The organism is Paenibacillus kyungheensis (assembly GCF_028606985.1).
GTDB lineage: Bacteria > Bacillota > Bacilli > Paenibacillales > Paenibacillaceae > Saccharibacillus > Saccharibacillus kyungheensis.
On sequence record NZ_CP117416.1, the window covers coordinates 2,046,442 to 2,104,112 of the forward strand.

General features: G+C 38.3%; 54 protein-coding genes (2 of these 54 only partly in view). 42 read left to right on the plus strand and 12 right to left on the minus strand.

What is annotated here, in order from left to right; all coding sequences use genetic code 11:
* The 16 genes from PQ456_RS09090 to PQ456_RS09165 all read left to right on the plus strand — a co-directional run.
* A protein-coding gene (locus tag PQ456_RS09090) for a competence/damage-inducible protein A (RefSeq protein ID WP_273615821.1) crosses the window boundary here: on the plus strand, positions 1-34 show its final stretch. The gene continues 1,241 nt to the left of window position 1, outside the view; 34 of the gene's 1,275 nt are visible here — the last part of the coding sequence; its start codon lies off the left edge, out of view; it ends in the stop codon at positions 32-34.
* 314 nt (positions 35-348) lie between these two features.
* The gene (gene recA / locus PQ456_RS09095; RefSeq protein ID WP_273616285.1) at positions 349-1,416 is read left to right on the plus strand and encodes a recombinase RecA; all 1,068 of its coding nucleotides are present in this window, start codon (positions 349-351) and stop codon (positions 1,414-1,416) included.
* A gap of 143 nt (positions 1,417-1,559) precedes the next feature.
* Positions 1,560-2,321: a regulatory protein RecX gene (locus PQ456_RS09100; RefSeq protein WP_273615822.1), complete on the plus strand. Its 762-nt coding sequence runs from the start codon at positions 1,560-1,562 to the stop codon at positions 2,319-2,321.
* 366 nt (positions 2,322-2,687) lie between these two features.
* Complete coding sequence (gene rny, locus PQ456_RS09105) at positions 2,688-4,229, plus strand: ribonuclease Y (protein ID WP_069327318.1); 1,542 nt, start codon at positions 2,688-2,690, stop codon at positions 4,227-4,229.
* Positions 4,230-4,294: 65 nt separating this feature from the next.
* Positions 4,295-5,089 (plus strand): TIGR00282 family metallophosphoesterase, encoded by a 795-nt coding sequence (locus PQ456_RS09110; protein WP_273616286.1) that lies wholly within the window; start codon positions 4,295-4,297, stop codon positions 5,087-5,089.
* A gap of 156 nt (positions 5,090-5,245) precedes the next feature.
* Positions 5,246-5,506, plus strand: coding sequence for a stage V sporulation protein S (locus tag PQ456_RS09115; protein ID WP_017813748.1), 261 nt, complete (start codon positions 5,246-5,248; stop codon positions 5,504-5,506).
* A gap of 278 nt (positions 5,507-5,784) precedes the next feature.
* Positions 5,785-6,357, plus strand: coding sequence for a phosphate propanoyltransferase (pduL, locus tag PQ456_RS09120; protein WP_273615823.1), 573 nt, complete (start codon positions 5,785-5,787; stop codon positions 6,355-6,357).
* A 112-nt stretch (positions 6,358-6,469) separates the two neighbouring features.
* Complete coding sequence (locus PQ456_RS09125) at positions 6,470-7,207, plus strand: L,D-transpeptidase family protein (RefSeq protein ID WP_273615824.1); 738 nt, start codon at positions 6,470-6,472, stop codon at positions 7,205-7,207.
* Positions 7,208-7,376: 169 nt separating this feature from the next.
* The gene (gene miaB / locus PQ456_RS09130) at positions 7,377-8,927 is read left to right on the plus strand and encodes a tRNA (N6-isopentenyl adenosine(37)-C2)-methylthiotransferase MiaB (RefSeq protein ID WP_273615825.1); all 1,551 of its coding nucleotides are present in this window, start codon (positions 7,377-7,379) and stop codon (positions 8,925-8,927) included.
* Between the two features lie 32 nt (positions 8,928-8,959).
* A complete protein-coding gene (locus PQ456_RS09135; protein ID WP_204824512.1) occupies positions 8,960-9,421 on the plus strand; it encodes a YlbF/YmcA family competence regulator in 462 nt (153 codons plus the stop codon).
* A gap of 132 nt (positions 9,422-9,553) precedes the next feature.
* A complete protein-coding gene (locus tag PQ456_RS09140) occupies positions 9,554-10,594 on the plus strand; it encodes a GNAT family N-acetyltransferase (protein WP_273615826.1) in 1,041 nt (346 codons plus the stop codon).
* Positions 10,595-10,624: 30 nt separating this feature from the next.
* The gene (locus PQ456_RS09145; RefSeq protein WP_273615827.1) at positions 10,625-11,023 is read left to right on the plus strand and encodes a PaaI family thioesterase; all 399 of its coding nucleotides are present in this window, start codon (positions 10,625-10,627) and stop codon (positions 11,021-11,023) included.
* Between the two features lie 71 nt (positions 11,024-11,094).
* Entirely contained in the window at positions 11,095-11,868 is a 774-nt protein-coding gene (locus tag PQ456_RS09150; RefSeq protein ID WP_204824509.1) for an NUDIX domain-containing protein, read from the plus strand.
* 48 nt (positions 11,869-11,916) lie between these two features.
* Complete coding sequence (locus PQ456_RS09155; RefSeq protein ID WP_273615828.1) at positions 11,917-12,459, plus strand: cysteine hydrolase family protein; 543 nt, start codon at positions 11,917-11,919, stop codon at positions 12,457-12,459.
* 91 nt (positions 12,460-12,550) lie between these two features.
* Entirely contained in the window at positions 12,551-14,005 is a 1,455-nt protein-coding gene (locus PQ456_RS09160) for a nicotinate phosphoribosyltransferase (protein WP_273615829.1), read from the plus strand.
* Between the two features lie 157 nt (positions 14,006-14,162).
* Positions 14,163-15,161 (plus strand): acrylyl-CoA reductase family protein, encoded by a 999-nt coding sequence (locus PQ456_RS09165; RefSeq protein ID WP_273615830.1) that lies wholly within the window; start codon positions 14,163-14,165, stop codon positions 15,159-15,161.
* A gap of 206 nt (positions 15,162-15,367) precedes the next feature.
* Here the strand turns inward: PQ456_RS09165 and PQ456_RS09170 are convergent, their stop codons facing one another.
* Positions 15,368-15,880, minus strand: a complete 513-nt coding sequence (locus PQ456_RS09170; protein WP_273615831.1) for a MogA/MoaB family molybdenum cofactor biosynthesis protein — start codon at positions 15,878-15,880, stop codon at positions 15,368-15,370.
* 149 nt (positions 15,881-16,029) lie between these two features.
* Here PQ456_RS09170 and PQ456_RS09175 point away from each other — a divergent pair, with 149 nt between their 5' ends.
* The 4 genes from PQ456_RS09175 (at position 16,030) to PQ456_RS09190 (ending at position 20,809) form a co-directional block, all read left to right on the plus strand.
* Entirely contained in the window at positions 16,030-17,055 is a 1,026-nt protein-coding gene (locus PQ456_RS09175) for a CobW family GTP-binding protein (protein ID WP_273615832.1), read from the plus strand.
* A gap of 79 nt (positions 17,056-17,134) precedes the next feature.
* Complete coding sequence (locus tag PQ456_RS09180) at positions 17,135-17,473, plus strand: four-helix bundle copper-binding protein (RefSeq protein WP_273616287.1); 339 nt, start codon at positions 17,135-17,137, stop codon at positions 17,471-17,473.
* A 581-nt stretch (positions 17,474-18,054) separates the two neighbouring features.
* Positions 18,055-19,764 carry an arginine--tRNA ligase gene (gene argS / locus PQ456_RS09185; RefSeq protein ID WP_273615833.1) on the plus strand — a complete coding sequence of 570 codons (1,710 nt, stop codon included), beginning with the start codon at positions 18,055-18,057 and terminating at the stop codon, positions 19,762-19,764.
* Positions 19,765-19,879: 115 nt separating this feature from the next.
* A complete protein-coding gene (locus PQ456_RS09190) occupies positions 19,880-20,809 on the plus strand; it encodes an S-layer homology domain-containing protein (RefSeq protein WP_273615834.1) in 930 nt (309 codons plus the stop codon).
* A 142-nt stretch (positions 20,810-20,951) separates the two neighbouring features.
* Here the strand turns inward: PQ456_RS09190 and PQ456_RS09195 are convergent, their stop codons facing one another.
* Positions 20,952-22,118, minus strand: a complete 1,167-nt coding sequence (locus PQ456_RS09195; RefSeq protein WP_273615835.1) for an AI-2E family transporter — start codon at positions 22,116-22,118, stop codon at positions 20,952-20,954.
* A gap of 342 nt (positions 22,119-22,460) precedes the next feature.
* Between PQ456_RS09195 and PQ456_RS09200 the strand changes: the two genes are divergently transcribed.
* Positions 22,461-23,732 carry a methyl-accepting chemotaxis protein gene (locus PQ456_RS09200; protein WP_273615836.1) on the plus strand — a complete coding sequence of 424 codons (1,272 nt, stop codon included), beginning with the start codon at positions 22,461-22,463 and terminating at the stop codon, positions 23,730-23,732.
* 75 nt (positions 23,733-23,807) lie between these two features.
* On the opposite strand, the gene PQ456_RS09205 is transcribed toward PQ456_RS09200, so the two are convergent.
* Together PQ456_RS09205 and PQ456_RS09210 are read right to left on the minus strand one after the other, a co-directional pair.
* The gene (locus PQ456_RS09205) at positions 23,808-25,943 is read right to left on the minus strand and encodes an ABC transporter ATP-binding protein (protein ID WP_273615837.1); all 2,136 of its coding nucleotides are present in this window, start codon (positions 25,941-25,943) and stop codon (positions 23,808-23,810) included.
* A 9-nt stretch (positions 25,944-25,952) separates the two neighbouring features.
* A complete protein-coding gene (locus PQ456_RS09210) occupies positions 25,953-27,698 on the minus strand; it encodes an ABC transporter ATP-binding protein (RefSeq protein ID WP_273615838.1) in 1,746 nt (581 codons plus the stop codon).
* Positions 27,699-28,217: 519 nt separating this feature from the next.
* Between PQ456_RS09210 and PQ456_RS09215 the strand changes: the two genes are divergently transcribed.
* On the plus strand, positions 28,218-28,517 hold the full coding sequence (locus PQ456_RS09215) for a HesB/YadR/YfhF family protein (RefSeq protein ID WP_273615840.1): 300 nt from the start codon (positions 28,218-28,220) through the stop codon (positions 28,515-28,517).
* An 81-nt stretch (positions 28,518-28,598) separates the two neighbouring features.
* On the opposite strand, the gene PQ456_RS09220 is transcribed toward PQ456_RS09215, so the two are convergent.
* From PQ456_RS09220 to PQ456_RS09230, 3 genes are all read right to left on the minus strand, one after another.
* A complete protein-coding gene (locus PQ456_RS09220) occupies positions 28,599-29,105 on the minus strand; it encodes an ADP-heptose synthase (RefSeq protein WP_204824496.1) in 507 nt (168 codons plus the stop codon).
* A gap of 139 nt (positions 29,106-29,244) precedes the next feature.
* Positions 29,245-29,697 (minus strand): DUF441 domain-containing protein, encoded by a 453-nt coding sequence (locus PQ456_RS09225; protein WP_373461954.1) that lies wholly within the window; start codon positions 29,695-29,697, stop codon positions 29,245-29,247.
* Between the two features lie 115 nt (positions 29,698-29,812).
* Positions 29,813-30,796, minus strand: coding sequence for a YpdA family putative bacillithiol disulfide reductase (locus PQ456_RS09230; RefSeq protein ID WP_273616288.1), 984 nt, complete (start codon positions 30,794-30,796; stop codon positions 29,813-29,815).
* 304 nt (positions 30,797-31,100) lie between these two features.
* Here PQ456_RS09230 and PQ456_RS09235 point away from each other — a divergent pair, with 304 nt between their 5' ends.
* From PQ456_RS09235 to PQ456_RS09245, 3 genes are all read left to right on the plus strand, one after another.
* Positions 31,101-31,616: a DUF3939 domain-containing protein gene (locus PQ456_RS09235; protein ID WP_273615841.1), complete on the plus strand. Its 516-nt coding sequence runs from the start codon at positions 31,101-31,103 to the stop codon at positions 31,614-31,616.
* A 223-nt stretch (positions 31,617-31,839) separates the two neighbouring features.
* On the plus strand, positions 31,840-32,523 hold the full coding sequence (locus PQ456_RS09240) for an HAD family hydrolase (RefSeq protein ID WP_273615842.1): 684 nt from the start codon (positions 31,840-31,842) through the stop codon (positions 32,521-32,523).
* A gap of 268 nt (positions 32,524-32,791) precedes the next feature.
* Entirely contained in the window at positions 32,792-34,246 is a 1,455-nt protein-coding gene (locus PQ456_RS09245; protein ID WP_273615843.1) for an SIR2 family protein, read from the plus strand.
* Here the strand turns inward: PQ456_RS09245 and PQ456_RS09250 are convergent.
* On the minus strand, positions 34,199-34,948 hold the full coding sequence (locus tag PQ456_RS09250; protein WP_273615844.1) for a toll/interleukin-1 receptor domain-containing protein: 750 nt from the start codon (positions 34,946-34,948) through the stop codon (positions 34,199-34,201). The genes PQ456_RS09245 and PQ456_RS09250 overlap by 48 nt on opposite strands.
* 77 nt (positions 34,949-35,025) lie before the next feature.
* On the minus strand, positions 35,026-35,970 hold the full coding sequence (locus PQ456_RS09255; protein ID WP_273615845.1) for a tyrosine-type recombinase/integrase: 945 nt from the start codon (positions 35,968-35,970) through the stop codon (positions 35,026-35,028).
* Positions 35,971-36,500: 530 nt separating this feature from the next.
* Here PQ456_RS09255 and PQ456_RS09260 point away from each other — a divergent pair.
* The 9 genes from PQ456_RS09260 to PQ456_RS09300 all read left to right on the plus strand — a co-directional run bounded on the left by PQ456_RS09260 (position 36,501) and on the right by PQ456_RS09300 (position 46,072).
* On the plus strand, positions 36,501-37,325 hold the full coding sequence (locus PQ456_RS09260; RefSeq protein ID WP_273615846.1) for an ABC transporter permease: 825 nt from the start codon (positions 36,501-36,503) through the stop codon (positions 37,323-37,325).
* 61 nt (positions 37,326-37,386) lie between these two features.
* On the plus strand, positions 37,387-38,439 hold the full coding sequence (locus tag PQ456_RS09265) for an ABC transporter ATP-binding protein (RefSeq protein WP_273616289.1): 1,053 nt from the start codon (positions 37,387-37,389) through the stop codon (positions 38,437-38,439).
* Positions 38,440-38,496: 57 nt separating this feature from the next.
* Positions 38,497-39,651 carry an extracellular solute-binding protein gene (locus PQ456_RS09270; RefSeq protein ID WP_273615847.1) on the plus strand — a complete coding sequence of 385 codons (1,155 nt, stop codon included), beginning with the start codon at positions 38,497-38,499 and terminating at the stop codon, positions 39,649-39,651.
* A 2-nt stretch (positions 39,652-39,653) separates the two neighbouring features.
* Positions 39,654-40,487, plus strand: a complete 834-nt coding sequence (locus tag PQ456_RS09275) for an ABC transporter permease (protein WP_273615848.1) — start codon at positions 39,654-39,656, stop codon at positions 40,485-40,487.
* 5 nt (positions 40,488-40,492) lie between these two features.
* Positions 40,493-41,845, plus strand: coding sequence for a hypothetical protein (locus tag PQ456_RS09280; protein ID WP_273615849.1), 1,353 nt, complete (start codon positions 40,493-40,495; stop codon positions 41,843-41,845).
* Positions 41,846-41,886: 41 nt separating this feature from the next.
* Positions 41,887-42,333, plus strand: coding sequence for a hypothetical protein (locus PQ456_RS09285; protein WP_273615850.1), 447 nt, complete (start codon positions 41,887-41,889; stop codon positions 42,331-42,333).
* 4 nt (positions 42,334-42,337) lie between these two features.
* A complete protein-coding gene (locus tag PQ456_RS09290) occupies positions 42,338-43,423 on the plus strand; it encodes a CehA/McbA family metallohydrolase (RefSeq protein WP_273615851.1) in 1,086 nt (361 codons plus the stop codon).
* A gap of 61 nt (positions 43,424-43,484) precedes the next feature.
* Entirely contained in the window at positions 43,485-44,198 is a 714-nt protein-coding gene (locus tag PQ456_RS09295; protein ID WP_273615852.1) for a GntR family transcriptional regulator, read from the plus strand.
* A gap of 158 nt (positions 44,199-44,356) precedes the next feature.
* Positions 44,357-46,072 carry an ABC transporter ATP-binding protein gene (locus PQ456_RS09300; protein ID WP_273615853.1) on the plus strand — a complete coding sequence of 572 codons (1,716 nt, stop codon included), beginning with the start codon at positions 44,357-44,359 and terminating at the stop codon, positions 46,070-46,072.
* Between the two features lie 167 nt (positions 46,073-46,239).
* On the opposite strand, the gene PQ456_RS09305 is transcribed toward PQ456_RS09300, so the two are convergent.
* Both PQ456_RS09305 and PQ456_RS09310 read right to left on the minus strand, forming a co-directional pair.
* Positions 46,240-47,910 carry a helix-turn-helix domain-containing protein gene (locus PQ456_RS09305; RefSeq protein ID WP_273615854.1) on the minus strand — a complete coding sequence of 557 codons (1,671 nt, stop codon included), beginning with the start codon at positions 47,908-47,910 and terminating at the stop codon, positions 46,240-46,242.
* A 113-nt stretch (positions 47,911-48,023) separates the two neighbouring features.
* A complete protein-coding gene (locus PQ456_RS09310) occupies positions 48,024-48,947 on the minus strand; it encodes an ABC transporter substrate-binding protein (protein WP_273615855.1) in 924 nt (307 codons plus the stop codon).
* A gap of 256 nt (positions 48,948-49,203) precedes the next feature.
* On the opposite strand from PQ456_RS09310, the gene PQ456_RS09315 reads away from it, so the two are divergent.
* Positions 49,204-49,755 (plus strand): GNAT family N-acetyltransferase, encoded by a 552-nt coding sequence (locus PQ456_RS09315; protein ID WP_337957877.1) that lies wholly within the window; start codon positions 49,204-49,206, stop codon positions 49,753-49,755.
* Between the two features lie 157 nt (positions 49,756-49,912).
* Here the strand turns inward: PQ456_RS09315 and PQ456_RS09320 are convergent, their stop codons facing one another.
* Complete coding sequence (locus PQ456_RS09320; RefSeq protein WP_273615857.1) at positions 49,913-50,593, minus strand: S-layer homology domain-containing protein; 681 nt, start codon at positions 50,591-50,593, stop codon at positions 49,913-49,915.
* Between the two features lie 205 nt (positions 50,594-50,798).
* Here PQ456_RS09320 and PQ456_RS09325 point away from each other — a divergent pair, with 205 nt between their 5' ends.
* The 7 genes from PQ456_RS09325 to PQ456_RS09355 all read left to right on the plus strand — a co-directional run.
* Positions 50,799-51,878 carry a lactonase family protein gene (locus PQ456_RS09325; RefSeq protein WP_273615858.1) on the plus strand — a complete coding sequence of 360 codons (1,080 nt, stop codon included), beginning with the start codon at positions 50,799-50,801 and terminating at the stop codon, positions 51,876-51,878.
* Between the two features lie 267 nt (positions 51,879-52,145).
* Positions 52,146-52,412: a hypothetical protein gene (locus PQ456_RS09330; protein WP_273615859.1), complete on the plus strand. Its 267-nt coding sequence runs from the start codon at positions 52,146-52,148 to the stop codon at positions 52,410-52,412.
* 138 nt (positions 52,413-52,550) lie between these two features.
* Positions 52,551-52,853, plus strand: a complete 303-nt coding sequence (locus tag PQ456_RS09335) for a hypothetical protein (RefSeq protein WP_273615860.1) — start codon at positions 52,551-52,553, stop codon at positions 52,851-52,853.
* Positions 52,854-53,189: 336 nt separating this feature from the next.
* Positions 53,190-54,182: a LacI family DNA-binding transcriptional regulator gene (locus PQ456_RS09340; protein WP_273615861.1), complete on the plus strand. Its 993-nt coding sequence runs from the start codon at positions 53,190-53,192 to the stop codon at positions 54,180-54,182.
* 76 nt (positions 54,183-54,258) lie between these two features.
* A complete protein-coding gene (locus PQ456_RS09345; RefSeq protein ID WP_273615862.1) occupies positions 54,259-55,518 on the plus strand; it encodes a sugar ABC transporter substrate-binding protein in 1,260 nt (419 codons plus the stop codon).
* Between the two features lie 118 nt (positions 55,519-55,636).
* A complete protein-coding gene (locus tag PQ456_RS09350; RefSeq protein ID WP_273615863.1) occupies positions 55,637-56,890 on the plus strand; it encodes a sugar ABC transporter substrate-binding protein in 1,254 nt (417 codons plus the stop codon).
* Positions 56,891-57,035: 145 nt separating this feature from the next.
* Positions 57,036-57,671, plus strand: partial view of a carbohydrate ABC transporter permease gene (locus PQ456_RS09355; RefSeq protein WP_273615864.1) — the 5' portion only. The gene runs 270 nt beyond the window's last position; 636 of the gene's 906 nt are visible here — the first part of the coding sequence; its start codon is at positions 57,036-57,038; its stop codon lies off the right edge, out of view.

A 57,671-nucleotide genomic window follows, 5' to 3' on the forward strand; every position in this document is an offset into this window, starting at 1 on the left:
AAGTGAACTTCAGAAGGAATCTTTACCACAGTGACAAAATGCGCACAGACGTGTGTAACAGACGTCATATCACGCCAAGCATATGTTGCAATGTATAGTTCTACTATGGTAAAATAAGCGCAGACGGAAGAACCGCAGCAAATTTATTTGTTGCGGTTTTTTTATGTTTACACCCCAAAAAGTAAAAAAGTTACGTAAAAAAATGAAATCCTGATTTATTACCAATAAATGTAATATAATATGGATTTCATATCAAAAACACGAATATATGTTCGAAAAAAGCTTGGCAAATGAGAAAAAAAGTAGTATAATTAGAGTATAAATAAGAAGAAGAGGGACGTGAGTTTATTGTCAGATCGTCGTGCAGCGTTAGATATGGCGCTTCGTCAAATAGAGAAGCAATTCGGTAAAGGTTCAGTTATGAAACTTGGAGAATCCACTCATATGCAAGTTGAAGTTATTCCTAGTGGATCTATTGCATTAGATATTGCTTTGGGTACAGGCGGTATGCCAAGAGGACGTATTATCGAAATATACGGACCAGAATCTTCTGGTAAAACAACTGTAGCGCTTCATGCAATTGCAGAAGTTCAAAAAGCTGGAGGACAAGCAGCATTTATCGATGCAGAGCATGCTCTAGATCCTCAATATGCTAAAAACTTAGGCGTTAACATTGATGAATTACTACTTTCTCAACCAGATACAGGTGAGCAAGGTCTAGAAATCGCTGAAGCACTTGTACGTAGTGGTGCTGTTGATATTATCGTTGTCGATTCTGTAGCAGCATTGGTACCAAAAGCAGAGATCGAAGGCGAAATGGGAGATTCTCACGTTGGTTTGCAAGCACGTTTGATGTCTCAAGCTTTGCGTAAATTGTCTGGTGCAATCAGCAAATCCAAAACAATCACAATCTTTATCAATCAGCTTCGTGAAAAAGTTGGAGTTATGTTTGGTAACCCTGAGACAACTCCAGGTGGTCGTGCGCTTAAATTCTACTCCACTGTACGTTTAGACGTACGTCGTATAGAAGCAATCAAAAACGGTAACGATGTTGTTGGTAACCGTACACGTATCAAAGTTGTTAAAAACAAAGTTGCTCCTCCATTCAAACAAGCTGAAGTAGATATCATGTACGGAGAAGGTATCTCTAAAGAAGGTAGCTTGATCGATATTGGTGTAGAACACGATATTGTAAATAAAAGTGGTGCTTGGTACTCTTACGAAGGTGAACGTATGGGTCAAGGTCGTGAGAACTCTAAACAATTCTTGAAAGAAAATCCGCATATTGCAGATATCATCGAGCAAAAAATTCGTGTATCTAGCAATTTAACAACAGTGGTTGAAGAACCATCTGCTGAAGAAAAAGAAAAAGAGAGTCTTGAAGAGCAAGAATTATTCTCTAAAGCAACTGAATAATCATTTTAAGATGCTTCAAGCTTAAATCCTGTAGCGCCCAGGACGTGAAATACGTTCAGGGCGTTTTTTATTTATATTTAATAAGAGATTCATATGAGCACTATACACTGATTTAAAATATAGATAGACGAAAGGAAACAATTATGGCTGATTATCGTCGTTATTCCAAAAAAACATCAAATACTACATCTGAACCTGAGGGCGATGAAGAATGGGATATCTATGCAGATGAAGGAGAACGCTTAGATGGGTTTCCCGAGGAAGGTGAAGTAGAGATTACCGCTGTAACCCCTCTACGTAAGCCTAGGCATCATTACAAGTTATCTTTCGGGGAATTGGCTCTTATGGTACATGAAGATGTTATGATCAAATATAGGCTGTTAAAAGGGATGTCTTTTTCTAAAGAAGAACTAGAGAATATTGTTATTGCGAATGAACGTCAAACAGCATATGCAGAATCTTTAAATTATTTAAGCCGTAAAGCAAGAACTCGTACTGAGATTGCACGCAAACTTAAAGAAAAAGAAATCCATCCTGAAATTATCGAAACGACTCTGGTGCGATTACAACAAGAGAAATTGATCGATGATGAGTTATATGCTCAACAGTGGGCGAAGCAAAGAGTCAAAAGTCAGAAAAAAGGTAAAGTATGGATTAGACAAGAATTACGCCAAAAAGGTGTAAATAAAGAAAATATTGAGCAAGCTTTGGAAGATATCGATCCAGATGATGAGATAGCCAGTGCTACTATATTGGCAGAAAAAAAATGGAAATCCACTTCGGGAGAAGTTTTTGATAAAAAAAGAAAAACAATGGCTTTTTTAATGAGAAGAGGATATTCTTCGGATATTGTAAGGAAAGCATTGGAAGCTGTTCAACAAAAACCAGAAGATGATTGGGAATAACCGCCAAAATCCAAATATAATAAAACAGAATAACCGCTTTATTTGGGGTAACAAACTTGACATCTATAAATACGGTTACGGCAATTGCTTGACAATGTCTTTTGGCAAATAATAAAATGTACTTGTGCAGATTGTCATTTTTACGTCATCTTTTCCCGGCAGGTGATAAGATGAAGGTGATCATGGATTCTGTAGCAAGGCATTTCTGAAGAATTTTAGAATGTTTGATCTCCCTATGAACAGGGAATTAGCACATGTACCCGCATGAGCAATGAAACAAATGCATAAGGGACGAATCATCGATTAACCAATGAACATGTAATTCCCAGGGAATACCTTGGAGGAATCAGCGAGGAGGTGAACAGAATGGAAGTTCTCTGGACCACAATTCTCGTTGTTGCCGCATTATTCTTTGGGTTCTTGGTCGGATATTTTATTCGCAAGTCTCTTGCAGAAGCTAAAATTTCTAGTGCTGAACAAGCTGCTATCCAAATCGTAGAAAGTGCGAAGAAAGAAGCAGAAGCACAAAAGAAAGAAACAGTTCTGGAAGCAAAAGACGAAGTGCACAAACTCAGAACTGAAGCTGAAAAAGACATTCGTGAGCGTCGTAATGAAAATCAACGCCTGGAAAGACGATTGTTGCAGAAGGAAGAGTCGCTGGATAAAAAAATTGAATCATTAGAACGCAAAGAAGAACAAGTGGCTAACAAAGAGAAACGTATTGAAGAGACTCAGCAACAAATCGAACAACTTCACACCAGTCAGGTTGCGGAACTCGAACGAATTTCTAATCTGTCGATGGAAGATGCTCGTGGTATCATTTTGAGCAACGTGGAGCAGGAAGTTCGCCACGAAACATCACAAATGATCAAGGATATTGAACAACAGGCGAAAAATGAAGCAGACAAACGTTCTCGTGAGATTATTACTCTTGCTATTCAACGTTGTGCTGCTGATCATGTAGCCGAGACTACCGTCTCTGTTGTCACCTTGCCTAATGAAGAAATGAAAGGCAGAATTATCGGTCGTGAAGGTCGTAACATTCGTGCATTGGAGACACTTACAGGTATCGATTTAATTATCGATGATACACCGGAAGCTGTTATCCTTTCTGGATTTGACCCGATTCGCCGTGAAATTGCCCGTACAGCTCTTGAAAAACTGGTAGCAGATGGACGTATACATCCTGCAAGAATTGAAGAAATGGTGGATAAAGCACGCCGCGAAGTGGATGAGCGTATCCGTGAATACGGTGAGCAATCTACATTTGAAGTTGGCGTACATGGACTTCATCCAGATCTTATCAAAATTTTGGGTCGTCTCAAATTCCGTACCAGTTACGGTCAAAACGTACTCAAGCACTCCATGGAAGTGGCTTATCTTACCGGCCTAATGGCTTCCGAATTGGGACAAGATATCACATTAGCGAAACGTGCAGGCTTACTGCATGATATCGGTAAAGCACTAGATCACGAAGTGGAAGGTTCTCATGTAGAGATTGGCGTAGAGTTGGCTAAGAAATACAAAGAACATCCAGTCGTTATTAACAGTATTGCGTCTCACCATGGCGATACGGAAGCCACTTCTATTATAGCGATGCTTGTTGGTGCAGCAGATGCATTGTCTGCCGCAAGACCAGGCGCACGTCGTGAAACATTAGAAACGTATATCCGTCGTCTGGAGAAACTAGAAGAAATCTCTGAATCCTTTGAAGGCGTAGAGAAATCTTATGCTATTCAAGCCGGACGCGAAATTCGTGTTATGGTTCAACCGGATAAAGTGGATGATGCAGATAGTTTCCGTTTGGCGCGCGATATTACCAAAATGATCGAAAATGAACTGGATTATCCAGGACATATCAAAGTCACTGTAATCCGTGAAACGAGAGCAGTCGATTACGCAAAATAAAGAACGATGCGAAAAGTGACCTGGCAATCAGGTCACTTTTTCTCTTCGTGGACGGAGGAATTATCATTAAAGTTATTTTTATTGGAGATATTGTAGGAAGTACAGGTCGTAAAGCGATTAAAGAGACGCTACCTCGGTTAAAATCAAAGTATACCCCGGACATCATCATAGCGAATGCCGAAAATTCTGCTTCAGGTCGAGGAATTACACGAGGGATTGCACGTCAACTTTTTGAAATGGGTGTACATGGTATAACGATGGGTAACCATACATGGGACAACAAAGAGATTTTTGAATTTATAGATGATGAACCTCGTATGATTCGTCCCGCTAACTTTCCTCCAGGTACGCCTGGTCGTGGATATACCATTATCAAAGCTGGCGGTAAGCAGTTAGGTATTGTTAATCTACAGGGTCGTACCTTTTTACCAGCGATCGATTGTCCTTTTCGCAAAGTCGATGAGATTATGGATGAGCTTAAAGGGAAAGTAAATTGCGTATTAGTTGATTTCCATGCAGAAGCCACTTCTGAGAAGATTGCTATGGGATGGCATTTGGATGGTAGAGCTTCTATGGTCGTTGGTACACACACTCATGTACAAAGTAATGACGATACCTTACTACCCGGCGGAACAGCTTATCTGACCGATACAGGGATGGTAGGCTCGTATGAAGGCGTACTCGGTATGCAGCGTGATGCGGTATTATATAAATTTCAGACACAGTTGCCAGCACGTTTTCAAGTTTGTGAAGGCAAATGGCATTTTCATGCTGTGTATGTGGATATAGACGATCAGACCGGTAGAGCGAAAAAGATCGAAAAGATTCGCATGTATGAAGATGAATGGCATATGGAATAGTTTCAAGTAGAAGCAGGATGTTTAAAATCTTTATAAATTTTCTCTGAAAATAATCGATTTTTGATTTAATTCAGCAGGAACAGTAGAGATGTTGTCGAATATTATCTACTAATCATGGAATCAAGCCATCATTCATTCCCAGGGGAGGTACTTATCATGGAAGTATTAAAAGTTTCAGCAAAATCCAACCCGAATTCTGTAGCAGGAGCATTGGCAGGTGTATTGCGTGAAAGAGGTGCCGCTGAACTTCAAGCCATTGGAGCAGGTGCCCTTAATCAAGCGATTAAAGCAGTAGCTATTGCCCGGGGATTCGTAGCACCAAGTGGAGTTGACCTGATTTGTATTCCAGCCTTTACGGACATTGTGATTGATGGAGAAGACAGAACCGCCATGAAATTGATTGTAGAACCTAGATAATACTGCTGCTATCCTGAACGTAAGTAGATACCTATAGTCCTAACGATCATAGCGTATACCTCTTGCAACAGAGATGATGGTGAAAGTGGTCATTTGTTTGCATACTTGGGACCTGTAAGCTTGTTTTATAAGCTTGGAGGTCTTTTTGCTGAGTTGCTTTTCATTTTTGGTACAAAAGATGTATAATAAAGTAGCATGCATTTTGCAAATGTACGAGTATGTGCGTTTTGTTACAAAGTGCAAATGAAATAGAGAATAATAGAGGAGTGAGTGATTACATGAGTAAAATCGTACCTGTAGGCGTGTCAGCACGTCATATTCATCTAACCCAAGAACATATCGAAGTATTATTTGGTGAAGGTTACCAATTAACAGAATTCAAACCGTTGTCCCAACCAGGACAATTTGCTGCTAATGAAACGGTTGCTGTAGTAGGAAGCAAAGGAACGTTTGAAAAAGTTCGTATTTTGGGACCTGCTCGTCCAGCAACACAATTGGAAATCTCTCGTACGGATTCTTTCGCTATTGGTGTGAAAGCTCCTGTTCGTGAGTCTGGTAAAATCGATGGTACACCGGGTGTTCTTCTAAAAGGACCAGCTGGTGAAGTGCAAATCGAAGAAGGCGTGATTGTAGCTGCACGTCATATTCATTTCCATACTTCTGATGCAGAAAAATGGGGAATTAAAGATCAAGAGTTGTTAAAAGTGCGTTTGTCTGGTGAACGTGGTCTTGTTCTTGAAAACGTCATTGCACGTGTATCCGATTCTTTCGCTTTGGATATGCACATTGATACAGATGAAGCAAATGCTTCCGGTGCTGCGACTGGTGACACTGCTGAAATTATCGATTAATCATAAATAGATATACCAAAAGCCTATTTCACTCTATAGAAATAGGCTTTTTTGTTTATCTTTTTTATGGTACATTCCTTATGAAAATCAAATATACAATGGAGGAATATAGATGTCATGTAAAAGTATAGGCAAATGGATATCGTTAGCGATCATTTTATATACATTAAGTGCTATCACGAATACAACCACATCGGTAAGTATAGCAGCATCCAATCTGCCTAGCGCTCAACAAGATGCGTATCAGCAAAATCTTTTTCGGACATTTGATCAATTGCATACAGAACAGGTGGTTCTCGTTACCGCTGCGCACAACAATACATTTAAAGGCACACTTCAGGTATATACCAAACAAAATGGACAATGGACATTGCAATTATCGGCATTACCTGTGGTCTTGGGTAAGCATGGACTGGGCAAAACCAAAGAAGGTGATGGTAAAACACCAATCGGTACATATTCATTAGGAACAGCGTTTGGCACAGCACCTAAGCCTACAGGGTTACAATTAGATTATGAACAACACACCGCTCAAGATTACTGGGTCGATGATGTGAATTCTAGTGATTATAATCAGAAAGTGACAGAATCGGGCGATCCCAACCAACGCTGGGCATCTTATGAGAAAATGAATAATCCTCTTTATAAATATGGAATGGTGGTTAATTACAATATCAATCCAATTGTAAAAGGCAAAGGCAGTGCGATTTTTGTACACAAATGGAGAAGTTCCACCCAACCGACAGATGGGTGTATCGCTTTATCAGAAGCCAATTTGTTAAAAGTATTAAAAGCAATTGATCCTGCCAAATCGCCTAAGATTCGTATCGGTACAGTAAGTGCTCGTTAAATCTTGTTAAGTAACTAAGAACATGAACCATTGTACTGGTGGAACAGGTACGATTTGACAGCTTTTTATAATAGAGTAAGCATGATATAATTAGCAGTAATGCTTTTTTAAGATGTTGGAAGAGGCATACAGAAACTTTAGAATGATGCTTACAGTGGGGAGTGGCAGCATGTCAAAAGAAATTAAGGATTATTCCAAGTACTTTGATTTTTCGGATGCTAAAGTGATTTCAGAAGATGAAAACGGCAAAAAAATTCGTATCCGAGGTCGGGAAATCCATATTATATCTGAACCGAATCAACGTGAAGAAAAGAAACGTGGTAAACAAGATGTGCAAGTTGTCTATGAGGAAAGTATTCCAGAAGAACTACGTACTGTTGGGATAGGCAAGCATTATCTTGTCTATACATTTGGTTGTCAGATGAATGAGCACGATTCTGAGACGATCAAAGGTATGTTAGAACAGATGGGCTATCAAGCCACAGAAAGTCGTGAAGAAGCAGATATTATTTTGTTAAATACGTGTGCTATTCGCGAAAATGCAGAAGATCGAGTATTTGGTGAATTGGGTCATCTCAAAACATTAAAACTTGAAAAGCCAGGCCTATTATTAGGCGTATGCGGTTGCATGTCTCAAGAAGAAGGCGTCGTTAATCGTATTATGCAAAAGCATGGTTTTGTCGATATGATCTTTGGTACACATAATATTCACCGTCTGCCTTATTTAATTCAAGAATCGCTATTCAGTAAAGAAATGGTCGTCGAGGTCTGGTCCAAAGAAGGAGATATCGTCGAAAATTTACCGAAAAAGCGGCAGGGTATGCGTGGTTGGGTAAATATTATGTATGGATGCGATAAATTCTGTACGTATTGCATCGTGCCTTTTACACGTGGTAAAGAACGCAGTCGTCTTCCGCAAGATGTGATCGCTGAAGTGCGTGAATTAGCGCGTCAAGGATTTAAAGAAATTACACTACTAGGTCAAAATGTTAATGCTTATGGCAAAGACTTGACAGGTATGAACTATACATTTGGAGATTTGATGGATGATATCTCCAAAATTGATATCCCGCGTGTTCGCTTCACCACATCGCATCCAAGAGATTTCGATGATCGTCTGATCGAAGTATTGGCTAAAGGTGGTAATCTGGTAGAACATATTCACTTGCCTGTACAATCAGGTAGCAGTGCTGTGTTGAAAAAAATGAGTCGTAAATATACACGCGAGTTGTATTTGGATCTGGTAGGTAGAATCAAAGCATCTATTCCTAATGCTGTACTGACTACTGATATTATCGTAGGTTTCCCTGGCGAAACAGACGAGCAATTTGAAGAAACCTTATCACTTGTACGTGAAGTTGGATTTGATTCGGCATATACATTTATCTATTCACCACGTGAAGGTACACCGGCGGCTGTGATGGAAGACAATGTACCGATGGAAGTGAAAAAAGAACGATTGCAACGCTTGAACCAAACGATTAAAGACTACAGCTTAATCGGTAGTGAAAAATTCTTAGGTCAAGTGGTTGAAGTACTGGTTGAAGGTGAAAGTAAAAACAATTCAACAGTTCTGGCAGGACGCACGCGTTCTAACAAATTAGTTCATTTTGAAGGATCAGCAGACTTGATCGGTCAATTCGTACATGTACAGATTACCGATTACAAAACGTTTTATATCAAAGGCGAACTGGTTGCTGAACCTGCTGTAGCCTATTAATTAAATTTGAGCAAGTAAACGGAGGATTGTCGATGGAGCATCATGATCGCAATGTTGAATCAACGACAGGCGGAGCACCACTTGAATTAAATACACAGGGTCTTTTTATTCGTGAAGATATTATGGCAAAAACCAAGCAATTGGCTGCGCTGATCTCAGAAAGTGAAGAAGTGGATCATTTCAAAAGAGCAGAAAAAATGATTCAATCTCATCCACGAATCGAAGAATTAATTCGTACGATTAAGAAAAAGCAAAAAGAAGTGGTTGCTTTTGAATCGATGAAAAACGAAAAAATGATTGCTAGAATTGAAGGCGAATTAACAGCCTTACAACAAGAACTGGATGATATTCCATTAGTATCGGATTATCAAGAAAGTCAGGTTGAAATTAACGACATGTTACAAATGGTTATTTCAGTTATTCATGATACCGTTTCTGAGAAAATCAATGTAGAGAGCGGTAAGGATTCACCTCCATCGTCCTGCAATGACTAGAACAAATCCAAAGACGCGGAGCATATAGCCGCGTCTTTTTTGATTTTTGTAGAACTCTATGGGCTATCTCTATAGATACCTGCCATATGATTTCATATTGTTGACTCTACATGCAGAAAGAAGTGAATGGTCATGGAATCTTCTAATTATGGTTATGATTCTGTGTTAATCCGTACTCAATCCAATCACGAATGTGTACCTATTACATTATTGATGCTTGCTGATCCTGATCTAGAAGCGATACAGCGTTACAAAGCATATTGTCGTTGGTGGATAGCAGAGATAGCGAATCATGTAGTAGGAGTCTGTGGAGTGCTTCAACGTACAGCACAAGAATGGGAAATTATGAATATCGCAGTCGAAGAGGGTTATGAAGGTCAAGGCATAGGCAGTAAGTTACTGGACGAAGTATTAGAGCAACTCAAGCAGTTCAAAGCTAACGTTGTTACAGTAGCTACAGGTAATTCCAGTCTGGGCGCACTTGCCTTTTATCAAAAACATGGTTTTCGCATCATAAGAATAGAACATGATCATTTCACTACTCATTATGAACAGCCTATTATTGAAAATGGTATTGTATGTCGGGATCAAATCATTTTGCAAAAGAGTTGGGGCGATTCTAACTCTCTATCTTATATGTATCCTTATAGCAAAGAACCTTATTTGGCGATGGTTGTCTCTGTGCGGATTGCTCAGATTCGGGATTCTGGTGCTTTGATTCGGATGAAGCAGAAATTAGACGAGCAGACTACTTTTATGTTGCTTGAGCCTGGTGAGCGGAATCTGAATGAAGCAGAACAACGGGATATGATTCGTTATGCACTGCGTAGTGCTAATTCTAATATTTTTCTAGCTGAACACGAAGGTCAGATTATTGGATATTTGGAAGCGATTGGTGGCAAAGTTGCACGTAATCGCCATAGTGTATATATTGTTGTAGGTGTACTGCAAGAGTATGCAAATCGTGGTATAGGAAGACGGTTATTTCAGACGATGATTCACTGGGCACAAGATCGTCATTTGCATCGTCTTGAATTGAATGTGCAAGGTAATAATGAACGCGCTTTACATTTATATCGTTCATTGGGTTTTCGGATTGAAGGGATTCAAAAAAACGCATTAGTGGTTGAACAGCGCTATGTAGATTTGATACAAATGGGATTGTTATTGTAACAAGCCGTTTTGAACAGGAGGAGCATTTTTTTGACACATTGGGATGAAATATTAAAAAAAAGCGAACAATTATACTGGGGACTACTAGGTTGCCGTCTTATTGCAAGTGAACAGGATTATATTACGATAGGGCTTACAGCGACACCTCAACATTTAAATCATATGCATATTGTGCATGGTGGTGTACAGATGTCGATGATGGATCAAGTGATGGGGATGTTGTCGATGGCGATTCAAGATGGACAACCTTGTGTAACCACAAATATGAACACTCATTTTGTAGAATCGATGAAAGAAGGCGAACTGTTTGCGACAGCTCGTATACTTCATCTCGCTGGTAGAACAGTGACTTTGCAAGCTGAAGTATCTAACGCAGAAGGAACAATAGGAGCTATCTCAACTGCAACATTTATAGCAACTCGCAAATAAAGATTGACCTATCTGAGAGAATCATTCATAATGATATTATCAAATAGATAAAATGAACAGTGGTGATAACGATGACGGATAACAGCAAACAGCATTCGTATGATGTCAAAAAGTATCGTACGCCCGATGGCGCACCAGCCGATATTGTTATGTTTACTTTGACTAAAAAAGAGCGGAAGACTTTTACCAAAACATTACCTTTACGTGAATTGAAAGTAATGTTGATTCGTCGCCGCTCATGGCCTTTTGCCGGGAAATGGGCGTTGCCTGGTGGATTTTCACACGACGATGAATCGTTATTTGAAGCAGCGCAACGTGAGCTCAAAGAAGAAACAGGAGTAGATGGTCGCCATCTGGAGTATCTTGGTGTCTATAGTGAACCAGGGCGTGATCCTCGTGGTTGGATTATCTCTCATGCGTTTTTTGCTTTAGTAGAAGAGCAGGTGTTAGAGAAACGGCAGGCGGCTGACGATGCAGAAGAAGTAGGTCTATTTACAATTGAAGAAGCACTGGAAAAGCTAGAACTTGGATTTGATCATCATGATATTATTCGTGATGCATATATGCGGATTCAAGAACAGATGCTCAGTACAGTCATCGCCAAAAAGTTTTTACCGCCTGAATTTACATTAAGTGAATTGTATCAGGTGATCAAAGCAGTTGTGCCTGATTTTGAAGAACCGAATTTTATTCGTAAAATTACATCAACTCGTAGTCGCAAAGGTATTATTGAAGAGGTTCACGATGAAGAAGGGAACTTGTTAAGTTCTAATCAGTATTCTCAGCGTCCTGCACAATTATATCGTTTTACAGGTCTTGTACCACGTCTTTCAATTTATTCGTAAAGATATTCTGAGTCGTTATTGTTATTTCGATATCTGGAGGCATATATTATGAAAGCTCTAATTGTAATCGATTATACTCGTGACTTTGTAGATGGTGCTTTACCAGTAGGACAACCTGCGATAGATATTGAACAGCGTATGGTGGAGTTGACCGAGAAATTTGTTAATAACGATGATTATGTAGTGATGGCTGTTGATATGCACGAGCCTAATGATGCTTACCATCCAGAGACCAATCTTTTTCCACCACATAATATTCGTGGTACAGCAGGTCGAGAATTGTATGGTGGACTGAGTGAAGTGTATGCGAGTCATCAACAGCAGATCGTATGGATGGACAAGACTAGATATAGCGCCTTTGCAGGTACTGATCTTGAATTGAAGTTACGTGAACGTGGAATTACAGAAGTGCATCTGATTGGAGTATGTACAGATATTTGTGTTTTGCATACAGCGGTAGATGCTTATAATAAAGGGTTCAAATTGGTGATCCATACGGATGCAATCGCAAGTTTTAATCCAGAAGGTCATGTATGGGCAATCAGTCATTTTGAACAAAGTATGGGTGCAGAGCTTATTGATAGCTATTAATGTGCAATGATTCACAATTCTGCTTGTGCAGCAGAAAGACGTGCAAGCAGAGTTGCTTTTGCATGATCAACAATGAAGAGGTGACATGGTGATGAATGAAATGGGACTGGCTTTACATACAGATAAGTATCAGATCAATATGATGTATGCTCATTGGATTAATGGTACACATCATAAGAAAGCAGTGTTTGAAGCTTATTTCCGCAAACTTCCTTTTGGTAATGGCTACGCCGTTTTTGCAGGTCTGGAACGGATTGTGAATTATATAACCAACTTGAGTTTTCGTGAAGAAGATATTGCTTATCTGGCAGAACAGGAAGAAAACTATGACGCTAAGTTTTTAGAAGAATTGCGCCAGTTCCGTTTTCATGGCAATCTGTTTTCGATGAAAGAAGGAGCAGTGGTTTTTGCAGATGAGCCATTGATTCGTGTAGAAGGTTCGATTATTGAAGCACAGTTGGTAGAAACGGCTTTGCTTAACTTTATGAACTATCAGACCCTAATCGCTACCAAAGCTTCACGCATCAAGCAGGTAGGCGGTAACGATATTCTATTGGAGTTTGGTACAAGACGCGCTCAAGAAGCAGATGCGGCGATCTGGGGAGCTAGAGCAGCCTATATCGCAGGCTTTCATGCAACATCCAATATGTTAGCAGGAGCAAGATTCGGGATTCCTACCAAAGGCACACATGCTCATGCATGGGTACAGAGCTTTGGCAATGAACAAGAAGCGTTTGATCGTTATGCCAATGCAATGCCAGACGGAGTAACATTGCTAGTCGATACCTTTGATACATTAGGTAGTGGTGTTCCACATGCGATCAAAACAGCCAAAGACTTGGAAGCTCGTGGTAAAAAGATGATCGCTATTCGTCTGGATAGTGGTGACCTTGCTTACTTATCGATTCAAGCGCGTAAAATGCTAGACGATGCCGGATTATCGTATGTCAAAATCGTTGCTTCTAATGATCTGGATGAAAATACGATTCTCGATCTAAAAGCTCAAGGAGCACGTATCGATACATGGGGCGTAGGTACACAGTTGATAACAGCATCCGATCAACCTTCTTTAGGTGGAGTATACAAATTAGTCGAATGTGAGATTGATGGTGAAATGGTACCAACGATCAAAATCTCAGCTAATCCTGAAAAAGTATCTACACCGGGCACCAAAGAAGTATACCGGATTATTAATCCAACCAACGGTAAAGCGATCGCTGATTATATCTGTTTCCCTGATGAGAAAGATCCGCTCGAAGGCAAGCGTCTTAAATTATTTAACCCGGCACATCCATATATCCGTAAATATGTATCAGATTATAAAGCGGTTCCGATGTTAGAACCTATTTTTATCGAAGGCAAGCAAGTGTATACGATGCCTAATTTGGAAGAGATTCGCGCTTATCATGTGAGCCAATTGGATGAATTCTGGCCTGAATATTTGCGTAAATTAAACCCTGAGATTTATCGTGTAAATGTAAGTGTGAAAGCTTGGGAAATGAAGCAGAAATTACTTGCGCAATATTTGCCAGAAGAAGAATTGTAATTCATATTCAATCCTATGCCAGACCTGCCTTTTGCTAAAGGTAGGTTTTTTGGTTATATACATAGGAGAGTATTGTTCGTATACTGTACAATTTATCGCTGCCTTATTATACGTTAATCATTATAATCAACAAGGAAATACAGAAAGGATGAATCACATGGAACAGACATTTCGTGCTTTTGTTTTAGAAAAGACAGATCAAGAAGTTACAGGCGGAGTTCAATCGTTACAGTTGGATCAATTACCAGAAGGATCTGTAACTATTAAAGTATCTTATTCAGATGTCAATTATAAAGATGGACTGGCAAGTATCGCAGAAGGCAAAATCGTCAAGCAGTACCCATTTGTACCGGGTATTGACCTGGCAGGAGAAGTGGTACATTCTACCGATGAACAATTTCAAGCAGGAGATCAAGTACTTTGTACAGGCTATAAGCTTGGAGTTAGTCATTATGGAGGATATAGTGAATATGCTCGCGTACCAGCAGAATGGTTGATTAAGCTACCTCAAGGGCTAACTGCCAAAGAAGCGATGATTATCGGCACAGCTGGTTTTACAGCGGGTATGTCTGTCGACGCATTGGTTCAACATGGAGTGAAACCTGAAGATGGCCCTATTCTTGTCACTGGAGCTACCGGTGGAGTCGGTACGATCGCAATATCGATACTAAGTGCATTAGGCTATGAAGTCTATGCAGCAAGTGGCAAAGCAGAGCAAAAAGAATGGTTAACCACATTAGGTGCTACCTCTATTATTTCTAGAGAAGAAGCAGAGCAGACTGTAAAAGGTCCATTAGGTAAATCTACATGGGCAGGTATTATTGATCCTACAGGTGGTAAAGGATTAGGAGAGCGTCTCAAATCATTAACATATCGCGGCGTAGTAGCTGTATCTGGTATGACCGCAGGTAATGATTTTGAAAGTTCAGTATTTCCGTTTATTTTACGTGGAGCGCATTTAATCGGTATCGATTCAGTGTTCTGTCCGTTAGAGATTAGACAAAGAGTCTGGAATCATCTAGCAAGCGACTGGAAACCGACAACAGCGATTAATCAGGCAGTGAACGAATATACACTGGAAGAGATACCACAAGCGTTAGAAACGATTCTAGCAGGCAAAGCAGTAGGTCGTCAGTTGATTAAAGTAACATCTTAACGTTCATCTGATGTGACTGTATCAGATAACAAATAACATAGAAAAGCACACTGTTTATCAATCACAGTGTGCTTTTTGCTATATTTTTTAGCAATAATTTTATCTACATATTGTAATTGGTATAACTAGCAGTATACATCATCATCATTTCTTATCGAGAAAATAACTATTTTATAATAATTACTTTTCATTTTTAACTATTAAAATTATTTTTTATAAATTTCTCGCATAACATGACCTAACTCGGGAATAATAATTCGTTCCATCGCTAGCTTAACAGCACCTCGTGAACCAGGCATGGAGAACACAGCGGTTCCTCCGATTGTACCTGCAATTGCACGGCTCATAATCGCAGCCGAACCAATATCTTCAGTAAAACTTAAAAAGCGGAAAATTTCTCCAAAGCCAGGCAATTCTTTAGTTAAAAGACTTTGTACCGCTTCAAAAGTTACATCTTGTGGTGCGATACCTGTTCCGCCTGTTAACAAAATAGCTTCGACTTCCGGGCGTTCTGCGGCATCATGAAGCAATTCACGAATACCTACATAACTATCTTTAACAATAGTATAATCGATAACCTCATAACCATGTTCAGTTAACAAAGATTGCAATAATTGTCCACCTGTATCCGTTTCTATCGTACGTGTATCAGATACTGTAATTACCATACAGCGTACAGTATTAGGTGCTTCTGCGCGATGTTCATCCACTGATCTCATATGATTATTCACTCCTTTGTTCTCATTCAAGCATCTTTGCCATTGTAACACAGGTCATGATTGAGCATGAACACTTGCCAGGTCAGTGTATAATAAAAGAGTAGACTAATAATGAACAAAGTAAAGAAAGAGGTACAAGGAGGATATCAATGACAACACCTGTATATATTTTGTCTGGATTTCTAGGCAGTGGCAAGACTACATTGCTTCAACATATGATTCAAGAATGGAAAGCGCTTGGCAAAACACCTGCTGTCATTATGAATGAGATCGGCGATGTCAATCTGGATGGGATGATGGTTGATCAAGATGTAGCAATGGCTGAATTACTGAGTGGATGTATCTGTTGTTCGATTCGTGCGGATCTAAGCATGGAATTGTACAATCTGATGGAAACCGAAAAGCCTGATGTGATTATTATCGAAGCCTCTGGAGTAGCGAATCCAATCGAGATTTTAGATGCTGTCACCGAGACTTCATTATACAACCGTATGGAATTGAAAAATTTGATTACCGTTGTCGATGCTGCTCATCTATGGGAATTGTATCAAGAGCAAAAAGGTAAAACGTATCGTCTTATGCAAGAACAGATTCGCTGTGCTTCTGTATTGATTTTGAATAAAAGCGATCGTGTTGATACAGAAACGATTACCCAATTAGAAGGCATTTTGCGGGGCTGGAATGCGTATGCACCTATCCATACTACCGTACGCTGTGAAGTACCAAGCACACTGTATACAGACCTATCATCGGTAGTCGATGCTAAAGAAACACTGGATAGAAATAAGTCTAATTCATCTGCTAACGAACATCAGCACGATCATTCTGAACATGACCATACTCATGATCATGTTCATGCAGAGCATATGCATGGTTCTCATAGTCATGTGATGGCATATACACATTATTTTGAACATCCGATCAATAGTGAAGCTTTTGAGAATGTGATTCGGTCTTTACCAACGGAAGTATATCGGGCGAAAGGAATTCTAACATTTAACGACACCGCAAGTCGATTTTTGTTCCAGTATGCTTATCGTGAAATGGATTTTATGAAGATTACTCCGCAAAAAGAAGTACCGGATGTGGCTGTTTTTATCGGTGAACATTTCGACAAACGGCAGATAAAGGAACAGTTGTTAGCATTAGAAGAGCAAGCTGCTAAATTATCGTAAGTACACAGTTTCAATATGAGTATAGCCGGGGTAATAGTTCGATATAACTATTACAATCTCAACGGAGGTCATACTAATGATGACTAATCAAAAATTATACCATGCTCATATTGAAGCTTGTGTCGAGGCTATGAATGCTTGTAACCTTTCGTATGTGGCTAATTTGAAAGAATATAATCTTGAAAAATTATGTGAATGTATACGTATTACTCGTGAATGTGCAGAAATCTGCTCTTTTACCGCGCAATCGCTAAGTCAAGGTAGTCAATTTGCAGGTGAAATTGCTGAATTATGTGCAAAAGTATGTGAAGCTTGTATCGCTGAATGTGCTAAGCATAATAATCAACATTCTCGTGAATGTATCGAAGCTTGCCGTCATTGTGTAGAAATGTGTAAAGACCTAATGGTAGCTGCATAATCTACTACTTTATACATAGATGACTGTGATAAATATCTATTGCTAAAGACCTTTGCATATTTGCGAAGGTCTTTTTGTTTGGGTGTTATTGATAGCCTATCGGCGAATGAATTTTACGAAAAGAAAACATATTTTTTAAAAATAAATTTGCTTCAACCTAACATGGTATGTATAATACATTCTAACTTTAATATTTATCGTTAATGAACGAGAGAGTAGCCATAACGATCACTGTTTAAGCAGCGAGCCGGGAGAGTGAGAGCCGGTAAAACATTCGTAGGTGAACCGCACTCGGGAAATGATTTATTGAAAGGGCGATCGCACAGATATTGTTGCGAACCTGTATAGATAAGTCCGGCTGACACCGTTATCGTAATCAAGTGACAGTAAAATTGATGAATGCAATAGGATTCTATATCCTGATTGATCATCAATACACTGTACAAAGAGTGGTACCGCGGGAATGCTAATCATAAGCACTCGTCTCTTAAGTGATAATTCACTTAAAAGATGAGTGCTTTTTTGCTGTTTTTTTGAGTATTACCAACGTACCATCATATTATTCAAAGGAGACTAGAACGATGAAATTAGCATCTTTTTTCCAACAACAAGCCGTTTCGATTCTACAACCATTAACATCGCTTACTGAAGAACAATTGATACATATGTTAGAAGTTCCACCACAGATTGAAATGGGTGATCTGGCATTTCCCTGTTACTTACTTGCCAAAACATGGAGATGTTCACCTCAAGCGATTGCGCTTGAATTAACAGCCACGATTCAAAATCATCCAGATTCTTGGGTTCAAGCTACCGCTGTAGGTGCTTATGTTAATTTGAAATGGAATCGTGAGCATTATGGAGCTCAATTATTATCCAGCTTGGCGGAAAAGCAAAATACTGAACTTACGATCGGCGCAGGTCAGCGGATTGTGATCGATATGTCGTCACCTAATATTGCTAAGCCATTTGGCGTAGGGCATTTACGTTCTACCGTAATCGGAGCAGCTTTGCATCGGATCTATGAGGCAGCAGGATATGAAGCGATTAGAGTCAATCATTTAGGAGACTGGGGAACGCAATTTGGTAAATTAATTACAGCATACTTACGTTGGGGCGATCCAGAACAGCTCAAGCATCATCCGATTCGTGAATCGTTAAGAGTGTATATTCAATTTCATGAAGAGGTTCTACAAGCACCGGAGTTAGAAGATGAAGCAAGAGAATGGTTTGCCAGATTAGAACAAGGTGATGCTCAAGCGATAGAATTATGGAAGTATTTTGTAGATGTGAGTATAGAGTCACTTCAGCCTATGTATCAACGGTTAGGTGTGGAATTTGATTATGTGTTGGGAGAAAGTTTTTATAATGATAAAATGCCTGCGGTGATCGAACAATTGCAGAGCAAAGGATTGTTAGTAGAAAGCGATGGAGCGCAGGTAGTTAGATTGGATGAGCACCAATTACCACCATGTTTGATTTTGAAATCAGACGGTACAACGATTTATCCTACACGTGATCTGGCTACTGCTATTTACCGCAAAGAAGTGATGGGTGCGGATCAATTAGTCTATGTGGTTGGCGGAGAGCAGACTCTTCATTTCAAACAAGTCTTTGAAGTACTTCGCAAAATGGGCTACACATGGGCAAAAGATTGTACACATGTATCATTTGGATTAATGAAAGTCGATGGCAAAAAAATGTCTACACGTAAAGGAAAAGTTGTCTTTTTAGAGGAGGTACTGGATGAAGCAGTAGAACAGGCACGTCGAATTATTTCTGAAAAAAGCCCTGATTTACCGGATAAAGAGCGTGTAGCTGAACAAGTAGGTATTGGTGCAATTATTTTCGGTGATCTCAAAAATAATCGTCAAAACGAAATCAATTTTTCATTACAACAAGCTGTAACGTTTGAAGGAGAAACAGGGCCTTATATTCAATATACGTATGCTAGAATCCAGAGTATTTTGAGAAAAGTCACATCAGACCCTAATGCTGTTGAACAAGAAATATCCAACCATCCTTGGAGTGATGAAAGTTGGGCTTTGTTGGTTCATTTATCTACCTATACACAGCAGTTAGAGCGCGCGGTTGCTCAACATGAACCATCCATTTTGGCTAGATATATTATCGAAATAGCGAAGTTATTTAACCAATTTTATAATAAAGATCGTATTGTAGATGCCCCTACAGCATTGAAAAATCAGCGTGTAGCATTGACGGTACAAACCGGATTATATTTAAAACGAGTGATGACGTTATTAGGAATAGAGACGCCAGCTCAGATGTAAGATAAGATCAAAAAGGTGCAACAAATAATTACTTCTGTACGTCTAGGGCATTGTAAGGTTGAATAACATACCATTATTCAGCAACAGACCTATTCAAATGGAGGGAATATAATATATGTGGAATCATAAACAAAAAGCAGTAGCAGTATTAACATTATCATTGGCAATTGCTGGGGCAGGAAGTGCAAGTGCAGCTTCTACGTTTACAGATGTAAAAGATAAAGATAATCAAACAATTGTCAACGCGTTACATGACAAAGGAGTTATTAACGGAGTGAGCGCAACTCAATTTAAGCCGGATATGACATTAACACAACCACAAGCCATTCAAATCCTTGTAAAAGCATTTGATCTTAAAGGTGATGTAACAGAACCAGGTGATGATCTTGCACGTAAAGCATGGTATACCGATTCTTTGCTTATTGCCAAAGCAAACAACTTATCATTGCCAGAAACATTTAATGCTGAAGAAAAAGTAACACGTGAGCAATTTGCTTTGTGGTTACATGAAGCGATTAATGTTACAGGAACGTACCCGAGTACAAAAATGTTTGTCGTCTTTACCGATCAAGACAAAATCAGCAAAACAGCTTCCGCAGCGATTCAAGATTTGGTCAATATGAATGTGATCGATCGCAGTACAATGGGTAAAGCATTTATGCCTACCAAAGATATTACACGTATGGAAGCAGCAGAGTGGGTATATCATGCGGTACAAATGGTAGATCGCTACAATAAAGCTAATGATGATACAACAACTCCTACACCGGGCGAAACGGATGGTGGTCAAATGGGTTATGATCCAGAACTTAGCATTGCACCCGCAGATACAGCAGATCAACAAACAGTAACATTGACAGTACAGCTTCCTAACCCGGGATACTCGATCAAAATTACTGATGTAAAGTTGACAGATGATAAGCGTGCAGTGATTAGCTATACTACAGCCAAACCAGCTCCAGGTGAAATGAATCCTCAAGTAATTACAGAAGGCAAAGTAACAACAACAATACCAGCAGGTTATACACCAGAACTAGCTAAATAAAGCATTAATTCCTGTATATCTGCAACGTTAATAAATCTTTATACCAAAAAAGACCTGAATCCCACTGTGCTGACATAGACAGTCGGTTCAGGTCTTTTTGATGGATTGATGTAATCAGAAAATCGCAATACACATTATTTCATTAAGGCTTGATAACAGGTGGTTCAGTTGCTTTTTTGGTCTCATATAGATTGGAGCTAACTTTAAACCAATCGAATAGATGTGTCACGATTACTTTGAGTACTGCATATCCAGGAACAGCTAACAAAATACCAACCACTCCGAATAATTTACCAGCTGTTAAAATCACAAAGATAATCGTAATAGGATGCACTTTAAGTGATTTACCCATAATTTGTGGCGAGATAAGCTTACCTTCAACCAATTGAACAATCGTCCATACAATTACCATTTTGAGCAACATAAATGGCGAAGTCACTAATGCGACAATCAATGCTGGTGTAATTGCAATCGCAGGTCCTAGATAAGGAACAATACTCGTACAGGAAGCGACAATGGCTAACACTAATGAATAATCAAGTCCGATAATCTGATACCCGATATATAGTAGAATCCCTATACATAGACTTACAATAATCTGTCCGCGAATATATGAGCTAATTTGGTGGTTCATTTCAGACATCACTTTGCCTGTCTGACTGCGTAAAGTGACCGGTACAAATTTCATAATAAAGCCTGGTAATTTGGCACCATCTTTTAATAAGTAAAATAAAATAAATGGCACTGTAACGATAGATAATATCGTTTCTGTTAATGCTCCCAAAAATCCACCGATACCGGTAAACGTCTGATTGATAATCGAAGAACCTTTTTCCGATAAATTTTGTACCAGATCATTAGGATTGATACTAAATGTATGTTGAATTTGTTTGGAAACATCGCCGCCCAACCAGTATTGAATCTGATTTACAATCCCATCATAAAAGGCAGGAATATTACGGATTAATTCTCGAATCTGTGTCTGAATGACAGGAATCACAAGACTAACAATTAATACGATCAGACCGATAATAAGAAGGTATAGCAAAATGATGGAATAAATTCTTTTTACTTTACGTTTTTCCAGAAAATTCACTAATGGATTTAGTAAGTAAAATAATATACCGCTTAAAACGATCGGTAAGATGACCGTCTTGACCAAAACAAACAGAGGAGTAAACACATAAGGTATTTTGGAAAGTAGAAAAATATTTAGTGAGATTAACAATAAGACGAGTAAAAAAATAACAAACCGATTGTTTAGAAAAAATAATTTGAATCGCTCGCTCCAAAGCCGAGTTCGTTCCATAGTGATTCATCCCCTTTGACGACGTTATGCTCTAATTAGGTTAGTGAAAAAGCTTTAAGTTAAGAATAGCTTGCTACAAGCAAGAGAGCAAGTTACATATACAAGGATATGAAAAAAGATACAAAAATGATTATTGCGTCGAAAGACTCATAAAATTTACTTTGCTATGACTTTTATCACACCGATTTCTCTTATTTTTTGCTAAAATTTAAATTAATAAGTGACTCAAGTGGTAGAAAAGTAAATACAAGTAGGAGCAAAGTATGGCTCATCTTTTGACTCATTATCCAGTATATGACCTTATTTATTTCTACTCCAAATCTTAGATATATGAGGTGCATCATGAAATTATCTTTAGGTTCAAAGTTAGTGTTGAGTTTTATCGGCGTATCTATTATTACGTATGGAACAAGTGCTTTTTTTATTTTTTACTTGAAAGCGTATTTAGCAACAGCGATGAGTGATTGGCTATATGTATCTATTATATTGCTTATGGGTATTACATGGAGCGGAATATTAGGATTTGTTATCTCTAAATTTTTAACTAAGCCAATTGTTAATTTATCCAAAGCCGCCAAACGGGTATCAGATGGCGACCTGATGGTAGATATTCCAGAACGTCGTGAAGAAGATGAAATCAAAGTGCTTAACGATGCGTTTCGCGTAATGGTTACTAATATTAAAGATATTATTAATGATATTTCTAACAATACCACTACAACATCGCATAATGCAGAGAATTTAAGTCAATCTATTACAGAAGCGACTAGCCAGATTGAATCGATGGCAGCAGTAGCCGATGATATTTATCATGGTGTCGGTAAGCAACGTGAATCTTCTGAATCTTCACTTCAGACGGCAGAGCAGATGTTAGGTTCTTTCCAAGAAATGAAAGAGAAGTCATCGCATATGCGCGAATTGTCCAGTAATATGGAGCAATCGGTAGAAGCAACCAAGCATATTTTTTCATCATTAAAATCAGGTATGAGTACCCTTGCAGACTCTCAGACACAAGCGGAACAAACGGTACGTCTACTGGATCATCAAGCTTCTGATATCGGTGCTGTTACAGGAACGGTCAAAGAATTAGCCGAACAGACTCATTTGTTAGCATTAAATGCTTCTATTGAAGCCGCGCATGCAGGGGAGCATGGAGCAGGATTTGCAGTAGTAGCGACAGAAATTCGTAAATTAGCCGAACAAAGTAACGATTCTGCGCAAAAAATTCATAGTCTGATTATGGCAGTCCAATCTCAGATTCATGATACAGTGCAATTGATTCATAATCAAAATGAACTGGTACAAAATGAAACATCCAATACGCATAAAGTCGAATCTACACTGATTGAATTTGCAAATGTAGTCTATGAATTTATGTCTGCTGTTCAAGGAATGGAACATTCGATCACTGAACAAACCGATCGTGTAGAATTAACATACCAGAATGTGCATACAATTCGTCAAATGGCTGATAAATTTTATGAAGGAGCCAAACAAATCTCAATGGCTACTCATGAAGAAACAGCGATCATGGAAGAAATCTCATCATCGTCTGATGAACTGAGCATGATGACCAGTCGTTTATTAGAAAAAACAAAAGCGTTTTCGTTGTAAAAATTGAGAGAATAAGTTAATAAAAAGAAGCCTGTATCATCCGTTAATCTGGATCATGCAGGCTTCTTTTGTTTATTATGTGGTGCGTCCAATTAGATGAGCAGGTACAGGAACTTCTTTGTCTTTAGCAGACTCTGTACCATCAGCAATAGCGTTAGAACCAGAACCAACTTGCATTCGGTACATCTGGCGATAGCGTCCGTCGATTTCCATCAATTCATCATGGTTACCACGTTCAACGATTTCACCGCGATGTAGGACTAGAATCTGATCTGCACTACGGATAGTGGATAAGCGGTGAGCAATAATAAAAGTCGTACGACCTTTTTTCAAAACATCCAAAGCCGATTGAATCAAAGCTTCGGTCTCAGTATCAATATTGGCTGTAGCTTCGTCCAGAATAAGAATCGCTGGATCAAAAGCAAGTGCTCTAGCAAACGAAATCAATTGACGTTGTCCAGCCGACAATGTGCTTCCTTTTTCCATAACAGGTTCATCATAGCCTTTAGGAAGATCAGACAAAATCTGCTCGGCTCCGACATCACGTAAAGCCTGTTCGATGCGTTCGCGTGAAATCTGTTCATTTTCCAAATTGACGTTAGAAGCAATCGTTCCTGTAAATAGATAAGGATCTTGCAATACAATGCCCATATGCTGACGTAACCATTGTTTGGGCAACTTTTGTACATCTTGTCCATCAATCGTAATCGTGCCTTGCTGTGGATCATAGAAGCGGAACAGTAGATTAATAATAGAACTTTTACCCGAACCTGTATGACCCACCAGAGCGACAGTCTGTCCTTGCTTCGCTTCAAAAGTGATATGCTTGAGAACAGGATCTTTTTTATAAGCAAAAGTCACATCTTTAAATTCGACATTACCTTTGTAACGAGGCATTCCACCATCGGTTACTGGCTCGCCTTGTTCATCCATTAATTCAAATACACGTCCTGCGGATACCATAGAAAGATCGAGTGCTGCTAGTTGATTGACCATACCTGTAACCGGTTGGAACAATCTTCCCAATACATCGACAAACGCATATAGTACCCCTAGTGAAATGACACCTTCAACTCCGCCCAGTGCAGAAGCACCGAAGTACCATAATACAATAGCAAATGTAAGACTACGCAACACATTGACTAGATTATGCGAAGTAAAAGCATTTAGATTTAACATTTTATTCTGATAAAACAGATAATCGTTGTTTAGATTTTCAAATTCTTCTTGAGTCTGACGTTGCTTACGGAATACACGAATAATCGACATTCCTTGAATCGATTCATTGATAATAGCGTTAATCTCACTAAGTCTAGAACGGATAATAGTGTTGTATTTGGTTGCAACTTTGCGGTATAACACAATCCACAAAACAAGCAATGGAACAACAAACAAACAGATCAGACCCAGTCGAAAGTCTAGTAAAAACAGTGCAATATAGACACCGATCATATATACAATTCCTGAGCTGAAGTTAGCCAGTACTGCGACAAATAAATCTTTGACCGCTTCCGTATCATTGGTAATACGTGATACGACTTTACCTGCTGGCAGATTATCAAAAAAAGGAATTGGTAATCGCTGAATATGAGCGTATAAGTCTAAGCGTAATTGCTGAATAACTTTGTTAGCTGACGATTGCAACCAGTAGGTTTTCCCGAATTCCATAATGATTGTAATAAGCAAGAATACAAAGTACCAGCCAATTAGCTTATAAATACCCGGTAGTTCTGGTTGATAAAATGAAAATAATTTATTAGCTGTTAAGGGCACCGCTGGATATTTCGCTGTACTTTGGTTATTTTGAATCGTTAAGACGCCGTTACTGTACGTGCGTTCTCCTTTGGTTGATTCAACAGCACCTTCGATAAAATAAAAGCTCGTCCCACTTTGGATCACATGAGCCTGTGCGCCTTTGGTTTCGCCTTCTGTCCAGAATCCTTCGCGTTTATAATAATTGCCGTTATACAAGACAGCATTGGTACTAGAAGAAGTCTGATAAAAAGGTTGTTCAATTGCAAATAAATGATTATCAATAATATTTTTAGCGATAAAAGGGCCGGCAAGCTCAGCCCCTACACCGATCGCTAACATAATCAACGCGATAATAAATGTTTTTTTCGAACGTAATGCATATTGATAAAGCCTTTTGGTAATTGTTTTGTTATCGAGCTTCGTTGTGGGTTGCTCGTTATAATCTTGAGTCTCCAATAAAGACACCTACCCCTCTAAGGAATCTGCTAGTTGCTGACGTTCATATTGCTCACGATACCAGCCATCCGACTGTAGCAATTCAGCATGAGTTCCTTCTTCAATAATTTTACCGCGATCGAGTACTACGATATGATCTGCATGTTCTACCGCTGATAGGCGATGAGTTGCGATTAGAGTTGTTTTACCCGCACGTTTGGTACGAATATTCTCGATAATTCTAGTTTCGGTACGAGCATCAACAGCAGATAAAGCATCATCTAAAATCAATACTTCAGGTTCAGCGATAAATGCACGTGCCAGAGATACACGCTGCTTCTGACCACCGGACAAAGCCACACCGCGTTCACCGACAATCGTATCTAGACCATCAGAAAGTGTATGCAAATCTTTGTCAAATGCTGCTGTATGGATCGCATTCAATACTTCATCATCGGATGCATCCGATTTGCCGAAGCGAATATTTTCACGCACACTGCGCGAGAATAAGATCTGTTCTTGCGGAACATAACCGATCCATCCATGTAATTGGTCTTTGGCGATATCGTGGATAGATACACCACCAATTTCAAGTTCACCTGTTCCTGTAGGATATTCATAGAGTAGTTGTTTGAGTAAAGTAGACTTACCACTACCTGTTCTACCGACTACGCCTAGCGTTTCACCAGCTCGAATCTGTAGATTCAGATGCTCTAGATTATCCACTGTAGAAGTGGGATAACGGAAAGTGACATCTTTAAATTCAATCTTATGAAGCGATGGCACATGAACCGGTTGAGCGATATCTTCAACATCCGGTTTGACATAGAGTACTTCGTTTACACGATCTAGCGAAGCGCTACCACGTTGCATCAAGTTGATCAATTCACCAATTGCAAACATCGGCCAGATCATCATTCCCAGATACAAGTTAAACGATACAAGATCGCCCAGTGTTAACTCATTATGAAATACCAGATAGATTCCATAACCGAGTGCAATAATATAACTGAGTCCAACAAATAGTCGGATCGTCGGTTCAAACAGCGCATCGACCATAACGACACGTAAGTTTTTGCGATAAACATCATCGGTAATCTTTTCAAAACGATTCTCATCAAAACGTTCTTGTACATAGGCGCGGATAACACGTACACCTGCGACTGATTCAAGTACCTGATCATTCATATCCCCGAAAGCATCTTGCGCCAGGGTATAACGTTCATGTACAACTTTTCCGTAAATCGCCATAGCAAGAGCAATAAAGGGAAGAGGGAGAATCGCAGCGATCGTTAATTTCCAGCTGATCACAAATCCCATCGCTAACAATATTGTTAATAAAAAGAATGTGGAATCGGTAAGAGTAAGCATTCCGAATCCAACCGTCATAGAAACAGAACGTAGATCATTGGTAGCACGAGCCATCAAATCACCTGTACGGTTCCGTTCAAAAAAGGGTGGAGTCATACGCAATAGATGAGCCATAAATCGAGTCCGTAAAAGACGCTCTACTAGATTTGATCCACCGAATAGACTGTGCATCCATACATACGTAATTCCATAAATAACAACCAAAATAACTAACGTGACTGAAATATAATAAACCAATGAAGAGACAGTAATCGTTCCTCCTGAAATCTCATCAATCGCACTTCCTAACAGCTTGGGAGGCGCTAATTCAAGCACGCCGGCAATGATCAATAAAATAACACCGATCAAGTACCGCTTTCGTTCACGACTGAAAAACCAGCCTAAATTTTTGAAAACTGCAAACATATCATCACTACCTTTCTTTCGAACACTGGTCAAAATCCACATAAAAAGACACGTCGTCTGCAAACGCAAACGACGTGTCTTGTATGGACATCATATAGCGCGATTGCTGAGCAACCGCCATATGACAAATAGATATCATTGTGGATAAAGATCAAGCGTGATTTAAAGTACACAATCTACTTGAAGAATTCCATCTGCCGGGGTGCTCCGATATTTAATTGTGATAAAGCTACGGGAATATAAGCGTCAATATGTACGTTCATCATTTTATCCATGGAGATTCACCCTTTCTTCTCAAATGTAGTATGCAGATGGTAATAACTTCTAAATTAGTACCTGTCTGCTGTTGATTGTATCATTGCAATTTTTGCATTGTCAACGTAAAATTCATAAAATCTTCATATTTTTTTAAGGTATTGTTATTTGGATACACAGAAATGAATAAAAAAGCAATAGTGATATCGTGTTATAATAGGCTAGAGAATAGGGTAAATGTTAAAAAGAGAGGTGGTATAAATCATGAGTATAGTTGTATCTGATGAAGCCGCACGCTGGTATAAAAAAGAGTTGAGTTTAGCAGAAGGTGATGCTGTGCGCTTTTATGCACGATACAGTAGTAATAGTGAAATTCATCCTGGATTTTCATTAGGTATTTCTGTAGAACCGCCAGTGAGTCCGGCACTAACGCAGGATGTCGAAAATATCCATTTTTATATGGAAGATCAAGATTTGTGGTATATCAACGGTTATCAATTGAATGTAGAATATATTGAACATGAAGATGATATTCGGTACGCCTATATGCCGCAATCTCAGTAAACAGAACAGACCTAAAAAAAGCTTCTTCCTCGAATAAGGAAGAAGCTTTTTTGCTTATTGATCCACATATTACAACTTACATTACACTGTAGGTGTTCCTTCAAGCGCAAAAGAAAAGTCTTCAATATCATACACTTGAACAGGGATTTTAGCTTCAATAATCCGATGAATCATTTCAAATTGATCGGTTAACATAGGAACTTCTTTTTTTAGAGCAGAGAGAATCATTTCTGTCTCAATCGGATCAAACGATTCACCATAATGAGCATTATCCATTGCATTGATAATTTTTAATTGTACTTTTTCACTGAGTAAAATAGCTGAACTTTGAGCCCACGGAACATTCAGTGAACGTTGAATTTTCTTTTTGTTAAGCGGTTCTTCGAAATAAGCAATCAATTGCTGAATTCTTGTTTTGACATACTGATTCTCGTTGTCTTCGTTCATTAGAGGTTCAGTACTTTCAGCAAATTCGTATAATTCCATAATACTTGTGTATGGCACAATATATTCTACCGGTTTTTCCGGATCAAGCAGTTGACCATAGATAGCGATCATAACCGCTTCAATAACAAAAGTTTGAGACATAGGTGTATCCTCCTGGATGATGCTAACACATTCAATATAAGCATTTTATCATCGATTCATATTTAGAAAGTATACCACACCTAAGCCTATCGGATAAGCACAATCGTTGAATAGAGTTTGTCCTCATGTAGAATAGTTGCTAGGATTTGCCGATTAATAAAGAGAGCAGACCTGCTGCAATCAATGGCCCAACAGGAACACCTTTGAAAAAAGCGACACCGATTAGTGTTCCGATCAATAACCCGGCTACTACTGTCGGTTGATTGGTCATTAATATGGTTCCTCGTCCGCCCAAGTAAGCGACAAATAAACCAATCCCTATCGCAGCAAGTGATTTCCAACTTAAAAAAGAAGAAAGGATCGTATCTAGTGAAATTTTGCCACTTGCGAGTGGAGTCATAACACCAATTGTCAAAATAATAATCCCGATCGTTAACCCATATTTCTGCAACCATGGGAATGCTTGATGCCAGCCTAATACACGAATAAGCAATAACACAAGCATTGCAATCGTAACCGTAGAGTTGTTGCCGATAATCCCAAGAGCGACAAGCACTAACAAAATTATTGCCGGTGTATCAATCGCAGCCATTTTGATAAGATCACTCCTTTCATCATGTCTTTACATAGCAAAATGCCCGCCTAAGCGGACACTTTTTACAGGTAATCAACTACATGTAGTCTATTCTGTATGGATTCTACAATGATTAATGAGCCATTTGCTTATGAATATGGTTAGCAATTTTGTTACCATGACGACGACCGGTTTCGATAAATACTTCATTAGCATTACGACCAGAAGCGATAACGCCTGCTACATAGAGGCCTGGAATATTGGATTCCATCGTCTCCAGATCGAACTTCGGCTTATCCATATCGTCACTCATTTCAATACCAGCAGAAGTGAGTAACTTACGATCAGGATGGAAGCCTGTCATCGCAAGTACAAAATCATTTTCAATCGTCGCTGTTTCCCCATCATTTTGCGTAATAATAACTTGAGATGGAGTGATCTCGGTTACTTTAGAATTGAGATGAAGAGTCACATTGCCTTTGAGTACCTGACCTTCAAATACAGGACGTACCCATGATTTGATATTTTGCGAAAGATCACTACCACGATAGACCATATCAACATGAGCCCCTACACGTACAATTTCAAGCGCAGCATCGACAGCAGAGTTACTTCCTCCGATTACGGTTACTTTCATACCTGCATAAGGATGAGCTTCGCGGAAATAGTGAGTGACTTTATCCAATTCTTCGCCCGGGATACCCAAGTAGTTAGGATGATCAAAATAACCTGTCGCCAGAATCACTTTGCGTGCAGTATAGGTTTTGTCTTCACCATGACGATTAGTGGTCTGAATTGCAAATGTACCATCTTGTAGTGGCTGTACCTCAAGCGCTTCTGTATAAGGTTGAACACGCAGATCATAATGACCTGCTGCACGACGATAATAAGCTAAAGCTTCATGACGGAAAGGTTTGTCATACGGAGTTGAAAATGGCAAATCTCCAATTTCTAACAGTTCCGGAGTACTAAAAAATTGCATATTTGTGGGGTACAAATAAATAGAATGTACCATATTATACTTTTCGATCAATAATGTCTTCATACCTAAACGTGTGCATTCGATTGCAGCAGACAGCCCGCAAGGCCCTGCACCGATAATAATTACATCTTCCATCACAGTGGTCTAGCTCCTTCCATAATCTCTTTTCTGTATAAACGATCTTATCCGTTCAGATCGTTATTAAAATAGAACCATATTTATCCTACCCTAATATGTTATAAAATTCTAGCGTACTTAGGCACATAGACACAATTTAACGTTCAAAACGCACAAATTTGTAAAAAATTGAATCAATGTATGTTAAATGAGGTACAATGATAGTAAGCACAAAAAAGTTAGCAACTTTCTTTACACGTATCTGAAAACGTTTTCGCACTCGATCGCTTAATAATCCCAGCTTGAGGGAGGAGAGACCGATATGTCTGTACTTGGACTATTTAGAAGAAAAGACAAAGAAGACGTCAATAAGTTACCATCTGTTCATGTCACATTAGATGAGTTGCGGTGTGCCGTATTACAATTTGAACGCGAAATGGATAACGGTATTAATCGTACGGTGTTGATGAAAGAAGATGGAAGTCTCGATCTGCCACGAATTGCTCGTTATTTAGGCGGAGTGAGCGATCAGAAGTTCTATTTATCACGTGAAACATTTGAAATTTTTGCAGAAGAAGAACAGTCTATTCCGTACCATTTGGATCGTGTGCAGCTTGCTGTCGATGATTATATGAATGAGACTGGAAAATTACCGATTGTAGAAGATTCAGTGTATTTTGAAGTGGATTGTCGTATGTTGTATCAACAGCATTATTTGCATGAAATTCCTGAATTTAAATTGTATATGACCGATCAAGAAATGATGGTTACTCATCGTCAACCTGTGGCATTACCTGATGTCAAAGCGCAGGAAGATCATTCTTACGTATTATTGTAAAATGGTTTACAGGTTATCATAAATTTGAATATTCACAGACCAAAGAGAGATTATTCTCTGCAAACTGTATACTTAATAAAACCCGCTTAGCAATGTGCGGGTTTTTTGCTGTGTTGTTTGCTATTTTATAGATATTCTAGCATAGGCAAAAGCGAAGCCAGACAAGATTTGGTATACTTTTAGCAGAATGTATACATAATTTACTTGTAGGAGTGGATAGAATATGAAGATTAGTGCAGTTATTTTTGATTTGGATAATACATTGATGGATCGAGATTATACGTTTCGAGCCTTTTCGCAAAAGTTGATCAGTCATTATTTAGGTCATATCAATGAAGAGAAAGCGAGAGATATACTAGGGTATATGCGTATTGCTGATGCCGATGGGTATCGTCCTAAACGTGGATTTTTTGAAGAATTAGTTGAACTCCTACCCTGGGCAGAGAAGCCTACTGTAGATGAGTTATTTGCTTATTATACAGAGCACTATATGAAAGAAGCCTGTCTAATGAATCATGCGCTTGATGCTATTCAAGCATGTCGGCATCAAGGGTATAAGTTAGGCATGTTAACCAATGGAGCACATGAAATACAATATGGCAAAGTAGAGCATTTGGGATTGGAATCTTACTTTGATGTCATTTTGACTTCAGGTGAAGCAGGCATCAAAAAGCCAGATCCGAAGATTTACGAGATGATATTAGAGAAATTAGGCACAACCGGAGAAGAAACAATATTTGTCGGTGATCATCCTACCAACGATATCTGGGGAGCCTCCCAATCAGGCATGCGCGGTATTTTCCTGCGTCGAAGTTTTGAGTGGGATAAGCAGTTAGGTGTAGAACCCTGGTATGTGATTGAGGAGTTGAATGAGTTGGAGGATATTTGGCAGGGGGTTAAGAAGTAGATAGTAGGTTTTATGATCTATACTGAAAAATAATAAATAAAGCAAAAGACCTTTAAATAAGGTCTTTTTTGTCGTTTAATAAAAAGCTACTATTTTTGAATAAAAAAATATGGTACTATATGCTTACTTATTTACTTTATAGATACTTTTTTACAAGTAAATGGATTTTAATGATGTTATAAATAAACACCAAATAACTATGAATTATTTGGAGGTCTTTTATCAATTGTATAAAATCAATTTTTCATGAACTTTGGAGGAACTACTAATGGAATTAGAAAATAATCCAGTTACTAAGCGTTTAATTGAAAAAACTGAACGAGAATTAAATCATTTTTTAGATGATTTAGCTACACAATCAATAAACAAAATGTCTTCTTTGTTTGCTGGTTCTGGCGTGTCCCGAAATTCTGGACATGCGACTTGGGGATCTTTATTTGAATCTTTAGCTACAGAATTGGAAATAAAACTTACAGAAAATACAGATTTATATAAAGTCGCCCAGTACTATGCTAATAAATATACGGAGCCACAATTAAGAAGAAAAATTAATGAACAGATCAACAAATTCAAACCTGGAAATGAAATTTTAAGTGAATTAATTGATGTGAATTTCAATAATATCTGGACGACAAATTATGATCCTTTAATCGAACAAGAATTGGATCGTCGATTTATTCCTCGTAATGTTATACATAATGAGAAAAACTTAGTCAATATTGATCGAAATGAAAAAGTGAATGTTTATAAGCTTAATGGTGATATTTCTGATTTGGAAAAAATGATATTAACTAAGAAGGACTATGATCATTATTCAAACAGTCATACTTTATTTTTAACATTTTTGAAAAAAGAACTAATTTCAAATACTTTTCTTTTTGTGGGTTATAGTTTCACAGACTCTCTTGTTCTGGATTGCCTTAGTTCAATAAATCATTTACTCGGAGGAGTAGGAAATACACATTATGCTATCATGCTAGTAAATCAAGAAACAACAATTGAATTTGAGCATATGGTGGACGATCTTAAACAAAGATATAACATTCAAGCTATTTGTATAACAAAAGATAATATAATCCCTCTTTTAAAAAAATTAAATTCTAGAATCCGGGAAAAAAAGGTGTTTATATCTGGTGCATATGACAAAGTTGCAAATGAAGTGGTGACTCAATCAGATCAATTATCGCAAGCTTTAGTAATTTCATTGTTAAAAAAAGGATATAGAATATCTACAGGAGTGGGAAAACGTTTAGGTACTTTAATTACTGGATACTCCTATCAATATTTAGCAGAACAAGGTATTCAGAATAAGGATAAATATCTTTCAATGAGACCTTTTCCTTTTCATAAAGATCTTTCACAAGATAAAAAACAAGAATATAGAATTAGTATGCTACATGATTGTAGTGCTGCTATATTCTTATTTGGTCAAAGCAAGAAAACTACTGAACAAGGTTCTATTGAAAAAACAGGACATTACAGTGAAGGTGTTTATCATGAATTCTTACTTGCGAAAGAGCGCAACATGACAATTATTCCGGTTGGAAGTACAGGATACGAAGCAGAAGTAATTTGGAGAGAAGTCAACGAGAATATCAATGAATTCCCATATCTTTCACAAACAATAAATGCACTAATGACAGAAAAAGATCCTGAAAAAATAGCCGACATTATTTTACACATCCTTAACGAGGTTGCCGAGAATAAACGTGCCCACCAATAGTAAGAAAAGGCTCTCAATCATTAATATGTCTCTCAAGTCTACTTCTAGTGAAAGTTTCGTTTCGTTAAATAACTTTTTGAAGCCAGCTGTGTAATAAGCAGGAGCATTACTTAAATCGTAATTACATTCTATATACGAACAGCCAGCATATAGTAAAGCTATTCGAGAATTAAAATTTTTTTCATCTAATTCTAAATAAGATCGAAGTAAGATTAAAATATAAGAATCATATTCCATGTTGTTCATTTTCTTTTCTAAAGAAGGAAAACTTTGACTTTCATGCTTCATCAAATCATCTGAAAGAAATTTACAAATAATATGGTTGCAGGTTGAACGAACATCGATAGAAGGAGTAATTTCTTTATATACTAAATTTTTTAGCCAATCGTATTTTGGAGGAACTTCGCTTGCAGACAGATTAAAAAATATAGGGAAAATGTGCATAGTACCATTTAAATATTTCTGATACATTAAATCGATTTCTTCATTTGCACAGTAAGACTGAATTGAATTTGGACTTAGAATTATGATTCCATATGAAGACTCTTCAACGCCTTCTACAAAATTTTTATGATTGCGTTCATCTCCTAAAAGCATTTGATCGCGATCATACCATACAGGAATACGGTAATTTCTGATATGGTATAGGATTGCTTCTACTATATGATGGCGATCTTTACTTGAAAAACAAAAAAATATCATAGGTTTCTCCTTTTCAATATGTAATCATATGAATCTAATTTATTTTGCACACTAAAAGACCTCCAAATAATTCATAGTTATTTGGAGGTCTCTAATCGATTTCTAGGGTTGAATTTTGTTAATACTGCGCGCTTTCTTTTAACAGATACCTCTGTATAAATCTCCGTTGTACTCACACTGGAATGCCCTAATATTTCTTGAACTGCTCTCAAATCGGCTCCATTTTCTAACAATTGAGTAGCAAAAGAATGACGTAAGTAATGTGGGGTAGCACTTTGATTAATTTTTGCCATCTCTTTATATTTACAGAAAATATCCTCAATACCATAGATCGATAAGCCGTTTCCGTATTTATTTAGAAATAAACAGTCGTCTTTTGGATGAAAAGCTTCTCTTACTTTAAGCCAGTCTTGAATCTTATCGAGGAGTTCTTTGCTAGATAGATAAAGCAATCGTTCTTTGCGTCCTTTGCCAAAGATAACAACGACTCGATTGCGTAAATCAAGGTCTTTTAGTCGAATCTGAACCAATTCCCCAATACGAATACCTGTGGAAAAGAGTAAGTCTATAATGGCATCATTTCGTATACTCAAGCGCGTGCTGAATTCTGTTTTTAAGCGGTTGCGATCATGCTCTGGGGCAGATAATAAACGTTTGATTTCATTGGTTGGTAACGTTTTTGGAATACGCTTAGCCGTTTTGAATCGTTTACCGAAATTGATTAATGGGGATTGATCGATCCAGTTTTTTTGATCCAAAAATAAGAAAAATCCTTTAAAGGATATATATTTCCGTTTGATGGTAGAATCTTTTAAAAGATTCAAGTGACTCAATGTATTGAAATATAAATAGATTTCCGCTTCGGTCACAACTTCGATCTGATTCTCTACTAGCCAATCATGGAACATATTCAAATCGTATAGATAAGCTTTGATCGATTTTGGTGATAAATTTTTTTCGATCAATAAATAATTGACATACTTTGCGATATAATCGTTTAAATCAATCCTAGATACTAACAATTTTCATCCTCCTGTGTCTCCAACAACTTCAATTTCTTCTCTACATTACATAATCTTTAAAATACAGATTCTCCATTATACCAAAATCAATCATTTTAACATGTATCGATTTATGTGGTACCACAGTATTTGTTATTTCACTTTGCAAAAGTAATTCAACAGAATTATGATCTAGACTTTTAATGCTTGCAGATGTATGGCGATCATTGAAAGTCTTTTTAGCATGTCTACACCTACAACCTACATTTACATACTCAAGCATCGATTTTGAATGTATGTACTATATAAACTGCCAACCATTCAAGCTCAAAGTAGCACTATTTTATTAATTACATATTAAATCTAAACAAAAATAGTTTTCAATATTTACGAAAACCTATATTTCGACATATTTTGCGAAAATAAATTGTTTCTATACTCAGAAGTGTCAGTGATATAGACGTCTAAACAACTTTGGATAACTAACGTTTAAGAAATAAGCGCTTTGTAAAAGTACATATGTTCAGATCAGTGAGAGAAAGGAATGAATTATGAAGTGGTATTTACATGCGTTAGGTAAACGCAAAATTGTAGAGTTTTTGTTGTTGATCGTCTTTGTGATTTTTTTTCTGGGACCATTGCTAAATTTATTGATATTGGCTGTATCTGGTAAGTGGCAGTACCCGTCAGCTTTACCACAGAGCTGGTCGCTACAATGGTGGCAATTTGTGTTGAGTCAGGATGATGTGTTGCAGTCTATTTCGCTCTCTTTTCTGATTGCGACGGTGGTGACGGTATGTTCGATTATTGTGTGTGTACCAGCTGCTTACGCTTTTGCACGCATCTCATTTCCGCTGAGTAAATGGTTTTTATTTTCGTTTTTGCTTACTCATGCATTTCCAAAAATGGGCTTGTATGTCTCTATTGCTGTTCTGTTTTACAAATTCGGCTTAATGAATACTTTTGTAGGCATTGTACTGATTCATATGGTTAACACTTTGATGTATATGACATGGATTCCAGCGTCTGCTTTTCGCAGTGTGCATCAAGCTCAAGAAGAATCGGCACGCGATGTAGGAGCAGGCCCGATTCGAGTATTTTGGAAAATTACATTCCCGATGGCTTTTCCTGGTATTATGGTTGCTTCGATTTTCACCTTTTTAGCTTCATTGGATGAAGCGCAAGGCACGTTGTTGGTGGGGATTCCTGATTTTAAAACGATGCCGATTATTATGTACTCTATTATCGCAGATTATCCGAATACGACAGGTGCTGTATTCTCTGTAATTTTGACATTACCGACAGTGATTCTGTTAGTAGCTGCCCGCAAATTTGTAAGTGCAGATGTATTATCTGGTGGGTTTCAAGTGAAATAAAGTGGACTATATTGCAGATTCTATGGTTACCCAAGAAGCAGGAGGAGTTATGAATACAATCATGCAGTCTCAATTATCTATTCGAAATATAAGCAAAATATTCAAAACAGGCGATGGTGTGAAAAATATTTCGCTTGAGATTGCCAAAGGCGAAATGGTGACATTACTGGGCCCATCGGGTTGCGGAAAAACCACTGTTTTACGATCGATTGGTGGCTTTTTGGAACCGGATAGTGGAGATATTTTAATTCGTGGGAACAGCATATTACAGTTGCCTCCTGAAAAAAGACCAACTGCTATGGTATTCCAAAGTTATAATCTGTGGCCACATATGACGGTATATGAAAATTTGGCATTTGGTCTGAAAATCCGCAAATATACTAAGGCAGATATGGAGCGTGAAGTGAAAGCCGCTTTAGAAATGGTGCAACTCGGTAGTGCAGCAAGCAAGCATCCTACCCAGTTATCCGGTGGACAGCAACAGCGGGTGGCTCTAGCCAGAGCACTACTATTAAAGCCAGATGTATTACTGCTAGACGAACCTTTTTCCGCTCTGGATGCCAAGCTACGGATGGAGATGCGTGAAGAATTACGTGATATTCAGATGGCTACCGATATGACGATGGTTTTTGTAACACATGATCAAGAAGAAGCTTTATCGATCTCAGACCGAATTGTAGTTATGCATGGTGGTCAGATTGAGCAATTGTCTACACCACAGGACATCTATGATACGCCACAATCGCTGTTTGTCGCTAATTTTATCGGTCGTATCAATGTATTAAAGGGGGTGAGTGATGGACAGCATATTACAGTGGGTGGATTGCGTCTGCCTAATCCAAAGTTAGAATTGCCTATCGGACATTGTATCGTTGCTGTTCGTCCAGAAGACATGTACCTGTCTGAACAAGAAGAAGGCTTAACAGGTCATATTCGTCAGGTCATGGTACTCGGTCATTATGCAGAAGTATCAGTCAATTATGAAGAAGAAGTTCTTAAAGTATTTGTACCTCGTCAACAAGCGGCTACCTTACATCCAGGTCAACCGATATCGCTGATGTTTAGTAAAATGAATGTTTTTCCAGAAATCAGTGTATCGGAAGCAGACAAATAACAAGAAGCTCATGCTAAATTCATCTCAAAAGCAGTTATTTTAAAGGAGGATGTTCTTGTGTTAAACAAAGCAAAAATGAGTATTCTACTGATGGTTGGATTATGTATGGTTATGGCGTTAGCCGGATGTGGAGGCAAATCCGCGACCAACGAAGCCAATGCAAGTAGTTCTTCTGCAAACACCACAGAGATTTCTTTGTATACCAGTGGTTCGTTAAATGTAAAAGAATTATGGGAAACGTTAATTCCAGAGTTTGAAAAAGCTAATCCAACGATCAAAGTTAAATTGGTATATCTTCCATCCGGAACAGGTGGACAATCTGCACTGGATCGCCTTTTAGCTGCCAAGCAAAGTGGACAGACCAATGTAGATGTAGATCTATATGAAGGTAGTCTGGACGATATTACAAAAGGCAACAAAAATGGAATCTGGGCCAAATTAGATACAGCAAGTGTACCTAACCTCAAAAATATTGACACATCAATATTAAAACAAGTAAATGATATGGCTGTTCCTTACCGCGCTTCGTCAGTAGTACTGGCGTACAATAGCCAAAATGTACCTAACCCTCCGAAAACAGCAGACGAGTTATACGATTGGATTCGTCAACATCCCGGCAAATTTGCTTATAATGACCCTTCTACAGGTGGAGCAGGTAGTTCATTTGTAACTACAGCCATTTACAATTTTTTACCCCCTGAAGATATGAATAGTAGTGATCCTGCTATCGCACAGAAATGGGATCAAGGATTTAATTTGTTAAAACAATTAGGGCCGTCTATGTATCAGCAAGGAATCTATCCGAAAAAAAATCAAGGCACACTCGATTTACTTGCTAATGGTGAAGTAGATATGGTTCCAGCATGGTCAGATATGGCACTAGAACAGATCAACAAACAGCTATTACCAGATACAACCAAGCTAACTCAGATCAGCCCTGCTTTTACAGGTGGCCCTGCGTATCTGATGGTGCCTGAAATGTCGACCAAAAAAGAAGCTGCACAAAAATTGCTTGATTATATACTTACACCGGAAGCTCAGACGATTGTAGTGAACAAAATGTACGGTTACCCTGGGATCAAATGGGATCTAATGTCTAAAGAATTACAAGATAAATTTGCAAGTGTGTCTGCATCGTACCGTCAATTTAATGGTGGAGATCTACAACAAGAGATTTACAAACGCTGGCAGACTGATGTTGCAGGTCAATGATGATGAATTCTACTGTAAAAAAAGGGATACTAGGGCTTGCTCTAGTTATCCCTTCCTTTCTTATTTTGTTTTTTGTCGTGATCTTGCCTATTTTGTATGCTATTCGAGAAAGCTTAATCGATGAAAATGGTAGTGGATTTGGCTTAGCCAATTATATTCGTTTATTTACCGAGCCAACGATGCGCAAAAATATTATCTATACATTAAATGTAACCGTTGTTTCTACTTTGTTATCGTTAGTAATCAGTTATGCGTTAGCCGTCTATCTACGGTTTGGTCATGGGTGGGTGGTGCAATGGATCAACCGCTTATATTTTATCCCGATGTTCGTACCCGGTGTGATTGCCACTTATGGTCTGATTACAATGTATGGTAATCATGGTTGGTTATCAAGACTGTTGTTATTGATCGGAATCGATACATTTCCCAAAATTATTTACGATTATAAAGGATTATTACTTGCTAACTTATGGTTTAATATTCCGTTCTCAACGATGTTATTAAGTTCTGCTCTAGCGGCAGTACCTAACTCGGTCATCGAAAGTGCACGTGATGCAGGGGCAAATATCTGGCAGTTATTTTTTCGATTTGTTTTGCCACTCTCTTATAAAACGATGTGGGTAGCAATCACATTTATTTTTATGGGCGTAATCGGTAGTTTTACCGCTCCTTTTCTAATTGGTGCTAATGCTCCTCAAGTATTAGGGGTCGCTATGCAACAAGTCTTTTCTAATTATCAGGAGACTCATACTGCAAGTGCGATGGCTGTATTGATGTTTTTACTGTGTTCAGTCATGGGTTATTTCTATATTCGAACGATGGGGAAAGAGGGATAACATTGATGAACAACACTCAACATGACGCTAACGTTATTAGTACAGCAACATTAGATGTTTTATTGACACGTGCTCAACGTTGTTATTTTCAAATAGATGTTCCAGCAAAAGGGTTTGTAGAGTTGCATCTAAAGGCTATGAGTAATAGTCACTGGCAACAGAAAAATCATGAGTCAGCTATGGTTCGTATCTATATCAATCATCAGTACAATCAAGATTTGATTTTATTTTATGGTAAAGACTCTTTTGTATATCCTCGCTTACTTGGACAACTGGAAGCAGGAACTTATGAGATTGAATTGGAATTTCGTGATCCCGAATCTCCTTCCAAAGTAGAAGAGATTCGCTTGGAAAGTTATGAGGCACACTGGATCGATGCTACTTCTTCGTCAGCACTGGTCTACCAGCATACACCGATTGTCTATGGACGCAATCTGACTCATGATTATGAAAGTACATTTACAGATACGCCGCTTCTTGTCATGTATTGGATGCAACAGAAAGAAAATCGCACGGTAATTGAATATCATATGGTATTCAGTCATGAGGATGAAGGTACACCTTCTGGATTATTGATGAGTAAATGGGGCAGAACTACAGATATTGAATGGATGTATCGTGTCGAAATTGATCATGCAGGTCATGTATTATCTGCTACATATCAAGGTCCTCATCATGTGACAACTTCATTTCAAGGTAAAACCGACTGTGGTGGTCTACCTGTATTACAAGCCGCTACAGCTAACGGTAACTTTGTAGATGAAGTCTGGTCGAATTATCGCTTGATTCTGCCACCATCTTATCGTTGGTATCCTGAACAAGAACCACGTGAACAGATTATGAGTGTATATCCGTTCACGTATCAGATTACCAATTGGGAAATGAATCGTCAGTATATCGTAGATCGTAACAACGATCCGTCTTCATGGAAATTGGGAGATCAGCGTCAATATGTATTTATTCAGAGTTCGAAATATGCTTTGGATGTCTATAATGCTCGTATAGATGTCCAACAGACTTGTCTTGATTATCAAGTGCGCTTACAAGGACAAGAAGAATGGTGGTCATCGAGCTTTAACGATTTACGAGTTGCTGATTTTCGCGCAGCTTATCAAGGACCAGATTTACATTTTTCGACTACGATTAAGTTACCACCGGGCACTCAGATTGATCATATTGCCGAGATTCGGGTGAATCTTTTGCCTGAAGGGGTAGAACGTATCGGTGTCAAAGGAATATATGCGTTTATGTTAGATCAGGAATATAGACCAACCATCGGTATCCAATCACAGACACAGGTTGAATTGACCTCGATCTCTCCTGTACAGACATTGTGGAATTGCTTGACGTTGATCTAGAGAAGTGGGTATAGCCGATAAGGAAAAGGAGACAGTTGTCGATGGAAAAATGGTTGCACGTATCTGGTAGTATTGATCCGTTAGCTTCACAGACTCATATTACGTATACTTTTCCGATATTAGAACAAGCATCGATGATTCGTATCGAGTTCAAGTATGCTCCCAAAACGTTAACAGATGCCGCTCAAGCTCAAACTATAATTGAATCTGCGATGGTTCGATATGGCTATGACGCGCCACAAGAACATGAATGGCAAAAGTATGCTCCGCTACAAAATCTGATTACACTATCTGTCGATGATCCACAAACCCATCGCGGACAAGCGCATCGGCAAGACTCACAACAGACTCATTTTTTATCAATAGATCATGCTTCGCCAGGATTTTGGAAAGGTTCTAATCCTGTAGGAGAATGGAAAGTAATATTAAGTGTTCATTCGATTGTGACGCCAGAATGTCATTATCAAATTGAAGTATGGGGGGATTAACAATATGAAATGGATACCTTCTGAATTACATACTCATACACTTCATAGTGATGGACAACACACTTTAGATGAACTGGTACAGTCAGCTCTGCATCTAGGTATTGATTGTATTGCACTCACCGATCATAATACACAGTCGGGTCTACAAGATCGTCAGCGTATTCAACACGAGACAGGTATTCATATTATTCCTGGTATGGAATGGACTACGTTCTACGGGCATATGATTACGATGGGGATTTATAAATATGTGGATTGGCGTAATCTGGGTATACATGATATTGAAAAAGGGATCGATCAGGTACATGCACAAGGCGGTCTTGTAGGTATTGCTCATCCATTTCGGATAGGTAGCCCTATCTGTACAGGTTGTTATTGGGAATATCCAATAACAAATTGGCAAAAAGTAGATTATATCGAAGTCTGGTCTACATTAATGCCGTCTATCAAAAAAGACAGCCAGCGTGCTTTTGCCTGGTGGACATCTTTACTAAATGAGGGGCATCAAATAACAGCTACCAGTGGTCGAGATTGGCATCGCACAGAAGATCACGATGCTCCAGCGGCTATTACATACATAGGTACAGAAGATGAAGAAAAGTTGTGGCATTCATTAGATATATTGCAGACTTCAGATGTATCGTATACAGATCGTGTAGAGCTAGAACCCAAAGATCATTCTGCTCTGACCGCTCTTCGTCAAGGAGCAGTCACTGTTACGATGGGGCCTTTGCTTACTTTTACCGCCCATATTGCCCATCCAATTCATGATGATCAATCTAAGCGTTATCATATTGGACAAGAACTCTATTGCCCACCCCATGAAAAATTAAAGTTAGAGATAGCGTTAGATACGATTTGTCGTCAGCAATATTACACATTAGCCGATCAATCGTTACGCTTAGTAGTAAATAGCAACCGGGGAATATTGTTCGAACAACAAATTCCAGTGCAAACAGAAGTATATGATTGTGAATTAGAACAGACTCAAGTATTAAGCTGGGTACGGGTCGAGCTGTATGGCTATTTTGCGGAAACGTATAGCATGATTGCTTTTACCAATGCTATCTATATCACTCATTCACTATAATGAACTGATTATAATTACGACACTCTTATATTTTGCCTATAGAAAGGATGTATAGATTCATATGTCTGCCAAGCAGGAAACCGTCAAACTTCGTATCGAGCAATGGATCGCAGAACATCATATTCATGCTGGAGACCAATTACCTTCTGAATCTACATTAGCTACTGAATTTAGAGTCTGTCGTACTACTGTTCGTGGAGCCATTCGTAAGCTAAGAGATGAAGGGAAATTGTTTGTCAAACATGGCAGTGGTACGTTTTTGACCCGTACATTGCAACATATCCCAAGTTCACTGGATCGACTGTATAGTATAGGAGATATGATTCGTTCAGCAGGTCTAACAGAAGACCAACGATTAGCTTATATCATTTCAGAAAAGTGTCCTAGTGAAGTGGCTGAACGAATGGAACTATCTGTCGATGAACCGATGATCGTTTTGGAACGTTCACGAATGGCAAATGGCGAAATTGTCGCTCATTCGATCAACTATATGCCGGTGCAACTTGTGGGCAATACCTTTGATGAAAGTGTATTTACAGGATCTTTATTTCAACATTTAGAACAACAGGTAGGTATTCAGATTGTAGGAGCAGATTCAGAATTGACAGTGCCACTTTCTACAGATCCACATAGTCAAAAGTTATGTGTTCATCCACAATCTGCTGTTTTATTGCTTAAACAGACGCATTATGATGAAATGAATCGGAAAGTATTATATTCTTACGACTATGTTCGCAACGATATTTTCACATTTTGGATAAGACGAACACGATAAATAAATTAAAATTAAATGATAATCATTATCAATGGAGAAAATTAATGCTATAATAGCCATCTGGATGTAGTTTTATACTACACCGGTGGTTATTTTTTTAGCTACAATACATATATTTCTAAATTACACATCAATGATGTGGAGAAAAGGAGACAGCAATGTTAAAACGTTTTTTTGCTTATTATCGTCCTTACAAAGGATTATTTGTGATCGATTTTGGCTGTGCGATTATTGCAGCTATTCTTGAATTAGCTTTTCCATTAGCAGTAAACCGCGTTATCGATGATTTACTTCCGGGTGGAGAATGGCGTGTCATTTTATGGGCATGTGTGGGATTACTAGGAATATTCGTCGTTAGTTCATTTCTTAATTATGTCGTAACTTATTGGGGACATAAGCTAGGAATCAATATTGAGACCGATATGCGCAAAAAGCTATTTGATCATGTGCAGCGGTTACCGTTTCGCTTTTTCGATAATGCGAAGACAGGGCATCTGGTATCTCGTATGACTAATGATCTGATGGATATTGGTGAGATTGCTCATCATGGACCTGAAGATTTATTTATCGCTGTGATGACACTTGTTGGTGCATTTGCTTTGATGGCTAGTATTAATATGGATCTAGCAATTTTAACCTTTGTAGTTGTGCCTTTGATGATCTATTTATCACTCTTTTTTGGACGCAAAATGTCAGTCGCTTTCCGGCGTATGTTTGGAGATATCGCTGATTTTAATGCACGTGTCGAAAATAACGTTACTGGAATGCGTGTTGTACAAGCTTTTGCTAACGAAGATCATGAAATCAGTCAATTTGCGATCAACAATGGACGTTTTCGCCGTACTAAGCTTGTAGCGTATCGCATTATGGCGTGGAATTCGTCGATTAGCTATATTTTGATGAAATTCGTTTCTATTTTTGTACTTGTATGTGGTACATGGTTTGTGATTGAAAAAGGGATGAGTTATGGTGACTTTATCGCTTTTGTACTTTTATCTAATGTATTTTTAGCGCCGATCAAGCAATTGAATTCGGTTATTGAAACGTATCCTAAAGGAATAGCAGGCTTCCGTCGTTTTGAAGAATTGCTGAATACCGATACAGAGATTCATGATCTACCGGATGCTCAAGAAGTAAGTGGGCTTAAAGGAAATATTGTGTACAACGATGTATCGTTCGGTTATGAAGGTAAAGATTATATTTTGAAAGGGATCAATCTTCATATTCGCGAAGGAGAAACAGTGGCTCTTGTAGGCCCTTCTGGTGCTGGTAAAACAACAATATGTAGTCTATTGCCACGCTTCTATGATATTGCTGAAGGTGAAGTGACGATAGATGGTATTGATATTCGCAAGATGACATTATCTTCATTACGCTCCCAGATCGGTGTTGTACAACAAGAAGTCTTTTTATTCGATGGTACGATTCGTGAAAATATTGCTTACGGCAAACTGGGAGCAACTGAAGAAGAAATATGGACAGCCGCTCGTCAAGCACAGCTTGAAGAAGTGATTACTTCGTATGAAGAAGGAATGGATACAATTATCGGAGAACGTGGCGTGAAGCTATCCGGTGGACAGAAGCAAAGGCTATCGATTGCTCGTATGTTCCTCAAAAATCCACCGATTTTGATTCTAGATGAAGCGACATCTGCGCTCGATACCGAGACAGAAGCAGCAATTCAGCAATCTTTAAATGAATTGTCGCAAGGAAGAACAACATTGATTATTGCGCATCGTCTGGCTACGATCAAAAATGCAGATCGTATTATCGTTGTTACCAAAGAAGGTATCGCTGAACAAGGCGCTCATGATGAACTCATTCAAGCTGGTGGTGCATACAGCCGTCTACATGCCGCTCAATTCGGTACGTAACAGGTAGTGAAGTAAGAAATACAGAATTGTTTTAAACATTTAAAAGCTAGCATCCCGATCAAGAACATGTACTGTTCTTGCAAAGGATACTAGCTTTTTTATTGTATTCGTATCGTATTTTAATTGAACATATTCTACTAGCAACAATTAGTATTAAAAGATTAACACTAAAAAGTGACTTCCAAAATATTTGGTAAAACAGATAACAAATGTTCTCTAGTGATAGGATCATCAAAGTTCCATTTTGATTCTGTAATATGAAGATGAAATGGAGAGTGCATCTGAAGTCTTTTCCATGCGGGACTATGAGTCAACTGATGTAGATATTCGAGAGAAGTTGCATCACGATCAACCAGTAAAAAAACGCGATCACTCGCATACCGTTCTAAGTCCTCCCAGGTGATAGCTAAATAGGGAATCTGTTGCTGAATCATCTGCGATACGGCTGGCGGAGGGCAGAAAGCAAATGGTTGATAGATAGTCAGTGCAAATCCATGACCACCCATTACAAATAAATCACCATCAATCTGTATAATTACCAGAGCAGTTTCTCCTTGTTTGATCGGAATACAATCTTTCCACACTTGTACCGATTGTTGCTGATGAAGAGACAACCATTGATCCGCCTGACGACCTTGTCCAATCCAGTTAGCGATAGCACGCAAACGAATATGGGCAGGATCATGACGGTAAATCACAAAGGTAGGTGCAATTCGAGCTAAAGCTACGCTAACTTCATCAGTTGTATATTCATGGATAATTAGATCAGGCTGTAATCTAGCAATCTGCTCCGGTTCTCCGTACGTACCAATATCGCTTATATCTAGTAATTGCTGTTGATAAATCACTTGATCGCGAATAACAGTAAGCGATGCACCTATTGGCTGAATGCCTAGCGACAATAGATCGCCAAGTGTATTACCTGTAGCCACAATACGCGGTGCTAAACTATAACGATGATGTGGGAGTGATGGCGGGGTACGATGATACCGATACGTATATTGTCTTGGCGGTACACCTGTAGATTGACTAAATCGTCTGCTAAAATAATACTCATCTTTGAAGCCAACATAATGAGCAATCTCTTTAATCGAATGATTAGACAAACGTAATAAATCTTTTGCGCGATTAATTCGAATATCGGTGATATAATCAAGTGGCTTTTTGCCTGTTAATTGTTGGAAAAGCCTACTATATTTCCATCGTCCTACACCTGATAAATGTAACAAATCTTCGACAGTAATCGGTTTCTGATAATATTGATGAATATAATCTACAGTATGCTGTACGGCTTCTAAAGCAGACGAAAACAGATCAGCAGACAGCTTAGTCTTACTTTCGATACAGGCTAAAATCCATTGTTGTAAAAAGAGATTGGAGCGAAAGTGATTAATCTCTATCTCAGAATGTACTGTATTTATAGGAGAAGCTTTATGACTGTCAAAAAAACGAAGCATATATTGTATATATTCAAGTATTGAAGATAAAGGAGTTGGATGAAGCCAGATATGATAAGGCAATGACTCGATAGGTTCTCTACAAGGTTGTTGTTCTCCTCGAGCAAAAATATAAAAAAAAGCTTCATAGTAAATAGGTTCTGTTGTTGTATCTTTACACTCAATATTGCTGTCTGGCGCAAGAAACATACAACTACCTTGAACAGTTGTAAAAGATTGCTGATTGATCTGTATCGTATCTCCATCTCGCAAGCAAAGGATTAATCGATGAGTTAAACAATCACTACATAACGAAGTAGAATGAGCCAAAGATCCAATCTGAACATAGATACATTCAAAAGTATAGGAGTGAAGAGGGAGTTGGGCTATTCGTGATAACAACATAATCCCTCCTTTATTTAATTGAGAATTATTATCAGTAATATGTACATATTGTATACTAAATGGAAAAAGACTTTCAACCTTAACAGTGAAAGTCTTTTGGTACAATTTATTTACTTATTCATGATTTTCGGTAATTCATCTAGCATACGTTCTCTTGTAATCGGATCATCAAAGTTCCATGTAGAACTTAGCATATATACATGATTGGCTTTAACCGCAGGAATTGCTTGCCAGATTGCACTTTGAAGCATCTTTTGTGTATTGGCATCGCTAGCAGTATTGCCATCATTCAGAATAAATAACCATTGTCCTGCATAATCGGATAAAGCTTCTTCTGAAATCTGAGCAAAATCTTCTTTGTCTGCGATCATTTTCTCTACGCCTATACTTGGCTTAAATTGCAAAATATTGTATAGTGTTGTAGCGAATCCTTTGTCACCCATGACGTACATATCTTTACCTAGTTGTAGAAATACCGTTGCTGTATCACCAGAGTGAGATTTGAGTTGGCTAACCACTTGTTTCGCTTTTTTCTCGTACGTGGTAATCCATTGTTCAGCCACATCACTTTTTCCTAAAATATCGCCTAATGTACGTAGACGATCATAGGTCTGTTTACGTTCAAGCTGTACGGTAGGAGCGATCTTCGTTAACGATTCATAAATATTATCGTACAATCCGCCGCCATCGACCAAAATGAGATCAGGATTAAGGTCTGCGATTTTTTCCATATCAGCCGGTTCACCAATGTCTACGATACCCTCTAACAGATCAGAATAAACCACCTGATCTGCTATAACTTGCAACGATGAGCCGATAGGTTTGACATGAAGAGCAAGTAGATCACCAAGATCACCACCTATATAAATAATCCGCTCAGGATGAGTAGGCACTTCAACGTTGTTATTTTTAAAATCTGTAAATGATTTGGTCGTTGCTACGCTTTCTGCTGTTGCATTACTGGAAGAAGTGGAAGGTTCGTTAGTAGTTGTAGAAGCTGTAGAATTGCCACATGCTGCTAATAATATGCTCACACATAGAATAAAACTCCAAACATTTATCTTTTTGATGATTACTTTCATGATAAGCCCCCTGTAAAATACGATCTAAAATAGTTTTAATAATGAGAATCATTATCGTTAAAAACATCATAGCGTATCAATCACAAAGATGAAATGGACAAAAATAAGTATATCTTTGTACAAAATGCAGGATAATGTTGTATTGACGATGGGTATAGAACAAAAACAATAATTGTTTTGTCATACATGCAACAAAGGAGGATAAATGATGAATTCGAATATCTATTTAAAACCACTCACTCTAGCGAATGCCGAGCAAGTTCTGCAACTACGGAATCGCAATCGAGATTATCTCAAAAAATACGAGCCTATTCGCCCGGAATCGTATTGGACACTTGAAGTTCAGCAAGAAATGCTAATCAATGGGGAACAGAATTTTGAAGCAGGTCAGGGATATGTATTTGGGATATTTGAATCGGTTAGTGAACAATTGGTAGGAAGAATCGAAATTAGTGGAGTGGCTCGTGGACCTTTTCAAAATGGAAATCTTGGCTATTTTGTAGATCAAGATCATCATGGAAAAGGATATGCTTCAGCAGCGGTTCAGCAATGTCTGCAATTTGCTTTTACCGAAGCACAGCTTCACCGGTTACAAGCAGGAGTGATGCCATGGAATACGCCATCATTACGTGTGTTAGAAAAGTCTGGATTTCGCCGTGAAGGTCTAGCTGAACGTTACTTACATATTAATGGTAATTGGGAAGATCATGTTCTATATGCGATTACGATAGAAGATTGGCAACGTCTCACGATAAATTAAAAGCGAGATCTTTCGTATGATGTATAGAGCTAGTAGAATATATGACTTTAAAATCAATCTAAAAACCCCTTTGACTTCATGCTTATAAAAGCGCTGTGTCAAAGGGATTTTTATTTTAAATATATTTTATTTATAACATAATGCTAATTCTATTCTGTTATTCGATTGTGCCTACACTACCCAGTTTGCCTGTTAACTCTATCGCATTGTATAACATGACTGCGGCTTCTGCGCGGGTAATCGGTTCATCAGGATAAAATTTGCCTTTTTGATCTAGCGTAGCGATCTCATTATGAATCACCTGTTCTACCATTTGTTGATCTATAGCAGATAGTGAGTGATGATCAGCTATTTGTGGATCAGCTTGGGTCGACGTTATATTATTACCACCGGATTCATTGATATCAGGATCGACTTGTTCGACAGCTTGCCAGAGTAAAGTAGCAAATTGACCGCGTGTCATTGCTGTCGTCACATCTACATCTGCTGGAAGATCTAGTCCATTATGATGAGCGACAATCATATCATGGCTATACCATGCGTCATTACTGATACGTGTATAGTAATCACTTGCTTCTGGCTTTTTGATAAATCGCATATTATCAATATTGAGATCAAGCCCTTTCACAAGTGAGCTTACCCCTTGTGCAACATTTAATGAACGTTCTGGAGCATAGGTAGTTTCGGTCATCCCTGTCAAAATATGATATTCATCCAAATATTCAATCTTCTTTTTGTCTACTGTGTTATCCAGATCATCGAAAGCGGCAAAAGCTTGGTTACCTGAAGCTAATAATAGAAAACTTGCAAGCCCTAATGTACATTTGCGAACCATCATTGAACTCACCCCACTTGGATAGATTAGAATAGATAGACTTTACAAAAGTTGGATTATCTACAGTGTAACTTACAGTTTCTTATAAATCTATATGAGGATTTGGATCGTGAACTTTGATTTTTTGTGCAGAAGGCGTTACCTTATATAGAGGAACTTTTTGTTCATAGTTAATAAACAACATATAAATAGAGTGGAGGAATCACATATGACTAACCCAAATGAACGCTTGCTTGTATTTGCAGGCTCTTATGCAGAATCAACAGATAACGGTGTGTATGTATACAGTTTTGATGAAGCAACAGGTGAACTGACTCAGACCGATGCTTTTATGGGACTCAAAAATCCTACATTTCTAAATATCGATGCTCCAGCAGGTCGACTGTATGCGATCGGGGAAGCTGCTTATTCTGATGGCACGAAGATTGGTGAAGCTTCGTCTTTTGCTATTGATCCGGCAAAAGGAAGTATCCATTTATTGAATCGTCTAAATACAGTAGGAGCTCCTACTTGTCATATTCAGCGTTCTGACGATAGTAAGTACTTAAGCGTAACCAGTTATCATGGAGGGATGGTAGGATTATTTGCTATCCGTGAAGATGGTCAAATTGGTGAATCGTTAGATGTACAACAACATGAGGGACATAGTGTACATCCGAATCAAGATCGTCCACATCCTCATTCTTCGTTCTATGATCCTACTGGAAAATATGTATTGGTTCAGGATTTAGGATTGGATCGTATTTATACGTATGCACTCGATCAAGAAGAAGGCAAATTAGAGCGAGTAGCAGAACAAGTGACTGCACCAGGCGCAGGACCTCGTCATCTTGTATTCCATCCTAATGGAAAATATGCGTTTGTGATTAATGAATTAAATTCAACTGTAACAGCTTACCAATATGATGGTAGCAACGGTACATTAAGCGAAATTCATAGCATTTCTACATTGCCAGCTGATTATGATGGTGAAAATGGTTGTGCAGAAATTGCAATCTCCAAAGATGGTCGCTTTGTCTATGGATCTAACCGTGGTCATGACAGTATTGTGCAATATGAAGTTGACCAAGCAACAGGTCAATTAACTTTAGTACAACATGTATCTACAGAAGGTGGACATCCAAGACATTTCTCATTGACACCGAATGGTAATTATTTGCTTGCTGCGAATCGCGATGGCAATAATATTGTTACTTTTACTGTAGATGCTACAACAGGTAAATTAACATACACAGGTAAAAGTGTAGAAGTCTCCAAACCTGTATGTGTATGGTCTGTATACATGTAATAGAATGTAATCTTTATTGAATATAAGTTTTATTCAAATCATTCTATCTATAAATAACAAAAATCGTGTCTTCTAGTCGCTGTAGAGCATTCTAGATAGACACGATTTTTTTGTTATGTATCGCATATACTTTTGCAGAGAATAGGTATAATTCTGATAAGGATGATGAAGAAATTGTTTCAATTTTTCGTAGAGAGGTAAAGTACAGTAACTACTATTAATTCTATACTTTCTATGATGTAGATATAGCCAAAGGAGAGATTAATGATGACTGAGCCAAGAAAAAACGATAAAATTGAAGAACAACAAGGCAAGCGTGATCATCCTGAACATTATCCAACTGAAAATGAAAGTCTGTTTGATCGTTTTGAATCCGAACAAAATGTAGACCCTATGCCTATGGAAGATTTAAATATGGAGAAAAAAGAAGAAAAAGATAAAGATGCGACTAAATCTTCGTCCTCTAGTGAAAATGCATATCCTGAAGGTATGGCTAAAAAGCTAGAAGAGCAAGAAAAAGAAAAAAATAGTTAAGCGCTTGAGTGCGTTCGAATAGAGTAAGATCATTAAGGCAACAGATCAGCTGCTGACAATAGAGTTGATCTTTTTTGCTACAGTTATTTCCGATAACACTTTAAATGAAGATATGTTTGTCTAAGAAAGGTGAAAAATATGGCATTTGGTATAGATCGATCACAATTAAACTATTGGAAGCAACAAGTAAGTGATGGACAAATCGCTTTTTTAACTCATTATTGGATCGATGATCGATTTCCCATTATGCGTACAGTGACCAAAGTAGGTTGTGCAGATATCGAAAAGTTACAAAACTGGTGTAGAGAACACCAACTTAACCCTCGTTATATTCATTTTCGTGATCGTTATCCACATTTCGATTTATTTGGAGTAGAGCAATTGCGTATTTTAAAACAAGAAGGACTACAAGATCATATTGATCGATTTGGACTTGATTGAAAAAAGACACCTTGTTTAACCCGCGATTCACACCACTACATTCGACAAAATAACAAAAAAATTTTAAAAGGTATTGAAATCGGTTACAAGCAGATATATAATAAGCGTGTAGAAACGTTTCGACAAAATGATATAAAACTCTACATGATGAATTTTATACAGAATCCATTAATAATTAGTGAATAAACCGTATAAAATTAGCTTTTTTAGCTTAAAATCCATAAAAATCCATTTTTATAGCTCTTTGTTTATCATCTAGATAGAAAAGGGTAAATCATTTTTTTATGATTTTATCGAAACGTTTCGATTAGCTAATTAACACCAGGGGGGAAGTCAATGGGAGCAACGATCAAGGATGTAGCCGCTTTAGCGGGTGTCGCAGTATCGACTGCGTCCTATGCGCTAAATGGAATCGGAAGAGTTAGTCCTAAGACACGCGATAAAGTGATTGTTGCTGCTAAACAGTTAAATTATCAGAAGAATGGGATTGCTTCTGATCTTAAGCGCTCCAAAACAAATACGATTGCTTTGTTGTTAAGTGATCTGTCTGGTCCGTACTATTCTAGATTGATCAAAGGCGTGCAAGAAGTCAGCCTCAACAATGGATATGACTTAATTGCTTGTAGCTCTATTGGTGGGGAATCATCAACAGCGGTCAAATTTATTAAAGAGAAAAGGGTAGATGGAGCTATTATCCTTGCTCATAATATTCCAGACCGTACGATTTTGGAATCGGCTCGTGAAGGATTTCCTATCGTAATGTTAGATCGAAGATTAGAGCATGAAAGTGTCTGTTATGTTGAAGCAGATAATGAAAAAGGTGGCATTTTAGCTACTGAACATCTAATCGAAGCCGGTCATCGCAAAATTGCTTATGTATCTGGGCCAGCAAGCAGTAAGCACAATAAAGATCGTTATAACGGTTTTGTGCAAGCGATGAACAAACATGGATTGACGATTGAACCACGCTGGAATCTAATCGGCAACTTTACAGAAGAAGGCGGTTATCGCGCAGTCAAATTAATGATTGCACAAGGCGAGATTCCAGAGGCTGTATTTTTTGCAAATGATGAGATGGCATTAGGAGGAATAACTGCTTTGAATGAAGCTGGTATTGTTGTTCCTGATGATATATCCGTCATAGGCTTTGATGATATTGTACAAGCGCGGTTTTTGACACCGTCTTTAACGACAGTACGTCAGCCTGATTATGAAGTAGGGGCATTAGCTGTACATCTGATTTTTCAGATTTTAAAAGGAGAAACGGTTAGTCCACAGTATAAACTGGATACCGAATTAGTTTCTCGTGGTACTGTACGTTCTCCATAATGGATGTACCTTATCGTTTTTTTGAAAGCGATATCGAGCAGCAAGCATTTTCTATTATAACAACGAGGTGAATTTAATGACAAAAACATGGAAATCGGTTGTAGCTTGTATGTTGATCTTTTCTCTGATCTTGTCAGCATGTGGCAACAAAGAAGAAGCAGCTGCAACAACAGCGGATGGTAAGCGTGTTCTAAAAGTATGGGGAATGGGTGCGGAAGGTACAGCTCTTTCCAAAATCGTACCTGATTTCGAAAAAGCAAATCCTGATATCAAAGTCGAAGTACAAGCGATTCCTTGGGATAATGCCCATGATAAATTGCTAACAGCAGTCGCTTCCAAAAAAGGCCCTGATGTGGTGCAAATGGGATTGGGTTGGATTCCTGAATTTGCAGACGCTGGAGCTTTGCTAGATTTATCTTCTTATACAGACAAATATCCGAATCTGAAAGTCGATAACTTCTTTAAAGGCGCTCAACAAACAATGACATACAACGATCAACTTGTAGGCATTCCATGGTATATCGATACTCGCGTATTGTTCTATCGTGCAGATCTACTTAAAGAAGTAGGCTATAACGAACCACCTAAGACTTGGGCTGAATTGAAAGATGCAGCAACCAAACTGGCAGCTAGAGGAAATGGCAATTATGGTATTTTGCTAGATAGCCAGGATCAAGTATTTACACTTCCATTCGCTTGGGAAAATGGTAGCGAAGTTATTAGTAGTGATAACAAAGCTCAATTTAACCAACCACCATATGTGGATGCTGTCAAATATTTGAGCAGTTTCTTTACAGAAAAATTAGCACCTTCGCAAGTAGACTTGAAACTTCTACCATCATTTGGTGAAGGTATTATCCCTATGTTTATTAGCGGCCCTTGGTCTGTACAACAGATCAAAGATGAATTGCCTGATCTAAAAGACGATCAATGGGGAACAGTTACGATCCCGGCTAAAGATGAAAGCGGTAAAAGTGCTTCGATCTTAGGTGGATCAAGTCTATCGGTATTTAGCAGTGCTACGAACAAAGATGATGGTGCTAAATTTATTTCGTATATGAACGAACCAGAAGTACAAGTGAAATGGTACGAATTGACAAAAGATTTGCCTTCTACAACTAAAGCATGGGAAGACAAATCACTTGCATCTAACAAAGATATCCAAACGTTCCGTACACAAATGGATACAGCACGTCCAGCACCATTTGTAAAACCGTGGGAAAGTATTGCAGATCTAATCAAAGCAGCTATGCAAGAAATCACAATCGGTGGTGCTGATGTTCAAGAACAAATGGATCAGGTGAACAGCCAGGCTGATGACTTGTTAGCCAACTAATCTAATGATATCCACAGGGCAGAGGTTCTGCCCGTTCAAGCTTTGCATGTTCGTTTAGTACCTTTGCCAAAGATTCATATGCCTTTACTAAACTAACGGGGTGAAATGGATGTTTAAAATGTGGAAATCAATGTTGGTATTGTTACTGATCAGTTCATTAGTATTAGCGGCTTGTGGAAATAAAGAAGAAGCAGGCGTACCTACAACATCAGATGGTAAACGTGTATTGAAAGTATGGGGGATGGGTGGAGAAGATAACGCTATTAGCACACTCATCCCAGCTTTTGAAAAAAAAAATCCAGATATCAAAGTGGAAACTCAGTTTATTCCATGGGGTAATGCTCATGATAAATTGCTAACTGCGGTCGCTTCCAAAAAAGGACCCGATGTTATTCAAATGGGTACGACATGGATTCCAGAATTTGCTGATGCTGGAGCATTGCTTGATCTGACTCCTTATACAGAAGAGTTTCCTAATCTCAAACCAGAGAACTTTTTCAAAGGTGCACAAGAAACGATGACGGTCAATGATCAATTAGTGGGTATTCCGTGGTACTTGGAGACTCGTGTATTGTTCTACCGCACAGATTTGTTGAAACAAGTAGGTTATAACGAAGCTCCGAAAAGTTGGGCTGAATTAAAAGATGCTGCAACCAAATTAACAGATAAAAGCAAAGGCAGATACGGTATTTTGTTAGACAGTCAGGATTCAGCTTTTACTCTTCCGTACGCTTGGGAAAATGGGAGTGAAGTCATCAGCAGTGATAACAAAGCCCAATTTAATCAACCTGCTTATATCGAAACGATTGAGTATTTGAATAGCTTCTTTAAAGAAGGATTAACACCTAATCAAAGTGATATCAAATTGTTACCTTCATTTGGTCAAGGATTAATTCCAATGTTTGTCAGTGGGCCATGGTCTGCTTATCAAATCAAAACAGATCTACCTGATCTAAAAGCAGATCAGTGGGCCACAGCTGTGATTCCTCCCAAAGAAGAAGGTGGCAAAAGCGCTTCTATTCTAGGTGGATCCAACTGGAGTGTACTTAGTAGTGCAACAAACAAAGACGATGCCGCTAAATTTATGGCTTTCATGAGTGATCCTGAAACACAAGTTGCTAAATATAAATACGATCAGGATCTACCTGCCAACATGAAAGCTTGGGATAACGAAGTATTTAACAATAAACCTATTGTTCAAACTTTCCGTGACCAATTAGATACAGCACGTCCTTCTCCATTTGTGAAATCATGGGAATCAATCGGTGATCTGGTCAAAGCTGCTTTGCAACAAATTACAATTGGTGGAGCAGATATCAAAGAGCAGATGGAAGAAGTCAATACAGGAGCAGATAGTTTATTAGCTGAATAAGCTTCCGCAATAACAGCATCTATTTTATGTACATCAACTATCCTTCTCGCCAGATTCATACTCAGATATAACCAACTGATATGGATCTGGAAGAGAACGATAGCATATCAGAACGTCAAAACTTCTGTGAAGGAGGGAATCCAATATGCAAAACGCTTTGCAAAAATTAAACAAATATAAATATCCATATTTGTTTATAGCACCTACGCTAATTATTTTGTTTTTGTTTTCATTTATTCCTATCTTTATTGCTATTTTTATCAGTTTTACGAACATGAACTTATCGGGATTGGCGGACTTCTCAAATATCAAATTTAATGGATTTGATAACTTTGTTCGACTGTTCTCGGATGCAACTTTCCAGAAGTCGATGTTCAATACGCTTATTTTTGTAGTGATTGGTGTTCCTTCAGTTGTTATTATTTCTATGGCTATAGCGATTTTGATTAATCAAGGAACCAGTTGGATTTTCAAATCCTTCCGAGTAATTTACTATATGCCTTCGATTACCAATATTGTAGCAGTAGCTGTAATCTGGGGATATTTGTACAACTCACAATACGGTCTAATTAACCAGATGTTAGGATTTATCGGGATTGATCCGGTGAGCTGGTTACAAGATCCGGTTATTGCTAAATTCTCATTGATCATTATGGCGGTCTGGAAAGCAATCGGTTTGAATATGATTATTTTCTTAGCAGCCTTGCAAGGGATTCCGCGTACGTATTACGAAGCTGCTCAGATTGATGGAGCAAGTCGCTGGGCACAGTTGACTAAGATT

What these genes read in the sequence shown, in the direction of transcription:
- PQ456_RS09175 (WP_273615832.1), top strand. Translation starts at nt 16,030, where the DNA reads ATGACAACACCTGTATATATTTTGTCTGGATTTCTAGGCAGTGGCAAG.
- PQ456_RS09350 (WP_273615863.1), top strand. Translation starts at nt 55,637, where the DNA reads ATGTGGAAATCAATGTTGGTATTGTTACTGATCAGTTCATTAGTATTA.
- PQ456_RS09140 (WP_273615826.1), top strand. Translation starts at nt 9,554, where the DNA reads ATGGAATCTTCTAATTATGGTTATGATTCTGTGTTAATCCGTACTCAA.
- PQ456_RS09285 (WP_273615850.1), top strand. Translation starts at nt 41,887, where the DNA reads ATGGAAAAATGGTTGCACGTATCTGGTAGTATTGATCCGTTAGCTTCA.
- PQ456_RS09265 (WP_273616289.1), top strand. Translation starts at nt 37,387, where the DNA reads ATGCAGTCTCAATTATCTATTCGAAATATAAGCAAAATATTCAAAACA.
- PQ456_RS09320 (WP_273615857.1), bottom strand. Translation starts at nt 50,593, where the DNA reads ATGATGGTTCGCAAATGTACATTAGGGCTTGCAAGTTTTCTATTATTA.
- pduL (WP_273615823.1), top strand. Translation starts at nt 5,785, where the DNA reads ATGAGTAAAATCGTACCTGTAGGCGTGTCAGCACGTCATATTCATCTA.
- miaB (WP_273615825.1), top strand. Translation starts at nt 7,377, where the DNA reads ATGTCAAAAGAAATTAAGGATTATTCCAAGTACTTTGATTTTTCGGAT.
- PQ456_RS09155 (WP_273615828.1), top strand. Translation starts at nt 11,917, where the DNA reads ATGAAAGCTCTAATTGTAATCGATTATACTCGTGACTTTGTAGATGGT.
- PQ456_RS09345 (WP_273615862.1), top strand. Translation starts at nt 54,259, where the DNA reads ATGACAAAAACATGGAAATCGGTTGTAGCTTGTATGTTGATCTTTTCT.
- PQ456_RS09300 (WP_273615853.1), top strand. Translation starts at nt 44,357, where the DNA reads ATGTTAAAACGTTTTTTTGCTTATTATCGTCCTTACAAAGGATTATTT.
- PQ456_RS09115 (WP_017813748.1), top strand. Translation starts at nt 5,246, where the DNA reads ATGGAAGTATTAAAAGTTTCAGCAAAATCCAACCCGAATTCTGTAGCA.
- PQ456_RS09245 (WP_273615843.1), top strand. Translation starts at nt 32,792, where the DNA reads ATGGAATTAGAAAATAATCCAGTTACTAAGCGTTTAATTGAAAAAACT.
- PQ456_RS09225 (WP_373461954.1), bottom strand. Translation starts at nt 29,697, where the DNA reads ATGGCTGCGATTGATACACCGGCAATAATTTTGTTAGTGCTTGTCGCT.
- PQ456_RS09240 (WP_273615842.1), top strand. Translation starts at nt 31,840, where the DNA reads ATGAAGATTAGTGCAGTTATTTTTGATTTGGATAATACATTGATGGAT.
- PQ456_RS09230 (WP_273616288.1), bottom strand. Translation starts at nt 30,796, where the DNA reads ATGGAAGATGTAATTATTATCGGTGCAGGGCCTTGCGGGCTGTCTGCT.
- PQ456_RS09100 (WP_273615822.1), top strand. Translation starts at nt 1,560, where the DNA reads ATGGCTGATTATCGTCGTTATTCCAAAAAAACATCAAATACTACATCT.
- PQ456_RS09275 (WP_273615848.1), top strand. Translation starts at nt 39,654, where the DNA reads ATGAATTCTACTGTAAAAAAAGGGATACTAGGGCTTGCTCTAGTTATC.
- PQ456_RS09340 (WP_273615861.1), top strand. Translation starts at nt 53,190, where the DNA reads ATGGGAGCAACGATCAAGGATGTAGCCGCTTTAGCGGGTGTCGCAGTA.
- PQ456_RS09215 (WP_273615840.1), top strand. Translation starts at nt 28,218, where the DNA reads ATGAGTATAGTTGTATCTGATGAAGCCGCACGCTGGTATAAAAAAGAG.
- PQ456_RS09260 (WP_273615846.1), top strand. Translation starts at nt 36,501, where the DNA reads ATGAAGTGGTATTTACATGCGTTAGGTAAACGCAAAATTGTAGAGTTT.
- PQ456_RS09170 (WP_273615831.1), bottom strand. Translation starts at nt 15,880, where the DNA reads ATGAGATCAGTGGATGAACATCGCGCAGAAGCACCTAATACTGTACGC.
- PQ456_RS09200 (WP_273615836.1), top strand. Translation starts at nt 22,461, where the DNA reads ATGAAATTATCTTTAGGTTCAAAGTTAGTGTTGAGTTTTATCGGCGTA.
- PQ456_RS09210 (WP_273615838.1), bottom strand. Translation starts at nt 27,698, where the DNA reads ATGTTTGCAGTTTTCAAAAATTTAGGCTGGTTTTTCAGTCGTGAACGA.
- PQ456_RS09190 (WP_273615834.1), top strand. Translation starts at nt 19,880, where the DNA reads ATGTGGAATCATAAACAAAAAGCAGTAGCAGTATTAACATTATCATTG.
- PQ456_RS09150 (WP_204824509.1), top strand. Translation starts at nt 11,095, where the DNA reads ATGACGGATAACAGCAAACAGCATTCGTATGATGTCAAAAAGTATCGT.
- rny (WP_069327318.1), top strand. Translation starts at nt 2,688, where the DNA reads ATGGAAGTTCTCTGGACCACAATTCTCGTTGTTGCCGCATTATTCTTT.
- PQ456_RS09160 (WP_273615829.1), top strand. Translation starts at nt 12,551, where the DNA reads ATGAATGAAATGGGACTGGCTTTACATACAGATAAGTATCAGATCAAT.
- PQ456_RS09250 (WP_273615844.1), bottom strand. Translation starts at nt 34,948, where the DNA reads ATGATATTTTTTTGTTTTTCAAGTAAAGATCGCCATCATATAGTAGAA.
- PQ456_RS09280 (WP_273615849.1), top strand. Translation starts at nt 40,493, where the DNA reads ATGAACAACACTCAACATGACGCTAACGTTATTAGTACAGCAACATTA.
- PQ456_RS09135 (WP_204824512.1), top strand. Translation starts at nt 8,960, where the DNA reads ATGGAGCATCATGATCGCAATGTTGAATCAACGACAGGCGGAGCACCA.
- PQ456_RS09180 (WP_273616287.1), top strand. Translation starts at nt 17,135, where the DNA reads ATGACTAATCAAAAATTATACCATGCTCATATTGAAGCTTGTGTCGAG.
- PQ456_RS09295 (WP_273615852.1), top strand. Translation starts at nt 43,485, where the DNA reads ATGTCTGCCAAGCAGGAAACCGTCAAACTTCGTATCGAGCAATGGATC.
- argS (WP_273615833.1), top strand. Translation starts at nt 18,055, where the DNA reads ATGAAATTAGCATCTTTTTTCCAACAACAAGCCGTTTCGATTCTACAA.
- PQ456_RS09290 (WP_273615851.1), top strand. Translation starts at nt 42,338, where the DNA reads ATGAAATGGATACCTTCTGAATTACATACTCATACACTTCATAGTGAT.
- PQ456_RS09315 (WP_337957877.1), top strand. Translation starts at nt 49,204, where the DNA reads ATGAATTCGAATATCTATTTAAAACCACTCACTCTAGCGAATGCCGAG.
- PQ456_RS09325 (WP_273615858.1), top strand. Translation starts at nt 50,799, where the DNA reads ATGACTAACCCAAATGAACGCTTGCTTGTATTTGCAGGCTCTTATGCA.
- PQ456_RS09165 (WP_273615830.1), top strand. Translation starts at nt 14,163, where the DNA reads ATGGAACAGACATTTCGTGCTTTTGTTTTAGAAAAGACAGATCAAGAA.
- PQ456_RS09195 (WP_273615835.1), bottom strand. Translation starts at nt 22,118, where the DNA reads ATGGAACGAACTCGGCTTTGGAGCGAGCGATTCAAATTATTTTTTCTA.
- PQ456_RS09330 (WP_273615859.1), top strand. Translation starts at nt 52,146, where the DNA reads ATGACTGAGCCAAGAAAAAACGATAAAATTGAAGAACAACAAGGCAAG.
- PQ456_RS09220 (WP_204824496.1), bottom strand. Translation starts at nt 29,105, where the DNA reads ATGTCTCAAACTTTTGTTATTGAAGCGGTTATGATCGCTATCTATGGT.
- PQ456_RS09235 (WP_273615841.1), top strand. Translation starts at nt 31,101, where the DNA reads ATGTCTGTACTTGGACTATTTAGAAGAAAAGACAAAGAAGACGTCAAT.
- PQ456_RS09125 (WP_273615824.1), top strand. Translation starts at nt 6,470, where the DNA reads ATGTCATGTAAAAGTATAGGCAAATGGATATCGTTAGCGATCATTTTA.
- PQ456_RS09335 (WP_273615860.1), top strand. Translation starts at nt 52,551, where the DNA reads ATGGCATTTGGTATAGATCGATCACAATTAAACTATTGGAAGCAACAA.